Origin of the sequence: Zoogloea sp. (assembly GCF_028689785.1) — a bacterium.
In the GTDB taxonomy this organism is placed as follows: Bacteria; Pseudomonadota; Gammaproteobacteria; order Burkholderiales; family Rhodocyclaceae; genus Zoogloea.
In genome coordinates, this window is sequence record NZ_JAQVCN010000010.1 from 1 (window position 1) to 54,500 (window position 54,500).

Sequence of the window (54,500 nt, forward strand, 5' to 3'; positions counted from 1 at the left end):
GCTCCTGTCCATGCAACAGATCGAGAAGGAGCGTGCCATGCTCGCAGCCCTCGGCGCCAGCCTCTGGCAGGCCCTGTAACAGGAAGACGTGGAGTTCATGATCGACTTCCTCTCCGCCCTCACCTCGTGACCCCCTTCCTCAAAGACGCGGACGACCCCGGACGCATCCGACGCCCCGCCCCGCCCGCAGTCTTCGGGCTGCCCGTGCGTACCCTGGGCATCGCCACCCACTGGCACAGCCCGGCCACGGGGGCACTGCTTGCCGCCGAGGTAGCGCGTCAACCACGCAACCTGCACACCCACCTGCAACGCATCGCCCTGTGGGCCAGTCTGGGCAACGCCCCCGCCCTGGGCGCCGCGCTAGTGGATCTCTGGATTGTCCTTGGCCCCTGTGGCCGAGACCTGCGCCAACGCCTGCTTCGCCAGCACACCCCGGCCCTGGCCGAAGGCAGGCTGGCGGACTACCTGAGCGAGAACCTCGACGCCGGCATCGACAGGCACGCCCCCCACGCCGCACTTCCCGGCGTGGTCCTGGCCAGGCCGGTGGAGGGCAGCCGATGCTTCCTGCAAATGTCCACCAAAGACGGCAGAAACCCATGACAAGGGCTCAACCCAGTTCCCCGACCGAGCATCCCAGCGCGCTTCTTCTGCTCCACGTGGGGAGCATGGATGCGCGGCTTATCGGTCTCTCCATCGAAAGGCACTGGACGCGGTCGGTGCGCCTGGTGGAAACCCTCGAAGAAGCACAGGTCGTGCTGATCGACTGCGACCGTCCGGGCATCGAGGCTGCCCTTGATCAGCTCGCCGGGCATCCACGCATCGGCATCGTTTACTACGCCTTTCATCCCAAAGACCACGCGCTCCGCTTCCAGCCGCGCCCCGTGCTTGGCAAGCCCCTCAACCTCGAAGCCCTGCCAGCAACACTCAACCAGGCCAGGGTCGATGCCGCCCACATGATCGCCGCCGCCCCGCCCCGCCCCATGGCACCGGCCCTGGCAGTCAGCAGCCCCGTGGCCTACCCCAGAGCACCGGCCCCCCTCGGGCACAGCCTGATGACGGATGATGAACGGGATCTGTGCGGTGGCATGGACGATATTCCCACCACCCCAGGCAGCTCCCTGCCCGACAAGCTCTTCTTCAATCCAGACGACTACCTCATCGGCCGCCTGCAGCAGGCACTTGCACTGGCCAGCGCAAGTGGCCGCCCCCATCTGATCTCAGGCCTGCCACGGCTTATCGGCATCGAGCCGCGCCCTGTCCCGGTGTGCATCACCGCATTCCGGGAGAATCAGCTCCGCCCGCTGGCCATGACCCAACTCCCCGAATCCACCGGGCGCATCGTCAGCACCCCCATCATCGGGGAGGCCGACAGCCAGCCGGTTCACCGCGCCGCCGAGGATTTTCTCTGGAATGCCGCCGCTTGGGCTGCCCGCGGGCGCCTGCCGGCCGGCAGCGACCCCTACCAGCCGGTGCGCCTGCGCGCCTGGCCCAATTTCACCTACGCCTTCGCCTCACCCCACGCCATGCGCATCGCTGCGCTATGGACCCGCATGCACGCCAGTCCGGTAGAGATCGCCACGCGCCTGGGCATTCCACACCGCTACGTGTTCTCGGTGTACTCGGCCGCCAGCTTCGCCGGGCTGCTCGACACAACGGCAAAGCACGAAAACGCGCCTGTAGCGCCCTTCCCTCCGGCCCCGTCAGACAAGCCAGCACGTGGCTCCGTCCTGTCCCGAATCCTTCGAAAGCTCCGCGATGCGGTCTGAACGCACCCGCCACAACAAGATCATCTTCTCTGGCACTGTCGGTGCCGGAAAGAGCACCGCGATCAACGCCCTCAGCGACATTACCACCGTCAGCACCGAGGCCGTTGCCAGCGACAGCACGGCCCGGCTCAAGCCCACCACCACCGTGGCCATGGACTACGGCGTGCTGAACCTGCCCGACGGCGAGAAGGTGATGCTCTACGGCACTCCCGGCCAGGAACGCTTCAGCTTCATGTGGGACATCCTCTCCGAAGGCGGCATCGGCCTGATACTGCTGATCAACAACGCCAGCCCCGATCCGCTCCAGGACCTTGAAGGCTACCTCGGTGCGTTCCGGCAATTCATCGCCAGCACGGCCGTGACCATCGGCGTCACCCACATGGACAGCAGCCCCCAACCCGGCCTGGACGCCTACCGGGCACGCCTGATCGCCCTCGGCCTCAGCCCCATGCCCGCCATTTTCCGGGCCGATGCCCGCAGCCGTGATGACGTGGCCACGCTGGTCAAGGCGCTCCTGTACACCCTCAACCCCGGATTGAACGATGCTTGAAATTGTTCCCGGCTCCTACCTCACCGTCACCCCCTACGGTGCCTGGTGCGCTGTGGCCCGAGCCGAGCCCACGACCGCAAGAAACATTCTTTTGGGCATCCTCCAGGAGGCCATGAGCCCGCTCCTGAGCCTGGAGGCGCTCCAAGCCTGGACGCCCGGCAGCACGCAGGAAGAAGCCCTCGAGGTGCTCCTCAAACTCCAGGAGGATGCCTGTCTGGAGTCCTGGAGCAGCCCCCGGGTGGCCCCCATCGGAACCCTTGAATCCACCTTGCCAGGCCTCCTCGGCACCCTCAGCGACAGCGGCCAGGCCGTGCTGGCCGACCACATGGGCTTCTGCCTGGCCATTGCCGGATACCCCGGCGATACCGGCGAAGCCCTCGCCGCCGTCGGTGCAGACATCCTGTCGGTCGCCGAAAGACAGTCCGCCGCCTTGTCCCGGCTGGGAGAGCATCTTCTAGACGGCTGGGGCAATGTGGACGCGGCCGGCATCAGCGGCCTGAGTTTCTGGCCCATGCACGTGGGCCGGACCCGCCTCGCCCTTGCCGTGAGCGGGCGACCCCGCTTCAACCAGCGCGCCTTTGCCGAACTGGTGTGGGCCTTGTGCGTACGCTACGGCAAGGTCTGAAACGACACCGCGTCAGCGCTGCTCGCGGCGCTCCTGCATCTGTTCGGCGAGCAGGGCGCGCACCTCGCGGAGGCGCGAATCCACCGCCGAGTGCTCAAAGAAATCCCCGTCCTTGGCACTCTGGGCCAGGGTGAGCTGCTCGGCCGAAGCCGCGTAGTTGCCCTGAATCGCATACAACTCCCCAAGAGAGCGGTGCTGAGCCAGACGCATGCCAAGCACTGACTCGGCCTTCGAGCGCAGCTCCCACAGCACACCATTGTTCGGTGTGGTCAGGATCTCCGCCTTCACCAGATTCAATGCCTCGGCAGCACGGCCCGCATCGATCAGGGCTCCGGCCTCTCCATACAACAGCCGCCGGGACTGGGGAAATCGCTCCCGCCCTTCCTTGAACAGCTGTGCCGCAATCGCCGGTTCGCCCTTCGCCAGCCGCAGATCCGCCTCAAGGCCATCGATCATCGCTGAAGACAGCTTGAGTTTGCGCAACACGGCCATCTCGCGCTCCGCGTCGGCCAGGCGTCGCGCCCCCAGGTAGGCCCGTACCAAGCCGTAGTGCGTGGCCGGTGGAGCCGCCCCACGCCGCACCGCTGCTTCAAGCTCGTCGAGCATCTCCCGGGAGGCCTGCGCCCCAACCCGCAGCTTCGCCCGTACCAACAGAAAATCAAGGGAATCCGGCACCTGCCGATAGGGCATCTGCATCACTCGCCCCTCCATCTCGGTGATCCGGTCGGAAGTCAGCGGGTGGGTACGCAAATAGGCTGGCGCGCTGTTTTCGTAGAGACGGCTGTTCTTCTGCAGACGCTCGAAGAAGCTGGCCATGCCACGCACGTCAAACCCTGCCGCAGACAGGTTCTGCACCCCCAAACGATCCGCCTCATTCTCGAAATCCCGTGAGTAGGCCAGCTGCGAACTGATGCCCGCCGCCTGTCCGGCCATGATGGCCGCCTGGCTGACCTGGGCACTCGATTTGGCCGCCAGCACCGCCACCAGCAGCGAAGCCAGCATCAACATGCCCGTCCTCCCCTGCTGCCCGACCATGCGGGCAATGTGGCGCTGGGTAACGTGGGCGATTTCGTGGGACAGCACGCCGGCCAGCTCCGACTCCGCCTGGGCCGCCAGGATCAGGCCGGTGTGCACACCGATCTTGCCCCCCGGCATGGCAAAGGCGTTGAGGGAGGGGTCACTCACCCCGAAGAACTCGAAGGAAAGCCCGGCCCCCGCTCCCGCCGACACCAGGCGATCACCCAGAGTGTTGAGGTAATCCTCGATCTCTGCGTCCCGCAGGAAGGCCGGATCATGCCAGCGGATATCGCGCATGATCTGCATCCCGATCTTCTGTTCGGCCACCGGCGACAGATCGGAGGACGCGCTGTCCCCGAGATCGGGCAGGCTCTGGGAATAGCTGCGCGGCACCAGGGCAAGGCACAGCAGGGCGGCAATCAGACGATTTTTCACGGTGCTATGATACTCGCCCCCCGCGACCGGTTCCCAGCAGCACAATGACTGACGCCTTTACCCACTTCGACGCCCACGGCCAGGCCCATATGGTGGATGTTTCCGCCAAATCCGAAACCCGCCGCGTCGCCCGCGCCGAAGGGCGCATCCTGATGCAACCCGACACCTTCGCCCGCATCCTCGCAGGCGACAACAAGAAAGGCGACGTGATCGGCATCGCCCGCATCGCCGCCATCCAGGGTGCCAAGCGTACCGCCGACCTGATTCCCCTGTGCCACCCGATACCCCTGACCCGGGTCACCGCCGACTTCACGGCAGAGGGCGACAACACCATCCACTGCACCGTCACTGCCGAAACCGTCGGCCGCACCGGCGTGGAAATGGAAGCCCTCACCGCCGTACAGGTCGGGCTGCTCACCATCTACGACATGTGCAAAGCCGTCGATCGCGGCATGACCATGACCGGCATCCGCCTGCTGGAGAAGGAAGGCGGCAAGTCGGGGCACTGGAAGGCGGAGGCCTGACTCCATGCAAAGACGAGACTTCCTGCAGGCCTTCGGCAGCGCCACCGCCCTTGCCCCCCTCCTCGTCGCCGGCCTGCTCCGCCCGGGCGCGGCCCTGGCCATGAGCTTCAATCGGGCCGCCTTCGACGCCAAGACCGCCTCCGACGCCCTGCGCCTCATCGGCGCCGCCAGCGCCGAGGCCAGCCGCGACATCCTGCTCAAGGCGCCGGAGGTTGCTGAGAACGGCGCCGCCGTACCCATCGAAGTGATCAGCAGCATCCCCGGCACCACACGGCTCTCCGTCCTCATCGACAAGAACCCCCTTCCTCTGGCGCTGCAGTTCAACTTTGCCCCCGAAGCCGCAGCCCGCTTCCAGGCCAAACTGCGCATGGCCGAGAGCTCCCGCCTTCGCGTGGTGGCCACCGCGGGCGGCAAACACTACAGCGTATTCCGCGAGGTGAAGGTCACCGTCGGCGGCTGCGGCGACTGAAGGAGGCACAAACCATGTCCGAACCCATCAAGATCCGCGCCACCGTAAAGGGCAGCGAAGGCGAAGTCCGCGTACTGATGCCCCACCCCATGGAAAGCGGCCTGCGACGTGACGCTTCCGGCCAGCTCCAGGCAGCCCAATACATCACCTCGGTCACCCTGAGCCTGAACGGCCGGCCCGTTATCGAGGGAGCCCTGGGCACCGCTGTCTCCGCCAACCCCCTTTTCGCCTTCCAGTTGCTAGGCGTCAAGGCGGGCGACAAGGTCAGTGTTGCGTGGCTCGACAACAAGGGGCAGAAAGGTAGCGCCGAGACCAGCTTCGCGGCAGGCTGAACCCGCCTCAACACTGTAACGGGAGCGCGCAAGACAGGGGAGCGCCGCCGGGCTAGAATCGGACGCTCCCTTTGGCAGCCCCGCCATGGGTCCGACTCCACTACAGCCCCCGGCCGCCTCCCATGAGCCACGAAATCGAACTCAAGCTCACGCTCCCGCAAAAATCCCTCGCCGCCCTGCGCCGCCACCCGCTGATCGCCGACGCCCCCCGCGAAGGCCGCAGCTGCACCCTGGAAAACACCTACTTCGACACCCCCGAGCTTGAACTGCGCGAGCGCCGCATGGCAGTGCGCACCCGCAAGGCGGGCAACCGCTGGCTGCAAACAGTGAAATGCGCCGCCGAATCCTCGGGCGGGCTATCTTCACGGCCGGAGTGGGAGCAGCCCTACGCCAACGGCAGCTTCGACTTCTCGGCCATCGAACGAGACGATGTACGCAACCGCCTCGAAAGCCTGCAGGCGCAGCTGATCCCGGTGTTCACCACCCATTTCAAGCGCGAAACCTGCATCCTCACCCCCCGGGAAGGGGTGCGTGTCCTGGCCATGATCGACAACGGCAGCATCGAAGCCAACGGCCAGTCGCGCCCCCTGTGCGAACTGGAGCTCGAACTGGTCGAAGGCGACCCGCAGGAACTCTATGCCCTGGCCCTGCAGCTGGCCGAGAGCCTGCCCCTCACCCCCGAGAACGTCAGCAAGGCCGAGCGCGGCTACCGCCTGTTCTCCAACCACGCCCTGCGCCCGGCCAAAGCCCGGCCATCGCGCCTGAGCGCCGAGCAATCACCGGTGGACGCTTTCCGCATCATCGGCTTCGACTGCCTGTCCCTGTGGCAGGCCAATGAATCCGGCGCCCGCGAGAGCGACGACCCCGAGTTCATCCACCAGCTGCGGGTTGCCCTGCGCCGCCTGCGCTCAGCCCTGCGCCTGTTCGGCCCGGCTCTGCCCACCGACTTCGTGGAACGCTGGTCCGACGGGCTCAAGGACGCCGCCGATGGCCTCGGCGCCGCCCGCGACCTGGACGTGATGCTCGCCGAAGTCCTCAGCCCGGTGGCCGAATCCGGCCTTGCCGACGAAGCTACCCAGCGCCTCATCGCCATGGCGGTAGACCGCCGTGACAGGGAAAAGACTGCTGCCCGGGAACAGCTCCTCGCCGCCAGCCATGGCCGCCAGATGCTCGCCCTGGCCTCCGACCTCTACGCCCTGCAGAGCGATGCGCTGGTCAAGTCTGCCAACCTCACCACCTTCGCCCGCCTCCAGCTCACCCAATTGCGCAAGCGCGCCCGCAAACGCTACGGAGCCGCGTCCGACCTGCACCCCGACAAATTGCACGAGCTGCGCGTGTCCCTCAAACGCTTGCGCTACGGGATCGAGTTCCTGTTGCCCCTGCTCCCCGAAAAGGCCACCGTGCGCTTCGCCAACGACATCGCCGAAATCCAGGAAACCCTAGGCTACCTGAATGACGAAGCGGTGGCCCGCACCCGCCTCAAGTCCTGGGCGGGCAAGGACCCGGAGCTACGCAGCGGCGCCGCCTTCGTCGCCGGCTGGCATGCCCCCCGGGTGGCCCGCCTGCGCAAAAACGTGCTGCCCGCCCTCGAACCCATCCTGTGGGGCAAAGCGCCGTGGCGACGCTGACGGATTCATCGGCCAGTAACATGCCGGCCCCAGACTCCCGGCCTCTTGAGAACAAGAACGAGGAGAAAAGTACAATGGACCTGCTACTGTGGCGCCACGCCGAGGCCGTGGATGGCATCCCCGACAACACCCGGGAACTCACCGAACGGGGCCTGCGCCAGGCCCACAAGGTGGCCGAATGGCTGGAGAGCCGCCGGCCCAAGAAGCTCCGCGTGCTGGTCAGCCCCACCACCCGCACTCGCCAGACGGCCAGTGCCTTCACCAAGGATTTCGAGGTCGTACCGGCCCTTGCCCCGGGCAATGACATCGCCGGCATCCTCGGCGCCTGCGGCTGGCCCGACGGCGGCGGGTCCGTCCTCATCGTCGGCCACCAACCCGAGCTCGGCCGCCTCGCCTCCCTGCTCCTCTCCGGCCAGGAGGCCGACTGGACGATCAAGAAGGGTGCCCTGTGGTGGTTCTCCAACCGCGTCCGCGACGACGAGACCCAGACCGTGCTGCGGGCAGTGATGCCGGCGGATCTGGTCTGACAGGCCGCCGGCCTTCCACAGCCACTTCGAAGGGTGCCCCTTCTCCAGGGCATCCCCACCTAGCTCATGAAAAACGGCCTGCAAGCACCGCCTGCAGGCCGTTCCTCGTTTCAGGGCTAAGTCTGACGAATCAGACCGACAGCGCCTTGACGTGCTGGATCACCTCGCCGATGGCCTGCTGGGCCGAGCCGTAGAGCAGGCGGGTGTTGTCCTTGTAGAACAGGGCGTTCTCGATGCCCGAATAGCCCGTGCCCTTGCCGCGCTTCACCACGATGACGTTCTGCGCCAGATCGGCGTTGAGAATGGGCATGCCGTAGATCGGGCTGGACTTGTCGGTGCGGGCGGACGGGTTCACCACGTCGTTGGCGCCGATCACCAGGGCCACGTCGGCCTGGGCGAAGTCACCGTTGATCTCCTCCAGGTCGAAGATCTTGTCGTAGGGCACCCCGGCCTCGGCCAGCAGCACGTTCATGTGGCCGGGCATGCGCCCCGCCACCGGGTGGATGGCAAACACCACCTCGACGCCCGCCTCCTCCAGCAGCTCGGTCATCTCCCACACCTTGTGCTGGGCGCCGGCCACCGCCATGCCGTAGCCCGGCACGATGATGACCTTGCTGGCGTAGCGCATCATCGCGGCGGCATCCATGGCGCCCACCTCCTTCTGCTCGCCCTCTACGGCTTCTCCGCCGCCGGCCGCTGCCATGGGCACAAACAGGATGTTGCTGATCGGCCGGTTCATGGCCTTTGCCATCAGCTGGGTCAGCAGCGTGCCCGCTGCGCCCACCACGATGCCGGCGATGATCAGGGCCGGAATACCCATCACGAAGCCTTCAAAACCCACAGCCAGACCGGTGAAGGCGTTGAACAGCGAGATCACCACCGGCATGTCGGCGCCACCGATCGGCAGAGTGATGACCGTGCCCAACACCAATGCCAGCACGAAGAAAGCCACCACCAGCAGCGGGTCAACCGTCGGCGCGATGACGATGGCGCCGCCAACGGCGACCGTCACCAATGCCAGCACGATGTTCACCGCGTTCTGCGCAGGCAGCCGGAAGGCCTTCTTCATGACTCCCTGGAGCTTGGCCCAGGCCACCACCGAACCCGAGAAGGACACCGCCCCGATCAGCGCACCCAGGGTAGCAAGCAGCGTCACCACAGTGCCGTGCATCTCGCCCCGGGCGAACTCGACCGCGGCAATCGCCGCCGCTGCACCGCCGCCCATGCCGTTGTAGATGGCCACCATCTGCGGCATGTCGGTCATGGCGACCTTCTTGCCGGAAATCCATGCCACCGCACCGCCCAGGGCAATGGCGATGACCATCAGGGCAAAATTGTTCATGCCCGGAGTAAGGAAGGTAACCACCGTAGCCAGCACCATGCCGACGCCGGCCCACACGATGCCCTTGCGTGCTGACACCGGCGAGCTCATGCCCTTCAGGCCGAGAATGAACAGGATCGCGGCAACGAAGTAGCTCGCGTCAATCAACCACTTGATCGCCATTACTTCTTCTCCTTCGCCTTGAACATGGCAAGCATGCGTTCCGTCACCACATAGCCGCCGGCAGCATTGGCTGCGCCCAGCAGCACGGCCACAAAGCCGATGGCCTGTTCCAGCGGGGTCTCGGCCTGGCCGAGGGCGATCATGCCTCCCACCAACACCACACCGTGTACGAAATTGGAGCCAGACATCAGCGGGGTGTGCAGGATCACCGGCACACGGGAAATGACCTCATAGCCGGTGAAAGCCGCCAGCATGAAGATATAGAGTGCAAGCATTCCATCCATGGGGAAGCCCTCCTTAAAGGCCCAACGCGGCCTTGACGCCCGCGTGGCGAAGCTCACCCGCGTGGGTCAGGCATGCGCCGGACAGCACCTCGTCCTCCCAGTCCAGGGCCAGGGCCCCGTCCTTGATGAAGGGCGAAATGAAATTGAACAGATTCTTGGCGTACATCTCTGAGGCATGCACCGGCATGCGGCTGGGGATGTGGGTCGGACCGATGATCAGCACTTCGCCAATCCAGGTCTTCTCGCCCGCCACGGTGCCGGCCACGTTGCCACCGGTCTCCGCCGCCATATCGACCACCACGGAGCCCGGCTTCATGCGAGCCACCATGTCGGCGCTGACGATGACGGGCGCCTTCTTGCCCGGAATGGCTGCGGTGGTGATCAGCGCATCGCACTCCGCGATGGCCTTGCCGAGCTTTTCAGCTTGCTGGCGTCTTTCATCCTCGGTGAGCTCCCGGGCATAGCCGCCAGCCCCCGCCGCAGACACGCCGGTATCCACGAACTTGGCCCCCAGGGACTCGATCTGCTCGCGGGTTTCCGGGCGCACGTCGTAACCGGAAACCATTGCCCCCAGACGCTTGGCGGTGGCAATGGCTTGCAGGCCGGCCACGCCGGCGCCAATCACCAACACCTTGGCCGGACGGATGGTGCCGGCCGCATAGGTAAGCATGGGGAAGAACTTGGGGCTGTGATCAGCCGCAATCAGCGCACATTCGTAGCCCGATACCGCGGCCTGGCTGGACAGAACGTCCATGCTTTGAGCACGACTGATCCGGGGCAATAGTTCCAAAGCGAAACAGGTGATCCGTTTTTGCATCAAAACGTCGACACGCTCGCGACTCGACCAAGGCTGCTGCAGGCCGACCAGCACCGTGCCTGGCTTGAGCTGGGCCAAGGCTTCCAGCCCCAGGGGCTGAACCTGCAGAACCACGTCGGCCTTCTTCAGCACCGTCAGCGGTTCGGAAGCAAACTCGGCCACTCCGAAATCTTCGTCCCGGTAGTAGGCCGTTTCACCAGCGCCGGACTGGAGCTGCAGAGCAGCGCCAAGTCCTTGATATTTCTTGGCTACATCCGGAACAAGCGCAACACGGCGCTCGCCAGGAATAAGCTCTTTGGTCACACCGATGACCAGGGGCATGGAAGCTCCTAAGTAGGTAGTTGGAATTCTGTTATCGTCGCGAGAGGGGTTCGGCGACGAGACATCCTGGCTGGCAAATCTCCGGCAGATACCCCGGATTCACCACCCGGTTCATGAATAAAAATTCAGATATCTCTTCCGAACAGCACGAAAAAGATGCGAAAGTCTAGCAAGAAACGAACCCGGCTCCCCCGAAAATTAGGCCTGCCTCCCGGCTCACTGGTCCATGTCGGGGAGATCAAGACCGACAAACCCAGCATTACCCTGATCGAATTCGATGCCCAGGGCGTGACGGAAACGCATTTCGACTCGGTCGATGCTTCCCGCCAGCACCAACGAAGCCGTGAAAAGCTGTGGCTCAATGTGCATGGTCTTCATGACCCTGCCGTGATGGCCGAGATCGGGCGGCGCTTCAAGCTCCACCCACTGATCCAGGAAGACATCCTCAACACCCAGCAGCGCCCAAAGAGCGACGAGTTTTCCGATTATCTATACATCGTCGCCCGCAGTTTCAACTTCGACGCCGAAAACCGCTGCCTCAATTCAGACCAGGTCAGCATCGTTCTCGGACGCAATTTCGTGCTGACCTTCCAGGAGCGCGCCACCGGCAATTTCGAAGCCGTCCGCGAACGCCTGCGGGCCGAGAACGGTGCCATGCGCAGCCACGGCTGCGACTATCTGGCCTACGCACTCCTCGACACTCTTGTGGATCGCTACTTCGTGATGCTCGATCACCTGGCCGATCAGGCCGAAGATCTGGAAGAGCAGGCGCTGACCAATCCCAATCCGTCATTGCTGGGCGAGATCAACCGGGTGAAACATGAGGCCCTGACCCTGCGCCGTGCCCTGTGGCCCCTGCGCGAAGTGCTCAACAGCCTGTCCCGGGCCGACAACGGCTTTTTCACGCCAGACACCCGGCTCTATCTGCGGGACATCTACGACCACACCGTGCATGTGCTCGAATCCCTTGAGTCGGTGCGTGACCTGCTCGCCGACCTCCTCGACATCTACCTATCCAGCGTCAGCAACCGCCTCAACACCGAGGTGCGAATTCTCACCGTGCTGACCACCCTGTTCATGCCCGCCACCCTGATTGCCGGCATCTTCGGCATGAACTTCCGGCAGATGCCCCTCCTTGAGGACCAGGATGGCTTCAGGCTTGCCCTGGGGATGATGCTTGGCGCCGCGACCCTGATGGCTGCCGCGTTCTGGCGGAGAAACTGGTTGCGCTCCCGTTAGCCCAGAACCGGGTAGTCGGTGCGCGGCCGGTTCGGTACTTCGACCAGCTTGACCACCGCCAGGGAAATGTTGTCGCCGCCGCCACGAGCACGCTGGCGGGCCAGTTCAATCAGGGTCGAAGCCGCGTCCCGCGGGGACTGGCTGGCCAGGATGGCGCCGGTTTCTTCTTCACCGATATACGCCCACAAACCATCCGAGCACAGCAGGAAGGCATCGCCCCCAACCAGCGGCGAGACATGCCCCACATCGACCCGCGGCTCCCGTTCGGAGCCCAGGCAGGACAGGAGCACGTTGCGGTTGGGGTGGCGGAGGGCACCTTCTGAATCGAGACGCCCCTTGCGCACAAGCTCCTCGACCAGGGAGTGATCCGAACTGCGCGACACCAGCGCGCCGGAGCGAAAGTGGTAGAAACGGGAGTCACCGCAGTGGGCCCAGTCGGCACGATCAGGCTGCATCATGAAAACGACGGCGGTGCTGTGAGGGTCCTGCTCGCTGGTGAAACGTGTCAGCTTGATGACGATATGGGCTTCGTCGATGATGCTGCGCAGCAAGTCCGGCGCACTCTCGGAGGCCGGCGCAAAGGATTCGAAATTCTGGCGGGCCTTCAGGATGACCTGCTCGGCCGCCATTGCACCACCGGAATGCCCCCCCATGCCATCTGCAAGCACTGCCATCAAGGTGCCCTTGCGACTGGGATGGGCAAAAACAGCAGCCCTGTCCTGCTGCTCGGTACGATCACCTGTGTGCTTGGCCACGCAGGCCTCCGCCTGGTAGCGCTTCTTGGCACTTGTGGTTTCCGGATCGGCCAGGGATGAAAAAGTGGGATTCAGCATGATTTACCGCAGACCATCTTTGAACCAGCCATACACGCACACGCCCCCATCCTGGTCGGACACAACCCGGGGATCAGGGAAAGACCTGCCAGGATGACAAACGGATTCTGACATTCGGGCAACTTGGCACTCACGCTGTTCAAAGCAAATATTCCGACCATCTAACATGACGGAAATCCGCCAAGAGTTTAACTGTTAGTTTCCTTGAGACCGACAACAGGGCCGAGCTTTCAAGCCGAGTTCGTGATTTTTTCATCTATCAGTTCAATCCAATGAAGAACGGGTACGTTTGAAGCACTGCACAAATGCTCAATGCAACCGATGTTGGCCGACACGATCCGCTCCGGGCCACCAGCGCCCAAGGCCGCCAGCTTGTTGTCACGCAGTTGGCGGGACAATCCGGGTTGCAGCAACGAGTAGGTGCCGGCCGAACCGCAGCACAGATGGCCATCCGCGACGGGAGTCAGCGCGTAGCCCGCAGCGTCCAGCAACCCTTCCACCACACCACGAATCTTCTGGCCATGCTGCAAGCTGCATGGTGCATGCACGGCGATCTTCTGCGCCGATGCCGAAGCCCGGCGACGGGCCAGAACGCCCTGCAACGCCGCCGCCTCGGCCACAACCACTTCGGCCGGGTCACGGGTCAGGGCCGCCACCCGGGCCGCTTTCGAGGCATACGCCGGATCGTCCTTGAGCAGGTGGCCATAGTCCTTCACCTGCACACCGCAACCGGATGCAGTCACCACGATGGCCTCGACACGCCCTGCCACGATCTCCGGCCACCAGGCGTCGATATTGCGGCGGGCGTCCTCCCGCCCCCCCTCCTGATCGTGGAGGTGGAAGCGAACAGCCCCGCAGCAGCCGGCGGAGGCCTGCTCCACCAGCGAGATGCCCAGCAGATCCAGCACCCGGGCCGTGGCGGCGTTGATCGACGGACGCATGGAAGGCTGTACGCAGCCGGCCAGGGCAATCATGCGGCGGGCGTGCTTCGGCGCCGGCCAATGCCCGGCCGCCGGCGCATGCGGCACCTTCTGGGCCAGCACTCCGGGCAGCAACGGCCTAAATATGCGCCCCAGCCCCAACGCCGTACCAAACACCCCGCGGCGCGGCACTACGCCCTTCAGGGCCTCCCGCATCAGGCGGTCCGCCCCCTGCCTTGGCACCTGTTTCTCCACCTCATGACGACCGATATCGGCCAGACGGCCATACTCCACACCTGACGGACAGGTGGACTCGCAGGCGCGGCAACTCAGGCAACGGTCGAGGTGCAGACGGGTCTTCTCCGTGGCCGGGCGCCCCTCAAGCACCTGCTTGATCAAGTAGATCCGCCCCCGCGGGCCGTCCAGCTCGTCACCGAGCAGCTGGTAGGTCGGGCAGGTGGCGGTGCAGAAGCCGCAGTGCACACACTTGCGCAGAATCTCCTCGGCCTCGCGGCCCTTGGGCGTATCGCGGATGAAATCGGCGAGATGGGTCTGCATGCCTAGAGGCCCTCGTACAGGCGGCCAGGGTTGAAGACCCCGGCCGGATCGAACGCGTTCTTGAGATTGCGCTGCAAGGCCAGCATGGGCACCGTCAGCGGATGGAACACGGCCCCCTCTCGCGCCCCGTTGCGAAACAGGGTCGCATGCCCTCCCAGGGACGCCACCCGCGCCCGGATCTCGTCCGACGGCAGATCAGAGCGCACCCAGCGCTGGGCGCCACCCCACTCCACCAGCTGGGCCGCATCCAGTTGAACGGCGAGGGCATCGCTCGGCACAGACAGGCGCCAGAGGGGGCCAGAAAGCGGGGCACCACCGGTAAAGAAGGCATCCGTCTGCTCACGTAGCCCACGCCAGCGCGCATCGGCGACTGCATCGGGAATGCGCTCGCCGCCCAGCCGGGCAATCGCGGCATCCACCGCTGCCGCCGCCCCGGAGAGCCGCAGCTCAAGGATTCCGCCTTGCCAGACACTGGCCGAGATAGGGAGGGGCTGGCCGCCCCAAGCGTTGAGCTGGTGCAGGGCCGCCGCTTCGCCCATTTCGAAGCGCAGACTGGCCTCGGCCACCGGCTTTGGAAGCACCTTCAGCGACAGGTCGACAATTAGCCCGAGGGTGCCAAGACTACCGGCCAAAACCCTGGACACATCGTAGCCGGCGACGTTTTTCATCACCTCACCACCAAAGCGCAGCAACTCACCGCGCCCGTCGATCACGCGGGCCCCGAGGATGAAGTCTCGCACGCCGCCTACCGCCGCCCGTCGCGGCCCGGCCAGACCGGCGGCAATGCAGCCACCCACGGTGGCGCCGGGCCCGAAGTGCGGCGGCTCGAAGGCCAGCATCTGCCCCCGGGCTGCCAGTTCGGCCTCCAGCGCAATCAAGGGGGTGCCGGCGCGTACCGTCACCACCAGCTCGCTCGGTTCGTAATTGATGATGCCGTGACAGCCGCGGGTATCGAGGAGCTCCCCCTGCTCCGGCCGGCCCAGGAAGAGCTTCGTTCCGCCCCCCCGGATGCACAGGGCCCTGCCGCCGGCTGCCGCATCCAGGACGCGCTCGCGCCACTGCCGAATCAGGTCATCCATGCTCATTCACCCTTTTTTCCATGTCTGCCCGTCCGTCCCCACCAGCAGCCCCGCTCCGCTCCCGACGTTGCGCCAGCCGCCCCGCCGTGCGCAGCCCCATCCAGGTGCCAACCAAAGACAGCACCGGTACGGCGACGAAGAGGAACTGCAGCCATCCTTCGGAAATCATGTTCATCAGAAGCGCGGCAGATCGGGATGGGCCGCGGGTTGGCTGGCGCTCATCCGCTCACGGCCATATTCTGCGCAGCGATTGAGAGTCGGGATGGCCTTGCCCGGATTAAGCAGGCCGGCCGGATCAAACGCTGCCTTGATCCGATGAAAGGCGCCGATCTCCGGCGTGGCGAACTGGCTGCACATCTGGTTGATCTTCTCGATGCCGACCCCATGCTCGCCAGTGATGGTGCCGCCCAGAGCCACCGACAGCTCCAGGATCTCGGCGCCGAAAGCCTCGGCAGTGTGCTGGTCGCCGGGCTTGTTGGCATCGAAGAGGATCAGCGGATGCAGGTTGCCGTCGCCAGCGTGGAAAACATTGATGCAACGCATGGCGTACTTCTTCTCCATCGCCTGGATGGCCTGCAGCATTTCGCCGAGGCGTTTCCTCGGGATGGTCCCGTCCATGCAGTAGTAGTCCGGAGAGATCCGCCCAGCCGCGGGAAAGGCCGCCTTGCGCCCGGCCCAGAAACGCAGGCGCTCGGCTTCGTCCCGGGACACCCGGACCTCGGTGGCGCCCGACTCCTTCAGCAAGGCGCGCACCCGCCCGATCTCCTCGCTCACCTCCTCCGGCGTGCCGTCGGATTCGCACAGCAGAATGGCCTGGGCGTCAAGAGGGTAGCCCGCATGCACAAACTCCTCGACCGCCGCCGTGGCAGGCTGGTCCATCATCTCCAGCCCCGCCGGAATGATGCCGGCGGCAATGATCCGGGCCACGGCGTCACCGGCCTTGATCACATCGTCAAAGGCCGCCAGCACGCACTGGGCCAGCTGGGGTTTGGGGGTGAGCTTGACCGTGACCTCGGTTACCACCGCCAGCATGCCCTCGGACCCAGTGACCAGGGGCAGCAGGTCGTAACCCGGCGCATCCAGCCCCAGGCTGCCGAACTCGATGATGTCACCGTTGATGGTCACGCCCCGGACCTTGAGCAGGTTGTGGATGGTCAGGCCGTACTTGAGGCAATGCACACCACCCGAGTTCTCGGCCACATTGCCGCCAATGGTGCAGGCGATCTGGGACGAAGGATCGGGGGCGTAATACAGCCCATGGGGCGCAGCAGCCTCGGAAATGGCCAGGTTGCGAACCCCGGGCTGCACCACCGCCCGCCGCGCATGGGCATCGATGGCAATTATCCGGCACAGGCGTGCGAGGGACAGCACCACCCCGAAGCGGTGCGGCTGGGCACCGCCGGAGAGTCCGGTGCCGGCGCCCCGGGCAACCACCGGAACCCCCTGCCCGGCGCAGATCTTCAGAATGGCCACCACCTGGGCTTCGGTCTCGGGCAGGACCACGACCAGCGGCATCTGCCGCAGGGCCGCCATACCGTCACACTCGTAGGGGCGCAGATCCTCCGGGTCGTGGAGCACACTGGCCTCGGGCAGAACACCCAGCAGTGCCCGCACCAAGCGCTGGACATCAACCCGCGAAAAATCCCCCTCGATCTGGCCGAAACCGGGAACCCCAGACTTCTCGCCCATCACGCCATCCCCTTGTCGACATGCTGAACGCCGGTAGCCGGCGGGGTCGGCACCGCCACTCCGAGTCGCCCAGCAGCATTGATCAGATGTTGGTGGGCAGCCTGCCCCGCCGCCTCGGCATCCCCCGACGCGATGGCCTCGAAGACAGCCCGATGCTCGTCCTGGGCGGCCCGAGCAAGGCCCCGAAAAACCCCGTCAGCACTCCACGTTGGTGCCCGCGAGGCTGAAAACTCCTGACTCACGAAGGCCACGAAACGGCCGATCAGCGGATTGCCGCTTGCCTCGGCAATGGCACAGTGAAAGTCGTCGTCGAACGACGCCCCGTCTTCCCCGCACGCCACCGCCTCTTCCATCCGCGCCAGGGCCGCCGCCATAGCCTTCAGTTGCACCGGCGTGTGGCGCAGCGCCGCCCGCTCTGCCGCCGCCACCTCAATAATCAGACGCAACTCGAAAATCTCACCGGTAACGCCCGCTCCCCCCATGCTGCGTTCCATACGGAACACCCCTGCCCCGGGGCGTCGGACCACGAAGGCCCCTGCACCCTGTCGACTCTCCACCAACCCATCAGCCTTGAGACGGGCAATCGCCTCCCTCACCACGGCGCGACTGACCGCAAACTCTTCAGACAGACGGGCCTCCGTCGGCAGACGCTCACCCGGGGCAAACGCCCCGCTCCAGATGCGCTCGCCCAGCACCGCCCCTACCTCTTCGGAGAGGCGCTGGGGGCGGGGAATACGAGGCAGGCGGGATAGGGTCATTTGTCTACTTGTCAGACAAGTTTCTCCGCAGTCTAGAAGATGAGCGCGCAATAGGCAAAAGCGCCCTGCTCGGAACGGGCAGTCAAGCACGGGGCCGGCAAATGCAGGACTGCGCACCGTGACGAACGGCTGATTCCATTCCCTCCAGACCTGCCTTGCGCACCTACCAACTAGTAGATAATATTTCTGACCAGAACCATAAGCGGAAACACCCCACCAAGCCCCAAAAGGAGGAGCATCGTGATCAAACTGACAAGCGCGCTGGCCTGCGCCTTGCTGCTGGCAAACATCACCCCATTACCGACACAGGCCGCCGAACGGCCCTCTGACCCCCTTGCCTCCCCACGCTGGGGCGATATGGAAAAGGGCATTCTGTCTGGAGCGACCTATGTCTTCGACGCACGGGTGAAGGTCGAGGCGCCCGACACCGCAGAAAACCCACTCAACGTCCCCATCACCATCGACGCCACCGGGCTCTCCGACGTAAAGGAAATCCTGGTCTTCGCCGACTTCAACCCCATTCTTGAAATCCTGCGCTTCTATCCCGATGCGGCCCCTGCCTATCTCGGTTTCCGCGTAAAACTGCAGCAATCGACCCCTGTCAGAGCGGCAGTACGTACCGGCGACGGGGTCTGGCATATCGGGGGCACCCTCGTGAACACGGTGGGCGGTGGCTGCACAGCCCCATCCATGGGCGCCACCTCGCCGGAGTGGCAGAAGCGCCTGAACGAAGTCACAACCCGAACCTGGAACGAAGGCCCCATGTCGGGCCGACTGCGCATGCGCATCATTCATCCCATGGACACCGGGCTGATTCCCGGCATCCCCCCTTTCCACATCGAGTCTGTCGTCCTCAGCGACGAGGCGGGCCGCCCCCTGGCCAGGCTGGAAGTCTCCCAACCGGTCAGCGAGAACCCGGTATTCACCCTCAACCGGGGCAGCACCACGGGTACCCTGAACGCACGCGGACGGGACAACAATGGAAACACCTTCAACGTGAGGATTCCCCAATGAGGCGCTTCATCTCAATCGTCGTCGCCTGCCTGTCCTGTCACGCCTGGGCCGCCGATGCCGACTACCACCTTACCCCCCTGGCCGTCGCCGACGGCGTGTACGCATTCGTCGGCGAGCAGGCCGACTTCAATCCCTCGAATGGGGGCAACATCGTCAATACGGGCTTCATTGTCGGCACGGAGGGCGTCATCGTCATCGACACCGGGCCATCCCGGCAATACGGCGAGCAGATGCGCGCGGCCATCGCCCGGATCACACCCAAGCCGATCGCTCTGGTCATCAACACCCACCACCACCCCGACCACTTCCTGGGCAACCAGGCTTTCGCCGATACCCCCATCGGTGCCCTGGCGGGAACCCGCAAGGGCATCACCACCGAAGGTGACGCCTTTGCCGAGAACCTGTTCCGCCTGACCGGTAGCTGGATGTCCGGCACCGAGCTCAAGGCTCCGGACCAGATCCTCCAGGCCGGCCCCCTGAAAGCCGGCGGCAGATCGCTGATCCTGCTCGCCATGAAAGGACATACGGACGCAGATCTGGCCGTCTTCGACGCGGACAGCGCAACCCTCTTCGCCGGCGACCTGGTCTTCAACCTGCGCGCGCCCACCACGCCCCACGCCCACCTGGAGCACTGGAAAGACACCCTCCGCGCGCTCGACGCATTCATGACGACCCAGCGGGTCCGGGTACTCGTACCAGGACACGGGCCGATCGCCCGGAACGCCGCTCCCATCGCCTGGACCCGTGACTGGCTGACCTGGCTGGACACCAGTCTGCGTGAGGCCGCCGCCGACGGCCTCGACATGAACGAGACCCTGACCCGCCCCCTCCCCGAGGTCTACCGGAACATTCCCGTGGCCGGGGCGGAATACAGGCGTTCGGTCGGGCACCTCTTTCCCGCCGCCGAAGCCGGCGCACTCCAGCCCAACAACTGACCCGCCCCCGCCCGGAGAGCGGCCTGGCAGGTTCTCCGGTGCGGGCAGAGGTGATAGCCTTGCGCCCATGACCACCCCCACCCGCGACCAACTGCTCGCCGAAGCGGAAAACCTGATTCGCCGAGGCGGCTACTCAGCATTCTCGTATGCCCATCTGACCGAAAAGATCGGCATCACCAAGGCGAGCATCCACTATCACTTCCCCACCAAGCAGCGGCTCGCCGAAGAAGTGGTGGATGTGGCCCAGGCCCGGTTTGCCGCAGCCCTGGCAGACATCGAAGCAGGCAATACGCATGTGGCCGACCAGCTGCGTCAGTATGCAACGCTCTTCCTGGATGGTTTCGAGGCCAGCCTGCGCCCCCTGTGCGGAGCCCTGTCGGCCGAACTCGCGGCCCTGCCGCCCGGCCTGCACGAGCGGACCGCCGCCTACTTCCGGCTGCACCTCGACTGGCTCTCCCGCGTCCTGGACCAGGGTATCGCTAACGGCCAGCTGCGCTGGGCCCGCGGCAGCAAGGCCCTGGCCAGACTGCTCCTGGCGACACTCGAAGGGGGTAACCTGATCGGCAGAGCCCTGGGCTCCCGGGAAGATGTCCTGCAGGGCTTCGAGCAGGTGCTTGCCCTGGCGGGAGCACCTGCGGCGGACTAAAAGATGGGCACGAGCTTGTAGCCCTGGGTCTGATAGCCGATCAGTGAGATGAAACCGTCGGCCACAACGCTCAGGCCCTCGTGCAGAGAGGCGTTATCCACGCCCATCACCTGCGTCGCAATCGCACACACCTCCTGGCGAACCCCCATGGCCGCCAACTCCCGGACCAGGATGGCCACCGCCTCAAGGGCATCCTCGTGTTCGACCAGCAGTTTCGGATCGGGCCGGGAGGACAGGTAACGCACTGTTTCACCGATATACACCAGGATCAGATCGGGCTTCACGCCCTGCCTGCCAAGGCCCTGGTGCGTCCGCTTGATGATGCTGAGATAGAAGGCGGTCTTGCGGGGATTGCTGAAGTCGATCAGGAAAACGCCCTTGCCTTCACTCACCCCCCGCAGCGCCATGGCATCGTTTGGTTCGGGGGCGACAGCATATGCGGTCGACTGGCTGGCCAGGGCACCTGCAGCAAGGCTCAGGGCAAACAAGGTACGGCGGAACGATCGTGTCATGGGAAATCTCCGTGCTCCCGCCGGAAGCGGGTCATCTCACCAACATGGGTTCGAGAGAATACCAACCAACTGGTAGGTATGTACAACACGGCATGCACTGGAGCCTTGCTTACCCCTGCATCCATCCCAGGGAAGCCATGCTCGTCCCCGACGGGACGTACTCAGCCCCCACCCAGCCCGAGTAGCCGATAGCATCCAGATGACTGAACAAAAAGGGAAAATTGATCTCTCCCGTGCCAGGTTCATGGCGCCCCGGGTTATCGGCAAACTGAATGTGACCAACCCTCGGCAGGAGCTTGGCCAAAGTCAAGGCCAGCTCCCCCTCCATCACCTGGGCGTGGAAGATGTCGTATTGCAGGAGGAGGTTGGGGCGATCAGCATCATCCATGATCGAAACGGCCGCCGCACTGCGGTCCACCAGAAAACGCGGTGTATCCCGGCTGTTGAGGGGTTCGATCAGCACTTCTCGCCCCGCAGGGCCAAACAGGTCGGCGGCAAAGCGCAAGTTGCCGATCAGCGTATCCCGCAGAACGGCTTCGGAGATGCCGTCGGGACGCAGACCCGCCAGACAGTTCACCCTCGGGCACCCCAGTGCCTCTGCCCAGGCTGCCGCCTTGTCTACCCCGGCGCGAAACTCGGCCTGCCGCTCGGGCAGGCAGGCAATGCCCCGCTCCCCCGCTGCCCAGTTTCCGGCCGGAAAATTGAACAGCACCACCTCCACCCCGGCCCGGCGTGCCGCATCGGCCACCTCGTCCACGGGGAAATCATAAGGAAAGTGGAACTCCACGCCCCGGAACCCGCAGGCATGAGCAGCAGCAAAACGGTCAAGAAAGGGCAGGTCGAGAAACAGGAAGGACAGGTTGGCAGAAAAGCGGGGCATCGAAGAGGTCCGTAAAACACATGAATATTGCGCCGAATCTTACCGTCCGGACCGCCCGGAGGGCAGTGCGAGGCCCCAAACCCCGTCGTTTGATGGGTTATCATGCGCAACTTGACCAAAAAACAAAGCACACCCCACCAATGATCCGCAAACTGCTGCGCCGTGTGTTCCGCCGCGCCGCACCCACCAACACCGTCTCCGAACCCGCAGTGATTCCGGTGGCCCGCCACGGCGTACGCCGGGACCAAATCTCACCGGCCGCCAACAAGGTCTGCACCACGCTCCAGGAGGCGGGGCACAAGGCCTACGTGGTTGGCGGCGCGGTTCGCGACATCATCGTCGGCCAGACCCCGAAGGATTTCGACGTAGCCACCAGTGCCACCCCCGAAGAGGTCCGCGCCCTCTTCCGCCGCTCCCGCATCATCGGCCGACGCTTCAAGATCGTGCATGTGATGAGCGGCCCCGAGACCATCGAGGTCTCCACGTTCCGGGCCATGCAGGACGCCGAGGGCACCGAAACCGACGAGCACGGCCGGGTACTGCGCGACAACGTATTCGGCTCCATGGCCGAAGACGCCACCCGCCGCGACTTCACTGTCAACGCCCTGTACTACAACCCCAGCGACGAAACCGTCATCGACTACCACCACGGCGTGGCCGACCTGCAACAGAAGACCCTGCGCATGATCGGCGACCCGCGGGTGCGCTACCGCGAAGACCCGGTGCGCATGCTGCGTGCCGCCCGCCTGGGCGCCAAGCTCGGCCTGTCCATCGATCCCGCCGCCCGGGGCCCGATCCGCGAGATGGCCGACCTCCTCGAAAACGTGCCGCCGGCGCGCCTCTTCGACGAGATGCTCAAGCTGCTGATGTCAGGCCATGCGGTGAAATGCCTGCGTCAGCTGCGCGAGGAAGGCCTGCACCATGGCCTGCTACCCCTGCTCGACGTGATTCTCGAACAGCCCATGGGCGAACGCTTCGTGTGGCTGTCCCTCGAGAACACCGACGCACGCGTACGCCAGGGCAAGCCTGTGTCCCCCGGCTTCCTGTTTGCCACCCTGCTATGGCACGAGGTGCTGGTGGACTGGGACGCCCGCAAGGCCAACGGCGAGCACTCGCAACCGGCACTTTTCGAAGCCATGGATTCGGTGCTCGAACGACAGTCCGGCAAGCTCGCCATCACCCGCCGCATCGCCGGCGACATCAAGGAGATCTGGGCGCTGCAACCGCGCTTTGAAAAGCGCGCCGGCAAGACCCCTTATCGCCTGCTGGAGCAGCCGCGCTATCGTGCCGGCTGGGATTTCCTGCGCCTGCGCGCCCAATCGGGCGAGCTCCCGATGGAACTGCCCGACTGGTGGGAAGCCTTCGCCGACGCCCATCCCGAGGCCCGCGAAAGCATGCTGGTGCCGGACAAGAGCGGCACCGCCAAGAAACGCCGCCGCCGCCGCAAGCCTGCAGGCACGGTCTCAAGCCCGTTGGGCGAATGAGCGCCATCCTGCCCCAACAACGCGCTCGCAGAACAGTCCATCAGGGCGAAAGTACTTCACAGTGAACACCCCCCCTCAGTCCATCCGCGCCTTCGTGGCACTGGGTGCCAACCTCGGTGAGCCGGTCATGCACCTGCGGGCCGCCGTCGAGGATCTGGCAGCCCTGCCCGGTACGCGGGTGACGGCCCGTTCGTCCCTCTATCGCAGCGCGCCGGTCGGGCTTCTCAACCAGCCCGATTTCATCAATGCCGTGGTGGCGCTAGACACCGACCTGCCGCCCCTCGCGCTGCTCCGTCATCTCCTCGCCATCGAGGCACGGCATGGCCGTGTGCGCAGTGTGGCCAACGCCCCGCGCACCCTCGACCTCGACCTCCTGCTACACGGCGATACGGTGCTCCAAGGTGACGAACTGACCCTGCCTCACCCGCGCATGCACCAGCGTGCCTTCGTGCTGCGCCCCCTGCTGGAAATCGCCGCCGACCTGACCCTCCCCGGCCTGGGCCCGGCCCGGGACTACCTCCCCGCCGTGGCCGGCCAGGAGATCACCCTGTTCGGGCCCCTGTAATGCCGATCTGGATCCAGACCGCGCTGCTGCTGGCCGCGTCCAACGTGTTCATGACGTTCGCCTGGTACGGGCATCTCAAGAACCTGGCCACCTCGCCCTGGTATATCGCCGCCTTCATCAGCTGGGGCATCGCCCTGTTCGAGTATCTGCTGCAGGTACCGGCCAACCGCATCGGGGCCCAGGAACTCAATCTCGCTCAACTCAAGATCATGCAGGAAGCGATCACCCTGGTGGTGTTCGTGCCCTTTGCCATTTTCTACATGCAGCAACCCCTCAAGCTTGACTACCTGTGGGCCGCCCTGTGTATCCTAGGCGCTGTCTATTTCATCTTCCGCGCCTGAAAGGCGAAGTCACCCCATGCTCGAGAAAGCGCGCTACATTGTCGTGGAAGGCCCCATCGGCGCAGGCAAAACCACCCTCGCCCGGCGCCTGGCCGAGCGCCTCAATGCCGATACGCTGCTTGAGAACCCGGCGGCCAACCCCTTTCTCGGACGCTTCTACCAAAACATGGAACGGTGGGGACTGCCCACCCAGATCGCCTTCCTGTTCCAGCGCAGCGAACAACTCGCTGCAGCCCCCCACGATCCGCACCGTCGCCTGGTGTCCGACTTCCTGATCGACAAGGACCCGCTGTTTGCCGAACTCAACCTGGCCGAAGACGAACTCAAGCTTTACCGCCAGCTTTACGAGCACCTCAAACCCAGCGTCCAAAAGCCGGATCTGGTGATCTATCTGCAGGCCCAGCCAGACATCCTGATCGACCGGGTGCGCAAACGTGGCGTCGAATCAGAACGCAAGATCAGCGAGCCCTACTTGCAGCGGGTGGCCGAAAGCTATGCCACCTTCTTTCATCACTACGATGCAGCCCCCCTCTTCATCGTCAATGCCGAATCCCTCAACCCGGTGGACAAGGAAGAAGATTTCGAACTGCTCTTCTCCCGACTCCACGCCATGCGCAGCTACCGGGAGTTCTTCGGCTACGCCGGCTGAAACCCATCTGGCTCGAGCCCTGGCCGCGACCACGTCGGCAGAGCAGCTGGCTGCAAGATGAACCTGAAGCCTTTCCCACTTCCGCCTTTGAAGTCCCCTTGTGCCACGCACAAGAATGGGGTTAACTGCCGCCGCGAGGAGGAACAGCAATGAGCTACCTACAAGAAAACAGCAAACCCGTCACCCTGTTCGAGTTGGGCAAGATGCGCGCCGAAGGGCGCAAGATCGTCATGCTCACCGGCTACGACGCCAGCTTCGCCGCGCTGCTGGAGCGCTGCGGTGTGGACGTGATCCTGGTCGGCGACTCCCTGGGCAATGTTCTGCAGGGCCAGAAGACTACCCTGCCGGTCAGCATGGAGCACATGGTTTACCACACCGAGTGCGTGGCCCGGGGCAGCGCCCGGCCGCTGATCGTCACCGACATGCCCTTCGGCAGCTATGCCGAGAGCCCGGAGCAGGCCATGCGCAATGCCGCCCGCCTGATGGCAGCCGGCGCCCAGATGGTCAAGCTCGAAGGCGGCGCCTTCATGGCCGAGACGGTGCGTTTCCTTGTCGAGCGTGGCGTGCCCGTGTGTGCCCACATCGGCCTGACCCCCCAATCGGTGCACCAGCTAGGCGGCTATCGCGTCCAGGGCCGCAGTGATGCGGGAGCAGCCATCCTCAAGACCGACGCCCTGGCCCTGGAACAGGCTGGTGCGGCGCTGATCGTCATGGAAATGGTACCGGCCAGCCTGGCCGCCGATGTCACCACCAGCCTGAGCTCCATGGCCACGATCGGCATCGGTGCCGGGGTCGATTGCCACGGCCAGGTGCTGGTGCTCCATGACCTGATCGGTGTTTTCCCCGGAAAACGCCCGCGCTTTGCCCGCAACTTCATGGAAGGCGCCGCCAGCTTGGACGATGCCGTCTCCCGTTACGTCGCCGACGTCAGGGAAGGTCGCTTCCCTGGCCCCGAACACAGCTACTGATACCCCGACCATGCAGATCCATCCCCGCATTGCCGAACTGCGTACAGCCCTTTCCGGCGCCGGTCGCGTCGCGTTCGTGCCCACCATGGGCAACCTCCACGACGGTCACATCGCCCTGATGCGCCAGGCCCGCGCCCACGCCGACGTGGTGGTGGCGAGCATCTTCGTCAATCGCCTGCAGTTCGGTCCGAAGGAAGATTTCGACAAATATCCCCGCACCTTCGAGAATGACAGCGCGCGGCTGAACGACGCTGGAGTGGACTTCCTGTTCGCCCCGGATGAAAGAGAGATGTACCCCAGCCCCCAGCGCTACCACGTGGAGCCCGACCCGGCCCATGTGAATATCCTCGAAGGCGCAGTTCGCCCCGGCCACTTTGGCGGGGTGGCCACGGTAGTGCTGAAGCTCTTCAACATCGTTCAGCCTGACGTAGCGCTGTTCGGCAAGAAGGACTACCAGCAACTGATGGTGCTGAAGAACATGGTCCGCGAACTGGCCCTGCCCATCGAAGTGGTGGCGGGCGAAACCATCCGCGCCGACGACGGCCTCGCCCTGTCGTCCCGCAACGGCTACCTGAGTGCCGCCGAACGCGCAGAGGCACCGCGACTGCACCGCCAACTGGCAATGATTCAGCGCAGGGTCGGCGCCGGCGAGCGTGATTTTTTGCGCCTCGAAACCGAGGCCACGGCCGAACTCGCCGCCCACGGCTGGCAGCCGGACTACATTGCCATCCGCCAGCGCAGCGACCTGCAGGCCCCCCAGGGCGATGCTTCGCTGGTCGTACTCGGGGCAGCAAGGCTGGGTAACACCCGCCTCATCGACAATCTGGAAATCTGAGGGTCGCAAACCCTCTGCTGGCCGGGAAAATCAGGCGCTAGGATGGAGACCCGCGGCGATCATCAGCTCGCCGTGACGTTCATGTCGTTCGATCTGGCCAAAGAGCTCGGCCAAGGCCATGCACTGGCGAACATCCTCAAGCAGCAGATTGCTGCTCACGCACAGGCTCGTCTCGCTGATCTCCGCCCCCGACGCGCAGGCCGCCCGAATCGCCCGGACAAGCTCTGGATAGAGGGGATCGCGCTGCAGCAGCGCAGCCAGACGCACTCGCACATGGGGCACGACGTGGGACTTTCTGGGGTACTGCTGCAGCCGCAGGCAGGCTTGCAGCACGCTGTCGCGCACCTGGCGATGATGCCCTTGAGCCTGCCCCCGGGCGATACGGTCAATGGACAACTGCCAGTCAGAGGGAATGCGCCGCAGCTCCACGGCACGCTCGCGCCAGGCCTGCCAGGCAATCATCCCGAGGGCCAGCAGGCCAAGGGCAGCAAACAGATGGGCATCCATGATCGGGCTCCGTGCAACGTGTACTGATGCCCGAAGGGTAGAGGCCCCGACGCCAGCCGCACTGGCGACTAATTCACACCGAGATGCAAATCCCGGGCGTTCCGATGTAAATAATCGTCGTCTACGCGAAATGAATCACGGATCTGGCATACCGCCGCCTGTCAGGTCATGCTCCGCGCATCCGACACGGCCCCCCGCCGCTCCGGCATATCGGCACTCCAGTTGTCGACGATGCGCTCAAGACGATAGCCATTGCCATAGGCCGCACTGAGACGAAAACCCGCCTCGGGGCGCAGGCCAAGCTTCTTGCGGATCCGGCTGACATGGGTATCCACCGTCCGGGACACAGCCAGCAGCGCGCTTCCCCACACCGCTTCAAGCAGATGCCCGCGAGACAGGGTACGCCCCAGGTTGCGGAACAGAAACAGCGCCAACTCGAACTCCTTGTCGGTCAGGGCCACGGGAGCCCCCCTGACGAGGATGCCCTTGGTGACCACGTCGAAACGGTACGGTGGCATATCGAGGAAATTGGTGCTGCCGAAATAACAGGGATTGCGTCGGCGCAGGATCGCCCCCACCCGAGCCACTATCTCCCGGATACTGACCGGGCCAACGATGAAATCATCGGCACCACTGCCCAGTGCTTCCGCGAGCTCCCCTTCGTCGTCTTGGCAATTGAAGAAAATAACAGAGCACTCGGTGTCCGACCCGCTGCGCAACTCCCGCAACACCCCACCGGCATCAACCCCGACCCAGTCGAGCAGGAAGAGATCGAAACTCTCCCGCATGGCCTCTCGTATAAGGACACGGGGATCGGTGTAGTGATGAACGTGGTGCCCTGCCCCCTCAAGCGCACTCCCAAGACCCCCAATCTGTCCATACTCGGCATGCAACAGCGCCAAGCGCATTCAGTTTTACCTCCTCATCGACCGACACCATAATGCCGAACAAATATTTTAGCGATCAACGGCATGGAAGGAAAATGCTGACCAATCCTGACCGGCTAAAGCATCCGGACGTAGCCGTTGAAGCGATAGCCATGACCGTAGCTGGACACCAGCGGCAGCTTCATGCCGCATTTCGCCGCAACCTTGGCCCGCAGCCGGCTGACCAACGCCTCCAGCCGCGCCTCGGTGTAGCCCGACGTCTCCGCCGCCAGCTCGGCCACCAGATCGCCCCGACTCGCCCGGCGCTCAGCATCGCCGAACAGGGCATGCAGCAGACACCGCTCCGGCAGGTTGATGACCATGCTCTGTCCGTTGGGTGCGCGCAGCAGATGCGCCTCCCGATCCAGTACCCACGGGCTCGGCACCGGGCAGGGAACAGGCCTGGGTGCCGGCGAGTGCAGGCAGCGATGCACGCTGATCAACGTCGCCTCAAGCTCTTCCGGATCGACGGGATGCACCAGACAGGCATCTGCGCCTTCCCGGAGACCGGTGATGCGCAATGCCTTGTCGGCTTCAGCAACGCACAGGATCACGCCGCAACCGGTATAGCTGCGCAGACGCCGCCCGAAGACCAGCCCGTCGCCGTCCGGCAAACGTGCATCCACCACCACCAAGCCCACCGGCTCGAACACCAGCAACTCAGCCTGGGCTATGGACGTGGCCCAGCGCACTCGAAAGCCAGCCTGACCCAGGTACTCGGCGAGCTCTCCACAGACCGCCGGATCGCGTTTCACCAGAATTACGGGAAGATCCCTCACACCGCCTCCCACCTGCAGCCCCGTCCATGCTCGGGCCCTACGGATGGATGCCCTTTCCCAAAATCCCTCGAACCCACCCTCCCCTGGCCGCGATGCCGGCAGGCAGAAGGCTCCAATGCGCACGGGAATTCGAGTCGAGATGTTAGGGGAAGCACAGAGCCTAAAACGGGCACTGACAAATGATTGCAATTGCGGGCCTCACCCCGCCCTGCCCTCCCTCTCAAGCCCCGCTGCGAAGCGCAGAAAGCGCAACGCCAGCGATGCGGGCGGACGGGCATGGGCAGACAGCCGCTGACAGCGCGGCAGCGGGCTGGAGGGGCTCCTGTAACAGGCAAAAAAGGCCCGCCGCCCCTTGCGCTCCGGCTAACTTGGCTCCAAGCTATATGCTCTGAGCAGCCGGAGCCTGCAGGCCCTCCGGCGCATCGAAACCAACAATAAGGAGGGTAGACAATGGCAGCAACGGTTCAGCAGATTCTTCAGAACAAAGGCGGCTCCACCCATTCGGTCACTCCCGCCACGACCGTGCTCGAAGCGCTCAAACTGATGGCCGAGCGCAACGTCAGTGCAGTGCTGGTCACCGAGGGTCAGCGCCTCGTGGGGATCTTCACCGAGCGCGATTACGCCCGCAAGGTCGTACTCAAGGGCCTGGCTTCCAAGGACACGTTGGTCGGCGACCTGATGACCCAGAACGTCCTCACGGTTTCCCCCAGCCACACCATTGATGACTGTATGGCCATCATGACCAACAACCACATCCGCCACCTGCCGGTCGTTGCCCAGGGTCAGCTGGCGGGTATCGTCAGTATCGGTGATGCAGTCAAATCGGTGATGGAGCAGCAACAGGCGACCATCGACCAGCTCTCAGGCTACATTGCGGGTGGCATGACCACCTGATATCCCGGCGAACACAGTGCTTCCCCGCGCCACGCTGCCGTGGCCGGGCTCACGTAGACGCATCACCAGGCTCCTGTTGCGGCTCCCGCCCTTCGCCTGACGACTCGGCAGCGGCGGGAAACACCACCACTATTGCCAACCCCTCACCGCCGTCCTTGCGCACCAGGCCTGGCCCAAAGCTCAGGCGCGCACCAAGAATGCGCACAATGCGGGCAACGATGGACAGGCCCAGACCGCAGCCCTCCGCATCCTCGTCACTGCCCCTGGCAAAGCGCGTCAGCATCTTGTCCCGCAGGGCCGGCTCAATGCCCGGTCCGTCGTCCGCTACCTTCAGGCGGCGACCCTCGACATCCACCGTCACATGCACTGCCCCGCCTTCAGGGGTATAGCGCAACGCGTTATCCACCAGATTGCGCAGCAAGACCTCCAGCCACCAACGGTTGCCAAGCACCTGCAGCATCCCCTGGGCATCCAGCGACAGGCTCTGCTGACGACGCAAGGCCTGAGGTGCCAGGGCGGAACAGATGCTGCGTGAAAGTTCAACCATATCCACCCTTGGCCCGTCCGCAAGAGCCGCGTCGGGATCCAGGCGGGCCAGGGTGAGCAGCTGCTCGACAAGATGCGTCATCCGGTCGACCCCGGAGAGCACCTGCGCCAACGCATGCCCGCGCACGCCTGCATCGGCGGCCCGATGCGCCACCTGGGCCTGAACCTTGAGGGCGGCCAGGGGCGTGCGCAGTTCGTGGGCAGCATCCGCAGTGAAGCGGCGCTCATTGTCGAGGGCCTCTCCGAGGCGCTGCACCAGCGCATCCAGGGAACTCACCAGCGGCGCGATCTCGGCCGGAACGGGGCCCTTGATCTGCACCGGAGTCAGATGGCTGGGGCTCAGCCCCCCTAGCGCGGCGGCCACCGCATCCACCGGACGCAGCGCCCGCCCCACCACCACCCAGATCCCCAGGGCAATGAGGGGCAGACCAATCAGGATGGGAGCAAGCAGGTGCAGCGCAATCTCACCAGCCAGCCGGTAGCGGGCCCCATGGTTCTGGCCGACGATCACCCGGTAACGGCTGTGGTCATGATCCACGGTATAGAAGCGCCACAGCTCCCCCTGCTGATCGTGCTCGTCAAAGCCCGGCCCCCGCGTTGCCGGCACATCCGGCATTTCCGCCGAGCGCACCAGCAGGCGCCAGCCCTCGCCCGTTTCCTCGCGCTGCCAGGCCTGGAAAGCCACCGGCAACTGGTAGTCATGCTGGTGCTCGGCCATTTCATGAGCCACGTGCTCGGGCTCCCCCGCCGCAACAATAGCCAGCAGGGTTTCCGCCACCTGTACAAGTTGAGCATCGAAAAGCTCATCCGCCTCACCGTGGGCGGTACGGAAGGCCACCATGGCCGACAGGCTCCACAACACGGCGACCACCGCAATCAACAGGCCCACCAAGCGGCGACGCAGGGAATAGACTTGCCGCACCCCACTCATCGTGCCGCCTCATCGATCAGGTAACCAACCCCGCGCACCGTCCGGATCAGATCGCTCCCCAGCTTGCGGCGCAGATGGTGGATGTGGACCTCCAGCGCATTGCTTTCCACGGCATCGCCCCACGCATACAGCTGCTCCTCCAGCACCCGCCGCGTCAGCACCCGTCCGGCAGCATCGAGCAATACCCGCAACAGGTCGAACTCCCGACTGGTCAGGCTCACCGCCTCACCGCGCAGCATCACGGTGCGGGCCGCCGGATCGATGACCAGCTCACCGTGACGCAAGCAGGCGTCGGCTCGCCCGCTGGCACGGCGCACCAGGGCACGCAGGCGCGCCGCCAGCTCGTCAAGATCGAAGGGTTTAACCATGTAGTCGTCAGCGCCCAGATCAAGACCCCGCACCTTGTCGGATATCTGGTCCCGGGCAGTAAGGATCATCACCGGTACGGCGTTGCCGGCACTGCGCAGGCTGCCCAGCACCGACAAGCCATCCCGCCGGGGCAGCCCAAGGTCGAGAAGGACAGCGGCAAAGCCCTCCCCCGCCAGCGCAGCCAGTGCTGCCTCGCCATCGCGCACCCAGTCGACGACGAAACCCGCGGCAGCCAGCCCCGCCTGCACACCGTCGCCCAGCATTCGGTCATCCTCCACCAGCAAAACCCGCATTCAGTCCTTCCTCCGCTGATATCCCCCCGACAAGCGGGCAGAGCATGCTCCTCCCGGCGTCTTAATCAAAGCTTAAGACTGCCCGCAACCAGGCTTAAGCTTGCCTTAAGGCCGCCGCCGCAAAATGAGGCTATCCCAATCTCCGTCCTGCCTACCCCAATGCTTGCCGGCCTACCCACCCTCTCGCTCCTCGCCGCTCTGATCACCGCTGGCGTCCGCCCGGTCGCCGCCGAATCCGGCGCAAATTTCATTGCCCTGACACCGGCCCAAAGCGCGGCGCTGGGCATCACCACCCGTCCGCTGGAAGCCGCCGGCAGCGCTGCGGCAACCGGCCTGCCTGCCACAATAAGCATTCCCAACGCCCAGCAAAGAGTGATTGCCGCACCACTGGCCGGCGTCATCGAGCAGCTCGAAACCGCCCCCGGCCTCAATGTGGGCAAGGGCCAGGTGCTGGTGCGCATCAGCAGCCCGCAGGCTCTCGAACTACAACGCGACCGCCTCCAGGCCGACGCCCAGGCAACCCTCGCCCGCCAGAGCCTGCAGCGGGACGAACAGCTCTATCGGGAGGGCTTGATCGCCGAATCCCGCCTCCAGGCCAGCCGGGCCAACGCCGCCCAGGCCGCAGCCCAGGCCGCCGAACGCCGCCAGGAGCTGACCCTGGCCCAACACAGCGGCGGCCACACCCTCAGCCTGGTAGCCCCCATCGCCGGCAACGTGCTTGAGCAGCATGTCAGTGTCGGCCAGCGGGTCGAACAGTCCGCCCCCCTTTATCGCATCGCCCGACTCGATCCGCTGTCCGTGGAAATCCAGGCTCCCCTCTCTGTGGCCAGCCAGGCACGGGTCGGCACGGCACTGCGCATTCCTGCAGCGGGTGCCAGTGGCGAGCTGGTGGCCGTCGGCCGGGCGGTGGACCCAGCCAACCAGAGTGTGCTGTTGCGTGGTCTGATCACCCGGGGGGCCCAGAACCTGCGCCCCGGGCAGGCTGCCACCGTAGACCTGGAATTGCCCGCCGCAGCATCGGGCACCGGCAGCGCCCGCGTGCCCATGGCCGCAGTACTGCGTCGCCTGGACCGGCAATGGGTTTTCGTGGTCAGCCGGGACGGCAACGCCACCGGCTATCGGGCCATGCCAATACTCGTCGAGGGCCGGGTAGGCGACTCAGCCATCGTCACCGGGCTCCCCGGCAACGCGGTGATCGTGACCGGCGGGGTGGCCGCGCTGAAAGCCAACTGGCTGGGCATCGGAAAGGAGTAAGCCCGTGCTCTCCCGCCTCATCGAATTCTCCCTCACCCAGCGCCTGCTGGTCGCCGTCGCCACCCTGCTGCTGATCGGCGCGGGTGTCGTCGCCTGGAACGGCCTCCCGGTGGACGCCTTTCCTGACGTCTCCACCACCCAGGTCAAGCTCATCATCAAGGCGCCCGGCATGACGCCGGAGGAAGTCGAAGCACGCATCACCGTGCCCATCGAACAGGAGATGCTGGGCATTCCGCATCAGCGCCTTCTGCGCTCCACCTCCAAGTACGCACTGGCTGACGTGACCCTCGACTTTGACGACGGCACCGACATCTACTGGGCACGCCAGCAAGTCGGCGAGCGCCTCGCCGGCGTCATGGACAAACTGCCTCCTGGCGCCACTGGCGGACTCGCCCCGATCACCACACCGCTGGGCGAGATGTTCATGTTCACCATCGAAGGCCCCCTGTCCCTGGAAGAGAAACGCAGCCTGCTCGACTGGACGATCCGGCCGGCCCTGCGCACGGTGGCCGGCGTTGCCGACGTAAATAGCCTGGGCGGAGAAGTACGCAGCTTCGAGATTGTCCCCGACCCTGCGGCCCTGGCAGCCCGCGGCCTGAGCCTGGCTCAGCTGCAGGCCGCTCTGGAGAGCAACAACCGCAATGACGGCGCGGGGCGCCTCAACGAGGGCGAAGAGACCCTGCTGGTACGCGCCGAAGGTGCGATTCTGACTCTCGACGACGTGCGCGCCATCGTGCTGGGGAAGAGTGCGGGCGGCGTGGTCCGCGTCGGCGATGTGGCCGAGGTCCGGACCGGCGGACTGACCCGCTACGGCGCCGTCACCCGCGACGGCGCCGGGGAGGCGGTGCAGGGCCTGGTCCTCGGCCTGCGGGGTGCCAACGCCGGCAAGGTCGTGAACGGCGTCAAGGCGCGCCTCGCAGAACTCACCTCGGCACTGCCCCAGGGGGTCAGGATCGAGGTCTTCTACGATCGCAGCGAACTGGTCGGGCGGGCTATCCATACCGTTTCCAAGGCCCTGGTCGAGGCCATCGTGCTGGTGCTGGTACTGCTCCTGGCCTTCCTGGGCAATCTGCGGGCCGCCGTGGTTGTGGCGCTGATGCTGCCCCTCGCCGCCCTGGCCACCTTCATCGCCATGCGTGGCGTGGGACTGTCGGCCAACCTGATGAGCCTGGGCGGCCTGGCCATCGCCATCGGCATGCTGGTGGATGCTGCCGTGGTGGTGGTCGAGAACATCGAGACCCAGCTATCGGCCAACGGTGCAGCCGCCCGCCAGCCATTGCTCCACCTGATCTTCCGGACCACCCGGGAGGTCGCTGCGCCGGTCGCGTCGGGCATTCTCATCATCATCATCGTCTTCCTGCCTCTGCTGACCCTGGAAGGGCTGGAGGGCAAGCTCTTTGGCCCGGTGGCCCTGACCATCGTGTTCGCCCTGTCGGCCTCGCTGATCCTGTCCCTCACCGTGGTGCCGGTGCTGGCCTCTTTCCTGCTGAAGCGGGGCGAGGCCCACGAGCCCTGGCTGGTACGCAAGCTGCAGGCTGGCTACATGCCCCTGCTCCACATGGCCCTGGCCCGGGGGCGTCTGGTGGGCGCCTTCGCCGGGGCTTCACTGGTGGCCGCGGCCGTCGCCTACCTGGCTCTGGGCAAGACCTTCATGCCCACTATGGACGAGGGCGACATCATCATGCAGTTGGAGAAGCTCCCCTCCATCAGTCTGGCCCAGGCCATCGCCACCGATCTGAAAGTGCAGCAGGCAATCCTGAAGGCTGTGCCCGAGGTGCGGTCCATCGTGGCCCGCGGCGGCTCCGACGAGCTTGGTCTCGACCCCATGGGTCTCAACCAGACCGACACCTTCATGGTTCTCAAGCCCCGGGACGAATGGCGCCAACCCGACAAGGAGTGGCTGGCGGATCAGCTGCGCGGGGTCATGGAGAACTTCCCCGGCATCGCCCTCACCTTCACCCAACCCATCGACATGCGGGTCTCGGAGATGCTCACCGGGGTGCGCGGAGACCTGGCGATCAAGCTCTACGGGCCAGACCTCCCCACCCTGAACCGTCTGGCCAGCGAGATCGAAGCCGTGGTGAAGGGCGTTCCCGGCGCCGAAGACACCCTCACCATCCGCAACGAAGGCGTGCAGTACCTGAAGATTCGAGTCGACCGCCTGGCTGCCGGCCGCTTCGGGCTCAATGTGGAAGACATCCAGAACACTCTGCGCAGCCTCCTCGAAGGCCGTCTGGCTGGCACCGTCATCGAGGCCAGCCGCCGGGTTCCCCTGCTGATCCGCGGCCCGACCAGCCTGCACCAGGATCCGGAGGCCTTCGCCGCAGTGCGTATCACGGCACCCGATGGGCAAAGCCTGCCCTTGGGCAGCGTAGCGAGCATCGAACGGGTGGATGGCCCGGTGAAGGTGGACCGGGAGAACGCCCAGCGTTACTCGGTGATCCAGTCCAACGTGCGTGGCCGTGATCTGGTCGGCTTCGTCGATGAAGCCCGCGCCGCGGTAGCTGCCAAGGTGCCGCTGCCGCCCGGCTACCGGCTCGCCTGGGGTGGCCAGTTTGAAAACCAGCAGCGTGCCGCGGCCCGCCTCGGCATTGTGGTGCCGATCGCCCTCGGCCTGATCTTCGTGTTGCTCTTCTCCACCTTCGGCTCGGTACGCCAGGCTCTGCTGGTCCTGGCCATGGTGCCCTTCGCCATGGTCGGCGGCATCTTCGCGCTGGCCCTGTCTGGTGAATACCTGTCGGTACCGGCGTCGGTAGGCTTCATCGCCCTGCTGGGCATCGCGGTACTGAATGGCGTAGTCATGCTGACCTACTTCAACCAGCTTCTGGCCCGAGGCATGCCCATCGACGAGGTGGTGGTGGAAGGCGCCCGACGACGCTTGCGTCCGGTGCTGATGACCGCCAGCATCGCCGCCCTCGGCCTGGTGCCGCTGCTCTTCGCCACCGGCCCGGGCTCCGAAGTGCAACGCCCACTGGCCATCGTGGTGATCGGCGGTCTGGTCAGCGCCACCGCCCTGACCCTGCTCCTGCTGCCGCTCCTCTACCGGCGCTTCGGCGTCACCCCCACAGCTCCCGAGGTGCATGCACCATGAACCCTGCCACCGACGCCGGCATCGTGCTGACCCTGGTGTTCCCCATAGAAGTGGAAGACGCCCTGCTCGAAACCCTGCTCGAACACCCGGAGCTGGCCCCCGGCTTCACCTCCCAGCGGGTCGAGGGCCAGGGCCAGCGGGTCACCTTCATCGGCACAGCCGAACATGTCCGTGGCCGCGCCGCCTGCTGCCGGGTGCAGCTGGTGGTGCCCCAGGCAAGTGCCGACCAGCTACTGGACATCCTGCGCCGAGAATTCGCTTCGAGCCGGGTGTTCTTCTGGATGGTGCCGGCCCTCGCCAGCGGGAGACTTTCCTGATGCGCCGCCTCCTTGCCCTGTTCGCCCTCAGCCTGCCCGCCCTCGCCCAGGCTGGCGCGGCCGCCTCAGCCCCCGACCTGCCGCCTGAATCCCAGGCCCTGGCAGCCCTGCGCGGCAGCCCTCTGGTGGACGCCGCTGGCGAAAACATCGAAGCCCAGGAAGCCCGCGCCCGACGCCTGGCAGCGGGCGCCCACGAATGGACCCTGAGCCTCGGCGAGCAGAGCCGCCGCGTCCGCACCACACCTCAAGGGCGTTACACCGAATGGGATGTAGGCCTGGAGCGGGCTCTGCGCCTGCCCGGCAAGCGCGATCTGGATGTCCAGCTGGGCGCTGCCGGCGTCAACGTGGCACGGATCGGTCGCGGGGATGCCCTCCATGAGGCAGGCCGTGGCCTGCTGGCAAGCTGGTTTGAATGGCTGCGGGAACAAGCCGCCGCTACCCAATGGCAGCAGCAGCGAGACAGCCTGACGCGCCAGGCCCAGGTGGTCAGGCGCCGCGTCGAACTTGGCGACGCGCCGCGCCTGGAGCGCCTGCAGGCCGACGCTGCCCTCGCCCAGGCCAGCGCCCAGCTGGCCCAGGCCGAAGGCCGGGCGCGGGTTGCCGCAGAGCGCCTGCGCCGCCACTACCCGGCCCTGAGCCTGCCCGGCGCTGTGCCGGAGATTGCTCCGGCCGCGCTGGATGGCGGCACCGACGCGTGGGTGGAGGCCATACTCCAGCACAATCATGAACTCGGCCTGGCCCGGGCGGAGAGTGCCCGGGTCCGCATCGGTGCCAGCCGCAGCGAGGCAGAGCGCCGCCCCGACCCGAGCATTGGCGTGCGCATGGCCCGCGAAAGAAGCGGCGAGGAGCGCCTGCTGGGGGTGAGCCTGAGCATTCCCCTGCCGGGCGAAGGCCGCCGTGCCGACAGCGACGCAGCCCTCGCCGACGCCCGAGCCAGCGCCCACCGGGAAGCCGCCGTGCGCCGCCGGGTGGAAGCCGAAGCCGCGGCCCAGTATCAACGCGCCGTATCGGCCCGCGCCGGCTGGCACAGTCAACAGTCCGCTGCCGAAGCCCTGGCAGGCAGCGCGGACCTGATGGAGCGCGCCTGGCAACTGGGTGAAGGCACGCTGGCAGATACCCTGGCCGCCCGCCGGCTTGCCCATGAGGCACGCCTGGCCGCCCAGCTCGCCAGACTGGAAGCCAGCGAGGCCCGCTACCGGCTCCTGCTCGACGCTCACCAGCTGTGGGCGGTGGACGAGGACGAGCACCCCGGGCATGGGGAACCCTGAAGCGGAACGCGGATGCGGCGGCGCAGCACGGACACGCTAGAATGTCGTTCGTCATAAGCGTCGAACGCCCCGTGCCCGCCTCCCTGCCCCCCATCATCGACGTAGAGGCCTCGGGCTTCGGCGCCGCCAGCTATCCGATAGAGGTCGGCCTGGTGTTATCCGACGGCAGCAGTTACTGCACCCTGATCCGCCCCGAAGCCCGCTGGACCCACTGGGACACCAGCGCCGAAGAGGTGCATCTGGTGAGCCGGGAGACCCTGCTGAGAAATGGCCGGACGGCCGCCGAGGCGGCCCGCGAGCTCAACGCACGGCTGCGGGGGATGACGGTTTACTGCGACTCCTGGTACCACGACTTCACCTGGCTGAGCCGGCTCTTCGATGCCGCCGAGTGCCCCCAGGCCTTCCGCCTGGAAGACATCCGCACCCTGCTCAACGAAGCCCAGGCCGAACACTGGCATGCCACCCGGCTGCAGGTGCAGGCCGATCTGTGCCTGCCCCGGCACCGGGCCAGCAACGACGCCCGGATCCTGCAAGCCACCCTGGGCCGGGTGCGGGCCGCCTGGGGCAGCCCTGCCCCGGCCCGGAGCGAGGCTCAGAAGGCCACGCGATAACTCACCCCGGACGGGCCGAGGAGCCAATTGCCGGTGCGCACACCCACGTAGGCACCGGCGGCATTCCAGGCCATGTCCTTCCACGAGAACCGGTTGCAGTCCCGCGTACTGTCATAGAACTCCTTGGCCACGCCAGGCACCAGGGCCAGGCCGACCGCCGTCCAGGTATCGTCGGACAGGCGCGAGGCCCCGACACCGAGCGCCAGGGACACCCCGAAGTGGGCAGCCTTGTCGCTGCCGGTCCAGTCGTCGTGGTGAGGTCCGCAAGCCGCGGCAGCAGTACTCAGGATGGTCAACAGCGCAAAGGCGGAGAGCCGGATTGGCAGGGTTTTCAAGAATCACCTCATCATCAAATAATGTGTCGTCAGCATGATACGGAAGTGTGTGACGTCCTGAATGCTTTTGCCTGGCGCACATGTCAGAATCCGGCGCACTATCGTTCAAGGAGCACGTGATGCATGAAATCCGGATCTGGGATCTGCCCCTGCGACTATTTCACTGGATGCTTGCGCTGGCCGTGACCGGAGCAATGATCAGTGGACAGATCGGTGGCAATCTGATGATCTGGCACGGCCGGCTGGGCATCCTGATCGCCGGCCTGCTCGGTTTTCGTCTGGCCTGGGGCCTGGTGGGGTCCACCCACGCCCGCTTTGCGAGCTTCGTACGCGGCCCCGGAGCGATCCTCGCCTACCTGCGCGGCGAATGGCGCGGGCTGGGGCACAACCCGCTGGGCGCCCTGTCTGTGCTCGGCATGCTGACAGCCCTGGGGCTACAGACTGCGGGCGGGCTCTTCGGCAACGACGACATCGCCTTTCAGGGGCCCCTGTACGCCCTGGTTTCCAAGGACACCAGCGACTGGCTGAGTGGCCTGCACCGCAAGGGCTTCTGGCTGATCCTGTTGCTGGTGCTCACCCACCTGGGCGCCATTGTGTTCTATCTGCGGGTGCACCGGGACAACCTGGTGCGCCCCATGATCACCGGTCGCAAGGCTGTCGCAAATCCTGACGGCCTGGCGCAGGCCCAAGGGGGTGGCATCGCGGCGCTGATCCTTGCCATCGGCATCGGGGTAGGCACGGGCTTTGCGGCCAGCGGTGCCTGGCAGCCCCCACCGCCCCCCGAGCCGGCTGCAGCACCGGCCTGGTAGGGCAGACCACTGCGGGCCCGCGAGCAGGCTGCGGTGCGAGCAGCGGGACTCGGGCAGCAGGAGAGAGGCTGCGCCGTATTGCTTATTCGTCCTTGCGGAACTTGTCGTGACAGGCCTTGCAAGATTCTCCCGTCTTGCCGAACTGCACCTTGATCGCTGCCACGTCCCCGGTGGCTGCCACCTTCTGCAGCTCGTTGGCTTCCTTCACGAACGAGACGGCCAACTTGCGGACCTCGTCCTGCTGCTGGAAGAACTCGGGCTTGACCCGGGTCTTCTGGCTGCCGACATCCTTATCGGTAGCTGCGCCAAAGAGGGCGCCCATGCCAGAGTTGGCAGTGGCGGCGATCAGGTTAGCTGCAGCCAGCACCTGGTCCTTGTTGAAACTGGAGGGGTTGTCGATGGTCTGGGCCTTGATCTTGCCCATGTTCCACGACATGAAGGAATAACCCGCCTTGCGGAACTTGATCTGATCTTCCGGCTTGACCTGGGCGCTGGCCCCGGTACCAAGGCCCAAAATCAGGGCGGCAAAAAGCGCTTGTTTGATCTGCATGAATTCACTCCGGTGTGATTGAAATCGAGAAACGGCCTGGCCGGTGCTCTAGCAGAGCCGGGCGCAGCCGCCGGGCGGATTATTCCATAACGCTGGGAAAAACCGCCCCCACAACAGGGTGAAATCAGAGCGGGCGCCAGACCGTCAGGGCACCGCGGATCTGACCTTTTTCATAGCCGAAGGCCCGGTCGAGGGGATAATTACGGGCCAGTTCGCTCTTCAGCCCGGCCTCGATCTGCTCTGCCGCACCATGACACTTGAGGCACACGTCACCAACGGGGATGGCACGCATGTAGCGGAACATCGGCTTGCCGTTCTCGGTGACGATCTCACCCGTTTCCAGGCTCTCGATCTTCTCTCCGGCGGCGGCGCGAATATTGAAATCGGCAAGCTGACGTGCTTCCCAGGTGTCGGGCGTGCCCCGCTCGGGATTACGGGTCTTCAAGCTGACCCGGGACATCTTCCAGCCAGTTTTTTCCGACTGCTCCTTGAGCAGCTGCGGCGCCTTTTCCTTGCACACCGGGATGGCTTTGACCACGCCCTGGCTGGCGACCGTCTCCTGCATCATCGCAACCACCTTCGGCAACACCGGCAGGGCATTCTTGCGGGTATCCAATTTCAGGGTTTCCACGTCCTGGGCGTGGGCTGAGCCGGCCACCAGCGCAGCAGTCACAAGAGCAATACGTAGCATGAGCGCGTCCTTTAATTAGAAAACTCTAATATACAGGATATCCGCTCAAGCTTGCCATTCAGATTTCAGACGGGACACCGTGCAACCAAATCACTGGCAGAAAGACCAATAGGAACCCCAACCGCGAGGAGCACACCATGGAATCCCAGACCCACAGCATCGCCAACTTGTTCGCCCAGCTCGGCCTGCCCAGCGAAACAGCCGCCATCGACGCCTTCATCGACACCCACTCGCCCCTGCCCCCTGAGCTCCGGCTGGCCGATGCGCCATTCTGGACACCCGCCCAGGCCCACTTTCTGAAAACCGAACTCGACGAGGACGCTGACTGGAGCGCCGTCATCGATACTCTCGACGCCCGCCTGCGCCACCGGGCCTGAACGGCCACCCGGCAGGCGAAGGGAACGGATGTTCAGTCTGCAAGCAGGAAGCGCTGGGGGTCGACGCCCCACTTGTCCGGGGCTTCGGCAGAGACAATGCGATCTCCCCCGCCGTTTCCGAGCTTGCGGCCCAGATCAAGGAGTTCGGGCTTGATGTAGCCATTGGATTTGGTGCTGAAGAACACCCGCAGCTTCGGAGTCAGCAGACTGCCTTCGTTCTGCTCTATCACCACCCCCAGGCGGCCGGACTCCAGCCGCACCAGGCTGCCCACGGGGTAGATACCTACACAGCGCATGAAGGCCTGGAGCAGCTTCTGGTCAAAGTGATTGGTGCTCCACTCCCACATCTTGCGCAGGGCCTCCGCGGCCGGCATGCCTTTGTGATAGCAGCGGTCGGCAGTGATCGCGTCATAGACATCCACGATAGCCGCCATGCGCGCCATAGTGGAGATAGCATCGCCCGCCAGCCTGTCCGGGTAGCCAGTGCCGTCCAGCCGTTCGTGGTGATGGCGGGTGATATCAAGGGGAATGGCACCGATACCAGGGGTTTCCAGCAGCACCGCATGCCCATCGCCGGGGTGCTGCTTGATCAATTCAAACTCCGCGTCGGTGAGACGCCCGGGCTTGTTGAGCACCTCATCCGGCACCTTCATTTTGCCGATATCGTGGAGCAGACCGCCGATACCCCCCTGGCGCAGCTCGTCCCCATCGATGCCGAGGGAGCGCCCGAAGGCGATCATCAGGGTGCACACGCTGACGGAGTGCAGAAACGTGTAGTCGTCCTTGTTCTTGATGCCGATCAGGCCCATCAGCGCCCCGCCATTGCGCAGCACCGACCCGGTGATTGCCTCCACCACGGGCTCGGCGTCATCAAGAGACACGGCCTTGCCCAGGCGTACGTCACTCATCATGGTGCGCACCACCTTGTGGGCCTGCTCATGGACGCGCTTCGCCCTGGCCAGTTCTTCCCGCACAGAGACGCGGACGATCTGCTCCTGGGGCGCAGACATGGCCTTGACGATCTCCTGCTCGACCGCGGCTTGAACCTGGTCTGCCGCCACAGCCTCCACATCATCGAGGCCACGCTTTGTGTCGATATAAACGTGCTGGATACCCGCCTCGACAATGCGGCGCAAGTCGCCGTCACCCTTCAGCACAAACTGGGCGCGCCAGAATGGATGAGACATCCAGTCGCCACAAAGCTCCTGGATAAACATGCCGGGCCGAAGCCGGGTCACTGGAATTTTCTTAAGCATGGAACGGGACACTGTGGGGAGAGAAGCGGCACGGCTCAAGGCCACCTGTTTTCCTTAACGGGTCTGTAACGGCCCTCAGCCGCCGGGCTTGAGCCCGTTTCGGTGCGGAGTGTGTCATACCCGTGCAAAAGTACACGATACGCAACCGCTATAATGCGAACTCTTTCCGCACTGCACATTCAATAGTTCATGGACATTATCCTGCTTCTGAAAGCGCTGATTCTCGGCGTGGTCGAAGGCCTGACCGAATTTCTGCCGATTTCCAGCACCGGACACCTGATCCTGGCCGGCGACCTGCTCAACTTCAACGATGACCGGGGCAAGCTGTTCGAGATCGTGATTCAATCAGGGGCCATTCTCGCCGTGGTGTGGGAATACCGTGAGCGAGTGATCCGGACCTTCTCCGGCCTGGGCCGACAACCGGAGGCCAACCGCCTGGTGCTCAACCTGTTCATCGCCTTCCTGCCCCTGGCCATCCTGGGGCTGATCTTCGGCAAGGCCATCAAGGCTTCGCTGTTTGCCCCCATCCCGGTGGCCACGGCCTTCATCCTCGGCGCCTTCGTGATCTTGTGGGCCGAACGCCGGCAGCACAGCATCCGCATCCACAGCGTGGACGAGATGAGCCCGCTGGACGCCCTCAAGATGGGCATCGCCCAGGCGGTGGCGCTGATCCCCGGCACCTCGCGTTCCGGCTCGACCATCATCGGCGGCATGCTTTTCGGCTTCTCGCGCCACGCCGCCACCGAGTTCTCCTTCTTCCTGGCCATCCCCACCCTCGGCATGGCGACCGTTTATCAGCTCTACAAAGAACGCGCCTTGCTGAGCATGGACGATCTGGGCATGTGGGTGGTGGGCTTCCTCTCGGCCTTTGCCTCCGCTTTCCTGTGCGTGCGCTGGCTGCTGCGCTACATCTCCAACCACGACTTCGTGCCCTTCGCCTGGTACCGCATCGCCTTCGGTATCGTGGTGCTGGTCACCTGGCACTTCGGCCTGGTGGAATGGACGGCCCACTGAGTCCTGCGCCCGTGACGGCCCGGACCGGCTCCGGGCCGTCGTCCCCGACGCCCTACCGCGTCCGGTTCACCAACCTCCATGACAGCCGGCGGGCCCGCAGCCTGCCCCTCAAGCTCTACCTGCCCGACACTGCCCCAGCCGGCCTGATCCTCTTCTCCCACGGACTCGGTGGCTGTCGCGAGAGCGGCAGCGCATGGTTGTCCCATTGGGCCGGACGCCGCTTTGCCGCAATCGCCGTACAGCACCCCGGCAGTGACATCAGCCTGCTCCGCAACAACTCCCCCCTGGCCCTGCGCCAGGCATTCCGCCTGGCCATGAACCCCGATGAGCTGAGTTGCCGCGCTGACGACCTGCGCTTCGTGCTCAAGCGCATCGGCCGGGAGAGGAGCTTCCCCGACGCCCTCAACGCAGTACAGAGAATAGGTCTGTGCGGGCACTCCTTCGGTGCAGTCACCGTCCAACTGCTGGCGGGCGAACGCCGTCCCGAACAACCGGCGCACCCCCTCGACCCCCGCGTAACCGCAGTCCTGGCCCTGAGCCCATCGGCCCGCCATGCCGACAAAGGCCCGGGGCTGGCCCACCGCTTCGGGCAGATCCACCTGCCCTTCCTGAGCATCACCGGCAGCCGCGACGATGGCATGGGCCTGTCCGACATCACTGCCGCCAATCGCGAACTGCCCTTCCGCCACATGCCGCCTGGCGACAAGACCTTGCTGGTCTTTGCCCATGGCACCCACCTGGACTTTGCCGGGCAGGCCAGCCAGGCCGAAGGCACGGTCTTCCCTGTCCGCCGCGAAGCACCGGCTTTCAAAGACAATCTGCTGGCCGCCAGCAGCGCCTTCTGGCGCGCCCACCTGGCCGGCGACGTCGATGCCCGCCACTGGCTGAGCACCACCTTTCCCGGCCAACTGAGGCCTGAAGACCGCTTCGAGACCAAATGATCATCTACCTCCACGGCTTTCGTTCCGGCCCCGAATCCTGGAAAGCCCGCAGTCTGGGGGCACGCATGGCCGCCCACGGCCTGGGCGAAGCCCTGTGGTGCGGCCAGCTCCCCGTCTCTGCCCGGGACGCCATCGCCCTTGCGGAAGCCCAAATCGCCCGCTGCCACACCCCGCCCACCGTGGTCGGCAGCTCACTCGGCGGCTATTACGCCACCCATCTGGCCGAAAAGCATGGGCTCAGGGCGGTACTGGTCAATCCGGCGGTGATCGCGCCCCTGTCCCTGTCGGCCTACCTGGGCACCCAGACCCATATGTACACCGGGGAGGCCTTCGAATTCACCCCCACCCACATCGCCGAGCTACAGGCCATCGAAGTCCCGGCCATCACCCTGCCCGAACGCTACTGGCTGATGGTCGAGACCGGTGACGAGGTGCTCGACTACCGCCACGCGGTAGCCCGTTATGCAGGCTGCCGGCAAAGTGTGCTGGATGGCGGTGACCACAGTTTCACCCGCTGGGACGACTACCTCGACCCCCTCCTTCAGTTCGCTGGACTTCTGCCCGAATGACGACCCAGACTCCCTCGGGCTTCGACGCCCGTCGCTTCAAGGCCCTGGAGCGCAGCGGCTTCAACCGTATCGCCTCCCGCTATGCCGATGGCGCGCCCCTGCGGGCCACCCTGCAAGCCGCGCTCCTCGACGCTGCCATGCTGGCCCCCGGTGAGCATGTCCTGGATCTGGCTGCAGGCCCCGGCCTGCTGGCCCGTGACGCAGCCCACCGGGTATTGCCCGACGGTTGGGTGCTGGCCAGCGACATCGCCGAAACCATGCTCGCAGAGGGGCTGCGGCGTGCCACCCTGGAAGGCTTGCCCGATCTCCTTGCCACCGCGTGTGACGCAGAACACCTGGCCTTTGCCGACGGCAGCTTCGATGTCGCCCTGCTCGGCCTGGGCCTGTTCATCTTTCCCGATCCGGGCAAAGCCCTGACCGAGCTGCACCGGGTGCTCCGGCCGGGCGGGCGCATCGCCCTTTCGGTGTGGAGCCCCAGAGATGACGTGCCACTGATCGCCCGCGCCCAGGACTGCATCGCCCGGCTGCTGCCGGCCCCCAAGGTACCGCGCCCGTCGGTGTTCCGCCTGGGCACGACCGAGGCTCTGGAGCCCCTGCTTCAGGCAGCAGGCTTCAGCCGGATTGAGTTCGCGCCCCACGCCTTCACCTGCCGGTTTGCCTGCGCCGACGACTACTGGCAGGCCTTCCTGGACCTGGCCGGGGGTGCGGCGGAAGCCCTGTCGCGGCTCCCCGAGGCAATCCAGACCCGGCTGCGTGACGAGGTAGCCACGGAACTCGCCCCCCACCGGGACGGGGACAGCTACGCCGTGGCCGGCAGCGTGCTGATCGCCACCGGGCAGCGCGCCTGAATCAGGCCTCCTCGGCCGACTCCGCCGCGGCCCCCTTGACCACGCCAAACCGGGCCAGGGTGCGCTCCCGCGCCTTGGCGTGATCAACAACCGGTGCGGGATAGTCGGTGCCGATCACGCAGCCGGCGAGCTTCTGGTCGATGGGCGGCAGGGTCCACGGGGCGTGGATGTACTTGTCGGGTACCCGCGCCAGCTCCGGCAGATAGCGCCGGATGAAGCTGCCGTCAGGATCGAATTTTTCTGACTGGGTCACCGGATTGAAGATGCGGAAGTAGGGTTGCGCATCACAGCCCGTGGAGGCCGCCCACTGCCAGCCGCCATTGTTGGCTGCCAGATCGAAGTCATTCAGATGCTCGGCGAAATAAGCCTCACCGGCCCGCCAGTCGATGCCCAGATCCTTGGTCAGGAAGGACGCCACAATCATGCGCAGACGGTTGTGCATGTAGCCGCTATGGTTGATCTGGCGCATCGCCGCATCCACGATGGGGTAACCCGTGCGCCCCTCGCACCAGGCGGCAAACAGCGCAGGATCGGCGTCCCAGGCCACCCGGTCGTACTCGGGCCGAAAGCTCGCCCCCACCACCCGGGGGTGATGCCACAGGATCTGGAAATAGAAATCCCGCCACACCAGTTCCGACAGCCAGGTGTCCGCCCCTTCGCCGCCAGCATCCCGGGCTGCCCGGGCCAGCTCACGGATCGACACGGTACCGAAACGCAGGTGCACCGACAGGTAGGACACCCCCTTCACCGCCGGAAAGTCCCGCCGGGCCTTGTAGCGCCCGATGCGTTTGAGGAAATCCTCGAACAGCCGGCGCCCACCGGCCATGCCCGGAACGATGCCCAGCTCGCCCAGGTTGGTCGCCTCGAAACCCAGCCTGGCCAGATCCGGCAGGCACTCTCCCTCCGGGAGGGGCGCCAGTCGGGCAGCATACTTGTCTACCGGGTAGGCCTTGAGATGAAAGTCGGTCAGCGTCTTGAGCCAGGCGCGCTTGTAAGGAGTGAACACCGAGAACGGCGCGCCACCCTGGGTCAACACCTCGGCCTTCTCAAAGATCACCTGATCCTTGAAGTCGGCAAAGCTGATTCCCAGCAGGCGCAGACGCTCGGCCACATCACCGTCCCGGGCAATGGCAGCAGGCTCGTAGTCCCGGTTGGCCAACACTACCTCTACACCAAGGTGCTGGGCCAGAGCAGGAATGGCGTCCCGCGCCCCGGCATGGCGCACGATGAGGCCGCCGCCTCGGGCCCGCAGAGCGGAGTCCAGCTCGGCCACGCAGCCAAGAATGAACTCCACCCGCCGGTCGCAGCGACTCGGCAGGGCATCGAGAATTTCCCGATCGAAAACAAAGGCACAAAATACCCGCTGGTAATTTTTGAGGGCGTGATACAGCGCGGCATGATCAAAGTCGCGCAGGTCGCGACGAAACCAGACAAGGGCAGCAGACATGGGCGGCAGGTCAATCGGCAGGGAAGCAATGGACGCAAGCATGCCCCAAAAGTTGCCGCTACAATCGGGCACCTCGGCTTAAAATAGCACCCGTGATTACGACGACCATCAACCTTACCGATCATTTCCTGATCGCCATGCCTGCCATGGCTGATCCGAACTTTTCGCGCACCCTCACCTACATTGCCGAACACAACGAGAACGGCGCCATGGGGGTGATCGTCAATCGCCCCACCGACATGCGCCTGGCAAGCCTGTTCGAGCGCATCGACATGCCTCTGGAGCACCACGAGTTTGCGGATCTGCCCGTGTATTTCGGTGGCCCGGTTCAGTCCGACCGGGGCTTCGTGCTGCACCGCCCGGCGGGCAGCTGGCACTCGACCCTCAAGGTCAGTGACACCGTCGGCTTGACCAGCTCTCGCGATGTGCTCCAGTCCCTGGCCACCGAAGGCGAGCCCGGCGAGGTGCTGGTGGCTCTCGGCTATGCCGGCTGGTCTGCCGGCCAGCTTGAGCACGAACTGGCCCAGAACGCCTGGCTCACCGTGCCGGCCGACCTGTCCATCGTTTTCGACCTGCCGTCCGAAGAACGCCTGGCCGCCGCCATGCAGCTCCTTGGCATTGATTTCGCCAAGCTCTCCGACGTGGCCGGACACGCCTGAGTGGGAACCGTCCTCGGCTTCGACTTCGGCCTGGCCCGCATCGGCGTGGCCGTGGGTGAAACGGAAACAGGCCACGCGCACCCCCTTGTGGTGATATCCGAAGAAGCCAATGCAGCACGCTTCGCGGCCATCGAGGCGCTCCTTGCTGAATGGAAGCCGACCGCCCTGGTAGTGGGCCTGCCCACCCACCTGGACGGTAGCGAACACGCCATGACCGTGCGTTGCCGCCGCTTCGCCAACCAGCTCCACGGCCGCTACGGGCTGCCGGTCACGCTGGTGGACGAGCGGCTGTCATCGGCCGAAGCGGAAGAACGCCTCAGTGAGGCCGGCCACCAAGGCTGGCGCAAGCAAAAGCCCCGACTCGACTCGGCCGCCGCCCAGATCATCCTGCTCCAGTACTTTGAAAGTGCCCGCCATGCAACTCCCTGAAGCCGAACATCTCATCGCCACCCTCGCCGAGACGATGCGCCCCCGGGTCACCGCCGACACCTGCCTGGTCGGCATCCACACTGGCGGGGTATGGCTGGCTGAGCGCCTGCATGCGCTGCTGGGCCTGTCCCAACCCCTTGGCAGCATCGACGTCAGCTTCTACCGGGACGACTACGCCGCCAAGGGCCTGCACCCCCAGCCCCAGGGCTCCAGGATCCCCTTCGACGTGGAAGATGCCCACATCGTCATCGTCGATGACGTGCTGTACACCGGCCGCACCACCCGTGCCGCCCTCAACGAGCTCTTCGACTACGGCCGCCCCTCCCGGGTCGACCTGGCAGTGCTCATCGACCGGGGCGGCCGCGAGCTGCCCATCGCCCCCAGTTTCTGTGCCCTCACCCTGCCCGCACCCCTCCCAGCCGGGCAAAACCTCCAACTTGAGCGTGACGCCACCGGCGCCCTCACCATGAGGCTGATCCATGCGTAATCCCCAACTCAACAAGCACGGCGAGCTGCAGCACCTGCTGACCCTCGACGGCCTGCCCCGTGCCATCATCAACCAGATCCTCGACACCGCCGCGCCCTTCACCGAAGTTGCCGAGCGCGAGGTCAAGAAGCTGCCTCTCTTGCGTGGCAAGAGCGTGTTCAACCTGTTCTTCGAGAACAGCACCCGCACCCGCACCACCTTCGAGATCGCCGCCAAGCGCCTGTCGGCCGACGTGATCAACCTCAACGTGGCCACCTCCTCCACCAAGAAGGGCGAGACCCTGCTCGACACCGTGGACAACCTGTGTGCCATGCACGCCGACATGTTCGTGGTGCGCCACGAATCCAGCGGCGCCCCGCACCTGATCGCCCAGCACCTGGAAAACACCGGCCGTGACCACATCCACGTGGTCAATGCCGGCGACGGACGTCATGCTCACCCCACCCAGGGGCTGCTGGACATGTACACCATCCGGCATTACAAAAAAGAGTTCCACAACCTCACCGTGGCCATCGTTGGCGACGTACTCCACTCCCGCGTGGCGCGCTCCCAGATCGCCGCGCTGACCACGCTGGGTGTGCCTGAAGTACGCGTGATCGGCCCCCGCACCCTGCTCCCCACTGATGTGGAAAAAATGGGCGTGCGTTACTGCGCCACCATGGAGGAAGGCCTGAAGGGCGTGGACGTGGTGATGATGCTGCGCCTTCAGAACGAACGCATGAACGGCGCCCTGCTCCCCAGCCCCCAGGAGTTCTTCAAGGTGTGGGGCCTCACCGCTGAAAAGCTGGCCCTGGCCAAGCCCGACGCCATAGTGATGCACCCGGGCCCCATGAACCGGGGCGTCGAGATCGACTCCGCCGTGGCCGACGGCGGCCAGGCCGTGATCCTGCCCCAGGTCACCTTCGGTATCGCGGTCCGCATGGCCGTGATGAGCATGCTGGGCGGCAGCCACTGAGCACACACAGGTTTCTGACGATGAACATCCATATCCAGAACGGCCGACTCATCGACCCGGCCAACAAGATCGACGCCCAGCACGACCTTTTCATCGCCGACGGCAAGATCGTCGGCGTTGGCAGCGCGCCCGCCGGCTTCAGCGCCAACAGAATGATCGACGCCAGCGGCCTCGTCGTCGCCCCCGGCCTGATCGACCTCGCCGCCCGGCTCCGTGAGCCCGGCTTTGAGTACAAGGCCACCCTCGAATCCGAAATGGACGCCGCCATGGCCGGTGGCATCACCAGTCTGGCCATCCCCCCCGACACCGACCCGGTGCTGGACGAACCCGGCCTGGTCGAGATGCTGTGCTACCGTGCCAAGAAGCTCAACCGGGCCCACGTCTACCCGGTCGGCGCGCTGACCATCGGCCTCAAGGGCGAACAGCTCTCCGAGATGGCCGAGCTGGTGGAAGCCGGCTGCGTGGCCTTCAGCCAGGCCAACACGCCCATCCTCGACACCCGGGTGCTGTCCCGCGCGATGCTCTACGCCGCCACCTTCGGGTTCCGCATCTGGCTGCAACCCATCGACCCCTACCTCGCCCGGGGCGGCGTGGCCCACGACGGAGAGGTCGCGTCCCGCCTCGGTCTGCCGGGCCTCCCGGCCAGCGCCGAGATCATCGCCCTGTACACCTATCTGCGCCTTGCCCGCCAGACCGGCGCCCGCCTGCACATCACCCGCGTGTCCTGTGCCGAGAGCCTCGATCTGATCGAACAAGCCCGCAAGGACGGCGTGGACGTGAGCTGTGATGTAGCCGCCCACCATCTGCACCTGTGCGACATGGACATCGGCTACTTCAACCCCCACTGTCACGTCATCCCGCCGCTGCGCAGCCAGCGTGACCGTATCGCCCTATCGAAGGCCCTGGCCGATGGGCGCATCAACGCCATCTGCTCCGATCACACCCCGGTGGATGACGACGCCAAGCAGGCCCCATTCAGTGAATCGGAGCCCGGCACCACCGGTCTGGAACTACTCTTGCCCCTGACCCTCAAGTGGGCCAACGAACACCAGCTGCCGTTGATTGATGCCCTTGCCCGGGTCACGTCGGAAGCGGCAAAAATTGCCGGCATTGCCAAGGGGGGGCACCTTTCTGTTGGAGCCCGTGCCGACATCTGCATCTTCGATCCGAACTGTCACCAGCAGATCACCCGCAGCATGCTCAAGAGCCAGGGCAAGAACACGCCTTTCCTGGGCCTGGAGTTGCCTGGGCGGGTGCGCTGCACGCTGGTCGAAGGCACGGTGATGTACGAAGTCTGACTTCGTCCCCCGGAAGGTCTTCTTCCGCACCCGGCACAAGCGGCGCCCCATGGCGCCGTTTGCGCTTCTCTCTTCGACACAACAATTTAACAAAGTCCGCCGAATTTTCATCGGCATATGCCGATAACACCCACTCGGCACACGTCGCTGGCCGACACGATGATCAGGTCAGCCCACTGGGGATGACATCTGCAGCTTGGCGATTCAGGGAGAGGATTTGTGATCAGCGGTTCTGTCGAACAGGCTGCCGAGCGTTTACGCAAGGCTGTCCCTATCATGGTGAAGCACGGAATCCCCGTGACACCCCTCAATTACGCTCTCTGGTACACCTACGTCGCCAACGAAGACCCGAGCCTGAACCAGCGGATAGACGACATCGTCGCGGCCTACGGCACCATTCCCGTCAGCACGGCAGAAGACCTCTTCAAGGCGCACATTTCCCCGACGGGCGCCCACGAGACAGCCCTTGGACGGATGAAGGATGACCTGGAGAAAATGGTCCAGGGCATCGGCAAGGACCTGAACGCCACCATCGCCGGCACCCAATCCTTCAACTCTCTGCTCGACGAATGCAGCCGCGACCTGCGAGGGCCGACCTCTGTAAGCGCCACCATCGACGACGTGTTCGGCACAGTCGAAAAGCTCCTGCAGGGCTCCACCGCGATGCAGGAGAGCACCTCCCGTTTCGAGCAGCGCCTGAGCGCAGCCAACGCAGAGATCCGGCGTCTGCGCAGCGAGATGGAAGCCCTGCGCCAGAACGCCATGCATGACGAACTGACCGGGGTCTATAACCGCCGGGCCTTCGACACCGAGCTCGGACAGTTCTTGGGGCAAGGCGAGCGGGCGCCCCTCATCCACCTGGCGATGCTCGATATCGACCATTTCAAAGAGTTCAACGACCGCTTCGGCCACCCCGTGGGCGACCGTGTATTGAGCCTGGTCGGCGCCCAGCTCAACAACGTGGCCCGGGTGGGCGTGTCGGTGTACCGCTACGGCGGCGAGGAGTTCGCCCTCATTTTCTGCGGCGGCACCCTTGCCCAGGCCGCCGAACTGGCCGAAACCCTGCGCCTTTCCATTGAGCGCCTGGTACTCAAGGACAGCCGCAGCGGCGAACGCCTGGCTTATATCACCGCCTCCATCGGCCTCGCCAGCCGCCACCCTGGAGAGTCGGCGGGCGATCTGATCACCCGTAGCGACAAGGCCCTCTATGAGGCCAAGGCCCGTGGCCGCAACCGGCTCTGCCAGGCTTCCTGAGAGCGCGCGCCAACTCAGAGCCCCCGCAGGTAACGGATACGCTCTTCCGTGAGGGGATGGGTGGAGAAGTAGTCGGATGGTGTCCGACGTGGCTTGGCTGCCTCCGAGCCTCCCTCCTGCCCCACGCTGGCCGGCATCTCCATCCGCTCCAGAATGTTGGCGAGAGCGGCGGGGGAAATCCCGTTGGCCCCCATCAGCCGGGCGGCAAACGTATCGGCCTCCCGCTCGAAGCGACGGGAATAACGCGCTTGGGACAAGGCTGCCGGAACCCCCGCCATCAGGGCGCTGACATCGCCGATGTACCAGGCGGCAAATAAGCCGATCGCAGAGCTCTCGATGGCCAAACGCAGGCCGTGACGCCGGCTGACATGACCAAGCTCGTGGGCCAGCACGCCGAGGATCTCTTCGTCGTTGCGAGCCAGCATCACCAGTTCATCCGTCACCACAATCAGGCCCGACGGGAGAGCCAGCGCATTAGCTCCCATACGCCCGCCTCTGCGGAAAGCAAGCTGCGGACGTACCGCTGGCGCGTCGGGCTGTGCCAGGGCCAACACACGTTTCGTCAGGGCCTGCTGGCGGGCAGCAGGCAGACTGCTCGGACTGAAGACATTGACGTCCAGCATCTCCAGGGTTTCATCGCTGAGCCGCTCCGTCAGCGCCTCTGGAACCCCCTCCGCCAGCCGCCGGGCAAGCTGCGGCAACAGCCATTCGTGGACTGCCCAAAGGCCGGCGACCAGCACGAGGAGGGACACCAGCACCGCCGTCCGCGAAAACTGCCAGCGCACCACTGCGGCATTCCGCTGACCACTCTCTAGTAGCAAGCCCCGGAACACGTCGTCGTCGGGCAGCTCGCAGTGGGCACCATCCGGAAAAGTGATCAAGCGAGGCGCACGGCCAAGGGGCTCGGAGAGACGCAGCACCGCCAGCGCCACGTGCCGCTCGACGTCTTCACCGCGCAACACCAACTCGCCATCGGCGAGCGACAGCTTTACCGCACGCGCACGGGACGAGCGTCCATCGAAGTAAAGCGCATCCACCCCCTGGTCGGGCGAAGTCATGGCTTACAGGCCCACATCCACGTCGAACATCTCCGCAGCTTCTTCACCGAGCGCGGCAAGATCAGCTTCCGTACGTGCCATAAAGTCGTCAAGATTGCCGTCCGGCAGCATCGAAATGCTCTCCAGACGGTATTTCATCAATCGCAGCTCCGCAAAGGGGCGATACAGGCCAAGGCTGAAAACGACCCCCAGCAGGTTGGTGAGCGTGATGAAGGCCAGCCGGCGGCCAGACACTGCACTGACAAACCGGTGCGGCCCGAGACTCAGCCCCCCCCAAACGGCGTTCTGCACCCGCGCAGCCACAAAGGGCGCCACGCACAACATCATCGCAAAGACGACGAACAGGGCCGCGCTTCCCACTATCGTCAGCGCCTGGCGCCTGGCTTCCTCATCCAGGGACAAACCCTCTGCAACACCGAGGCCAAGCAAGAGGATGATCACGCCAGCACCAACGACCGTCACGATACCGGCGGCAAGATAAACACGATAGATCTCTCCCCGAGACAGGGCACACTGAAACTCGCTGCGCCCGAAGCCGCTGCTGCCGTACTGATACACCTTCAGAGCGTGAATCCACAGGGGAAAGGCCAAACCGAGAGACACGACGATCAGCAAGGGCAGCCCCAGGAACACCACGTAGGCCTGCTTCACGCTGCCCCGAAAAACAAAGCGCAGGCCCCGGAAACTGCTGTTGTGCATCCGGAAACACAGGGAACGGTGCAGCAGCCAGGGCATTACCGCCAGCAGGATCACGAGGACCAGCACGGCGAGCAGGGGCTCGGCCTCGGCCGAGAGCTGGTGGCCCATGAACATCAGGAAGGCCAGCGTCCGGCCCTTGAGGATCGATAGCGGCTCACCGTGGTAATCGAAGGCCGCTCCGGCCAGCCGGGTATGCCGATAGAAGAAGTGCATCCGCCGGACCTTGGCCCAGGCAGAGTAGATTCCAAGGGTCAGCACGGTGAGCAGCAGATTCACCGCCCATATACCGAAATAATCCCGCCCTTGCCCGGTGAAGGTGACGGGTAGCGTGGTG

61 protein-coding genes (1 of these 61 running past the window's edge) are annotated in these 54,500 nt (G+C 65.1%); 37 read left to right on the top strand and 24 right to left on the bottom strand.

Going from position 1 to position 54,500, the window contains the following annotated elements; translation table 11 throughout:
* Positions 1-126 precede the first annotated feature (126 nt).
* From PHI64_RS06855 to PHI64_RS06870, 4 genes are all read left to right on the top strand, one after another.
* Positions 127-600 (top strand): hypothetical protein, encoded by a 474-nt coding sequence (locus PHI64_RS06855; protein WP_299880612.1) that lies wholly within the window; start codon positions 127-129, stop codon positions 598-600.
* Positions 601-665: 65 nt separating this feature from the next.
* Positions 666-1,766: a hypothetical protein gene (locus PHI64_RS06860; protein WP_299880614.1), complete on the top strand. Its 1,101-nt coding sequence runs from the start codon at positions 666-668 to the stop codon at positions 1,764-1,766.
* Positions 1,756-2,316: an ATP/GTP-binding protein gene (locus tag PHI64_RS06865; RefSeq protein ID WP_299880616.1), complete on the top strand. Its 561-nt coding sequence runs from the start codon at positions 1,756-1,758 to the stop codon at positions 2,314-2,316. Before PHI64_RS06860 ends, PHI64_RS06865 begins: the two co-directional genes overlap by 11 nt.
* On the top strand, positions 2,309-2,941 hold the full coding sequence (locus PHI64_RS06870) for a hypothetical protein (RefSeq protein ID WP_299880619.1): 633 nt from the start codon (positions 2,309-2,311) through the stop codon (positions 2,939-2,941). The genes PHI64_RS06865 and PHI64_RS06870 overlap by 8 nt, the downstream gene beginning before the upstream one ends.
* Before the next feature lie 12 nt (positions 2,942-2,953).
* On the opposite strand, the gene PHI64_RS06875 is transcribed toward PHI64_RS06870, so the two are convergent.
* Complete coding sequence (locus PHI64_RS06875) at positions 2,954-4,393, bottom strand: M48 family metallopeptidase (RefSeq protein WP_299880622.1); 1,440 nt, start codon at positions 4,391-4,393, stop codon at positions 2,954-2,956.
* A 44-nt stretch (positions 4,394-4,437) separates the two neighbouring features.
* On the opposite strand from PHI64_RS06875, the gene moaC reads away from it, so the two are divergent.
* From moaC to PHI64_RS06900, 5 genes are all read left to right on the top strand, one after another.
* A complete protein-coding gene (gene moaC, locus PHI64_RS06880) occupies positions 4,438-4,917 on the top strand; it encodes a cyclic pyranopterin monophosphate synthase MoaC (RefSeq protein WP_299880625.1) in 480 nt (159 codons plus the stop codon).
* A 4-nt stretch (positions 4,918-4,921) separates the two neighbouring features.
* Positions 4,922-5,386, top strand: a complete 465-nt coding sequence (gene soxY / locus PHI64_RS06885; RefSeq protein WP_299880628.1) for a thiosulfate oxidation carrier protein SoxY — start codon at positions 4,922-4,924, stop codon at positions 5,384-5,386.
* A 14-nt stretch (positions 5,387-5,400) separates the two neighbouring features.
* Complete coding sequence (gene soxZ / locus PHI64_RS06890) at positions 5,401-5,718, top strand: thiosulfate oxidation carrier complex protein SoxZ (protein WP_299880631.1); 318 nt, start codon at positions 5,401-5,403, stop codon at positions 5,716-5,718.
* Between the two features lie 122 nt (positions 5,719-5,840).
* Positions 5,841-7,346 (top strand): CYTH and CHAD domain-containing protein, encoded by a 1,506-nt coding sequence (locus PHI64_RS06895; protein WP_299880634.1) that lies wholly within the window; start codon positions 5,841-5,843, stop codon positions 7,344-7,346.
* 74 nt (positions 7,347-7,420) lie between these two features.
* Positions 7,421-7,873, top strand: coding sequence for a histidine phosphatase family protein (locus tag PHI64_RS06900; RefSeq protein WP_296564075.1), 453 nt, complete (start codon positions 7,421-7,423; stop codon positions 7,871-7,873).
* 130 nt (positions 7,874-8,003) lie between these two features.
* On the opposite strand, the gene PHI64_RS06905 is transcribed toward PHI64_RS06900, so the two are convergent.
* From PHI64_RS06905 to PHI64_RS06915, 3 genes are read right to left on the bottom strand one after another with little or no spacing between them, the layout of a single operon-like run.
* The gene (locus PHI64_RS06905) at positions 8,004-9,377 is read right to left on the bottom strand and encodes an NAD(P)(+) transhydrogenase (Re/Si-specific) subunit beta (RefSeq protein WP_299880638.1); all 1,374 of its coding nucleotides are present in this window, start codon (positions 9,375-9,377) and stop codon (positions 8,004-8,006) included.
* On the bottom strand, positions 9,377-9,661 hold the full coding sequence (locus PHI64_RS06910; RefSeq protein ID WP_296403893.1) for an NAD(P) transhydrogenase subunit alpha: 285 nt from the start codon (positions 9,659-9,661) through the stop codon (positions 9,377-9,379). Before PHI64_RS06910 ends, PHI64_RS06905 begins: the two co-directional genes overlap by 1 nt.
* Positions 9,662-9,674: 13 nt before the next feature.
* On the bottom strand, positions 9,675-10,799 hold the full coding sequence (locus PHI64_RS06915) for an NAD(P) transhydrogenase subunit alpha (RefSeq protein ID WP_299880643.1): 1,125 nt from the start codon (positions 10,797-10,799) through the stop codon (positions 9,675-9,677).
* 156 nt (positions 10,800-10,955) lie between these two features.
* On the opposite strand from PHI64_RS06915, the gene corA reads away from it, so the two are divergent.
* Positions 10,956-12,038, top strand: coding sequence for a magnesium/cobalt transporter CorA (corA, locus tag PHI64_RS06920; RefSeq protein WP_299880646.1), 1,083 nt, complete (start codon positions 10,956-10,958; stop codon positions 12,036-12,038).
* Here corA and PHI64_RS06925 read toward each other — a convergent pair.
* From PHI64_RS06925 to PHI64_RS06950, 6 genes are all read right to left on the bottom strand, one after another.
* Entirely contained in the window at positions 12,035-12,871 is an 837-nt protein-coding gene (locus PHI64_RS06925) for a protein phosphatase 2C domain-containing protein (RefSeq protein WP_299880649.1), read from the bottom strand. The genes corA and PHI64_RS06925 overlap by 4 nt on opposite strands.
* Before the next feature lie 230 nt (positions 12,872-13,101).
* Complete coding sequence (glcF, locus tag PHI64_RS06930) at positions 13,102-14,349, bottom strand: glycolate oxidase subunit GlcF (protein WP_299880652.1); 1,248 nt, start codon at positions 14,347-14,349, stop codon at positions 13,102-13,104.
* A gap of 2 nt (positions 14,350-14,351) precedes the next feature.
* On the bottom strand, positions 14,352-15,428 hold the full coding sequence (gene glcE / locus PHI64_RS06935) for a glycolate oxidase subunit GlcE (protein ID WP_299880655.1): 1,077 nt from the start codon (positions 15,426-15,428) through the stop codon (positions 14,352-14,354).
* Positions 15,421-15,603: a hypothetical protein gene (locus PHI64_RS06940; protein ID WP_299880658.1), complete on the bottom strand. Its 183-nt coding sequence runs from the start codon at positions 15,601-15,603 to the stop codon at positions 15,421-15,423. Before PHI64_RS06940 ends, glcE begins: the two co-directional genes overlap by 8 nt.
* Positions 15,603-17,117 carry an FAD-linked oxidase C-terminal domain-containing protein gene (locus tag PHI64_RS06945; RefSeq protein ID WP_299880661.1) on the bottom strand — a complete coding sequence of 505 codons (1,515 nt, stop codon included), beginning with the start codon at positions 17,115-17,117 and terminating at the stop codon, positions 15,603-15,605. The genes PHI64_RS06940 and PHI64_RS06945 overlap by 1 nt, the downstream gene beginning before the upstream one ends.
* Positions 17,117-17,875, bottom strand: coding sequence for a FadR/GntR family transcriptional regulator (locus PHI64_RS06950; protein WP_299880664.1), 759 nt, complete (start codon positions 17,873-17,875; stop codon positions 17,117-17,119). Before PHI64_RS06950 ends, PHI64_RS06945 begins: the two co-directional genes overlap by 1 nt.
* A gap of 240 nt (positions 17,876-18,115) precedes the next feature.
* Here PHI64_RS06950 and PHI64_RS06955 point away from each other — a divergent pair, with 240 nt between their 5' ends.
* The 3 genes from PHI64_RS06955 to PHI64_RS06965 all read left to right on the top strand — a co-directional run bounded on the left by PHI64_RS06955 (position 18,116) and on the right by PHI64_RS06965 (position 20,470).
* Complete coding sequence (locus PHI64_RS06955) at positions 18,116-18,889, top strand: quinoprotein dehydrogenase-associated SoxYZ-like carrier (protein WP_299880667.1); 774 nt, start codon at positions 18,116-18,118, stop codon at positions 18,887-18,889.
* The gene (locus PHI64_RS06960; RefSeq protein WP_299880669.1) at positions 18,886-19,824 is read left to right on the top strand and encodes a quinoprotein relay system zinc metallohydrolase 1; all 939 of its coding nucleotides are present in this window, start codon (positions 18,886-18,888) and stop codon (positions 19,822-19,824) included. Before PHI64_RS06955 ends, PHI64_RS06960 begins: the two co-directional genes overlap by 4 nt.
* Before the next feature lie 67 nt (positions 19,825-19,891).
* Positions 19,892-20,470 (top strand): TetR/AcrR family transcriptional regulator, encoded by a 579-nt coding sequence (locus PHI64_RS06965; protein WP_299880673.1) that lies wholly within the window; start codon positions 19,892-19,894, stop codon positions 20,468-20,470.
* Here the strand turns inward: PHI64_RS06965 and PHI64_RS06970 are convergent.
* A complete protein-coding gene (locus PHI64_RS06970; protein WP_299880676.1) occupies positions 20,467-20,982 on the bottom strand; it encodes a DsrE family protein in 516 nt (171 codons plus the stop codon). The genes PHI64_RS06965 and PHI64_RS06970 overlap by 4 nt on opposite strands.
* A 109-nt stretch (positions 20,983-21,091) precedes the next feature.
* On the bottom strand, positions 21,092-21,862 hold the full coding sequence (hyi, locus tag PHI64_RS06975; RefSeq protein ID WP_299880679.1) for a hydroxypyruvate isomerase: 771 nt from the start codon (positions 21,860-21,862) through the stop codon (positions 21,092-21,094).
* A 140-nt stretch (positions 21,863-22,002) separates the two neighbouring features.
* On the opposite strand from hyi, the gene pcnB reads away from it, so the two are divergent.
* The 6 genes from pcnB (at position 22,003) to panC (ending at position 26,704) form a co-directional block, all read left to right on the top strand.
* Positions 22,003-23,346, top strand: coding sequence for a polynucleotide adenylyltransferase PcnB (gene pcnB, locus PHI64_RS06980; protein ID WP_299880682.1), 1,344 nt, complete (start codon positions 22,003-22,005; stop codon positions 23,344-23,346).
* Between the two features lie 61 nt (positions 23,347-23,407).
* The gene (gene folK / locus PHI64_RS06985) at positions 23,408-23,911 is read left to right on the top strand and encodes a 2-amino-4-hydroxy-6-hydroxymethyldihydropteridine diphosphokinase (protein ID WP_299880685.1); all 504 of its coding nucleotides are present in this window, start codon (positions 23,408-23,410) and stop codon (positions 23,909-23,911) included.
* Positions 23,911-24,252, top strand: a complete 342-nt coding sequence (locus PHI64_RS06990; RefSeq protein ID WP_299880688.1) for a DMT family protein — start codon at positions 23,911-23,913, stop codon at positions 24,250-24,252. The genes folK and PHI64_RS06990 overlap by 1 nt, the downstream gene beginning before the upstream one ends.
* A 16-nt stretch (positions 24,253-24,268) precedes the next feature.
* Positions 24,269-24,901: a deoxynucleoside kinase gene (locus PHI64_RS06995; protein ID WP_299880691.1), complete on the top strand. Its 633-nt coding sequence runs from the start codon at positions 24,269-24,271 to the stop codon at positions 24,899-24,901.
* Between the two features lie 149 nt (positions 24,902-25,050).
* Complete coding sequence (gene panB / locus PHI64_RS07000; protein ID WP_299880694.1) at positions 25,051-25,869, top strand: 3-methyl-2-oxobutanoate hydroxymethyltransferase; 819 nt, start codon at positions 25,051-25,053, stop codon at positions 25,867-25,869.
* 10 nt (positions 25,870-25,879) lie between these two features.
* Positions 25,880-26,704: a pantoate--beta-alanine ligase gene (panC, locus tag PHI64_RS07005; RefSeq protein WP_299880697.1), complete on the top strand. Its 825-nt coding sequence runs from the start codon at positions 25,880-25,882 to the stop codon at positions 26,702-26,704.
* Between the two features lie 30 nt (positions 26,705-26,734).
* On the opposite strand, the gene PHI64_RS07010 is transcribed toward panC, so the two are convergent.
* The 3 genes from PHI64_RS07010 to PHI64_RS07020 form a co-directional block, all read right to left on the bottom strand.
* Entirely contained in the window at positions 26,735-27,211 is a 477-nt protein-coding gene (locus PHI64_RS07010) for a hypothetical protein (RefSeq protein ID WP_299880699.1), read from the bottom strand.
* A 161-nt stretch (positions 27,212-27,372) separates the two neighbouring features.
* Positions 27,373-27,999 (bottom strand): response regulator transcription factor, encoded by a 627-nt coding sequence (locus PHI64_RS07015; protein ID WP_299880702.1) that lies wholly within the window; start codon positions 27,997-27,999, stop codon positions 27,373-27,375.
* 215 nt (positions 28,000-28,214) lie between these two features.
* Positions 28,215-28,892, bottom strand: a complete 678-nt coding sequence (locus PHI64_RS07020; protein ID WP_299880706.1) for a response regulator transcription factor — start codon at positions 28,890-28,892, stop codon at positions 28,215-28,217.
* Between the two features lie 474 nt (positions 28,893-29,366).
* On the opposite strand from PHI64_RS07020, the gene PHI64_RS07025 reads away from it, so the two are divergent.
* Positions 29,367-29,810, top strand: coding sequence for a CBS domain-containing protein (locus tag PHI64_RS07025; RefSeq protein ID WP_296564001.1), 444 nt, complete (start codon positions 29,367-29,369; stop codon positions 29,808-29,810).
* A gap of 49 nt (positions 29,811-29,859) precedes the next feature.
* On the opposite strand, the gene PHI64_RS07030 is transcribed toward PHI64_RS07025, so the two are convergent.
* Together PHI64_RS07030 and PHI64_RS07035 are read right to left on the bottom strand one after the other, a co-directional pair.
* Positions 29,860-31,287 (bottom strand): ATP-binding protein, encoded by a 1,428-nt coding sequence (locus PHI64_RS07030; protein WP_299880713.1) that lies wholly within the window; start codon positions 31,285-31,287, stop codon positions 29,860-29,862.
* Positions 31,284-31,949 (bottom strand): response regulator, encoded by a 666-nt coding sequence (locus tag PHI64_RS07035; protein ID WP_299880716.1) that lies wholly within the window; start codon positions 31,947-31,949, stop codon positions 31,284-31,286. Before PHI64_RS07035 ends, PHI64_RS07030 begins: the two co-directional genes overlap by 4 nt.
* A gap of 159 nt (positions 31,950-32,108) precedes the next feature.
* On the opposite strand from PHI64_RS07035, the gene PHI64_RS07040 reads away from it, so the two are divergent.
* Genes PHI64_RS07040 through PHI64_RS07060 form a run of 5 tightly spaced genes read left to right on the top strand, consistent with a single transcriptional unit; the run spans position 32,109 to position 38,490 of the window.
* Positions 32,109-33,203, top strand: coding sequence for an efflux RND transporter periplasmic adaptor subunit (locus PHI64_RS07040; RefSeq protein WP_299880719.1), 1,095 nt, complete (start codon positions 32,109-32,111; stop codon positions 33,201-33,203).
* 4 nt (positions 33,204-33,207) lie between these two features.
* The gene (locus tag PHI64_RS07045; protein ID WP_299880722.1) at positions 33,208-36,294 is read left to right on the top strand and encodes a CusA/CzcA family heavy metal efflux RND transporter; all 3,087 of its coding nucleotides are present in this window, start codon (positions 33,208-33,210) and stop codon (positions 36,292-36,294) included.
* Positions 36,291-36,611 (top strand): DUF3240 family protein, encoded by a 321-nt coding sequence (locus PHI64_RS07050; RefSeq protein ID WP_299880725.1) that lies wholly within the window; start codon positions 36,291-36,293, stop codon positions 36,609-36,611. Before PHI64_RS07045 ends, PHI64_RS07050 begins: the two co-directional genes overlap by 4 nt.
* Complete coding sequence (locus tag PHI64_RS07055) at positions 36,611-37,879, top strand: TolC family protein (RefSeq protein ID WP_299880728.1); 1,269 nt, start codon at positions 36,611-36,613, stop codon at positions 37,877-37,879. Before PHI64_RS07050 ends, PHI64_RS07055 begins: the two co-directional genes overlap by 1 nt.
* Before the next feature lie 41 nt (positions 37,880-37,920).
* Complete coding sequence (locus PHI64_RS07060; protein WP_299880731.1) at positions 37,921-38,490, top strand: hypothetical protein; 570 nt, start codon at positions 37,921-37,923, stop codon at positions 38,488-38,490.
* On the opposite strand, the gene PHI64_RS07065 is transcribed toward PHI64_RS07060, so the two are convergent.
* Positions 38,472-38,825, bottom strand: a complete 354-nt coding sequence (locus PHI64_RS07065; protein ID WP_299880734.1) for a hypothetical protein — start codon at positions 38,823-38,825, stop codon at positions 38,472-38,474. The genes PHI64_RS07060 and PHI64_RS07065 overlap by 19 nt on opposite strands.
* A 119-nt stretch (positions 38,826-38,944) precedes the next feature.
* Between PHI64_RS07065 and PHI64_RS07070 the strand changes: the two genes are divergently transcribed.
* Positions 38,945-39,634 (top strand): cytochrome b/b6 domain-containing protein, encoded by a 690-nt coding sequence (locus PHI64_RS07070; RefSeq protein WP_299880737.1) that lies wholly within the window; start codon positions 38,945-38,947, stop codon positions 39,632-39,634.
* Positions 39,635-39,716: 82 nt separating this feature from the next.
* Here the strand turns inward: PHI64_RS07070 and PHI64_RS07075 are convergent, their stop codons facing one another.
* Together PHI64_RS07075 and PHI64_RS07080 are read right to left on the bottom strand one after the other, a co-directional pair.
* Entirely contained in the window at positions 39,717-40,184 is a 468-nt protein-coding gene (locus PHI64_RS07075) for a cytochrome c (RefSeq protein WP_299880741.1), read from the bottom strand.
* A gap of 124 nt (positions 40,185-40,308) precedes the next feature.
* Positions 40,309-40,875 (bottom strand): DUF3365 domain-containing protein, encoded by a 567-nt coding sequence (locus tag PHI64_RS07080; RefSeq protein WP_299880744.1) that lies wholly within the window; start codon positions 40,873-40,875, stop codon positions 40,309-40,311.
* Positions 40,876-41,012: 137 nt separating this feature from the next.
* Between PHI64_RS07080 and PHI64_RS07085 the strand changes: the two genes are divergently transcribed.
* Positions 41,013-41,252 carry a DUF2789 domain-containing protein gene (locus PHI64_RS07085; RefSeq protein WP_299880747.1) on the top strand — a complete coding sequence of 80 codons (240 nt, stop codon included), beginning with the start codon at positions 41,013-41,015 and terminating at the stop codon, positions 41,250-41,252.
* 32 nt (positions 41,253-41,284) lie between these two features.
* Here PHI64_RS07085 and PHI64_RS07090 read toward each other — a convergent pair whose 3' ends face one another.
* Positions 41,285-42,508 (bottom strand): HD-GYP domain-containing protein, encoded by a 1,224-nt coding sequence (locus PHI64_RS07090; protein ID WP_299880750.1) that lies wholly within the window; start codon positions 42,506-42,508, stop codon positions 41,285-41,287.
* A gap of 189 nt (positions 42,509-42,697) precedes the next feature.
* Here PHI64_RS07090 and PHI64_RS07095 point away from each other — a divergent pair, with 189 nt between their 5' ends.
* The 4 genes from PHI64_RS07095 to PHI64_RS07110 are packed head-to-tail and all read left to right on the top strand — an operon-like array spanning position 42,698 to position 45,880.
* Positions 42,698-43,522 (top strand): undecaprenyl-diphosphate phosphatase, encoded by an 825-nt coding sequence (locus PHI64_RS07095; RefSeq protein WP_299880753.1) that lies wholly within the window; start codon positions 42,698-42,700, stop codon positions 43,520-43,522.
* Entirely contained in the window at positions 43,507-44,463 is a 957-nt protein-coding gene (locus PHI64_RS07100; protein ID WP_299880756.1) for a hypothetical protein, read from the top strand. The genes PHI64_RS07095 and PHI64_RS07100 overlap by 16 nt, the downstream gene beginning before the upstream one ends.
* On the top strand, positions 44,460-45,032 hold the full coding sequence (locus PHI64_RS07105; RefSeq protein ID WP_299880759.1) for a YqiA/YcfP family alpha/beta fold hydrolase: 573 nt from the start codon (positions 44,460-44,462) through the stop codon (positions 45,030-45,032). Before PHI64_RS07100 ends, PHI64_RS07105 begins: the two co-directional genes overlap by 4 nt.
* The gene (locus tag PHI64_RS07110) at positions 45,029-45,880 is read left to right on the top strand and encodes a class I SAM-dependent methyltransferase (RefSeq protein ID WP_299880762.1); all 852 of its coding nucleotides are present in this window, start codon (positions 45,029-45,031) and stop codon (positions 45,878-45,880) included. Before PHI64_RS07105 ends, PHI64_RS07110 begins: the two co-directional genes overlap by 4 nt.
* 1 nt (position 45,881) lies before the next feature.
* On the opposite strand, the gene PHI64_RS07115 is transcribed toward PHI64_RS07110, so the two are convergent.
* Entirely contained in the window at positions 45,882-47,327 is a 1,446-nt protein-coding gene (locus PHI64_RS07115) for a deoxyribodipyrimidine photo-lyase (protein ID WP_299880912.1), read from the bottom strand.
* Between the two features lie 92 nt (positions 47,328-47,419).
* On the opposite strand from PHI64_RS07115, the gene PHI64_RS07120 reads away from it, so the two are divergent.
* The 6 genes from PHI64_RS07120 (at position 47,420) to PHI64_RS07145 (ending at position 52,409) form a co-directional block, all read left to right on the top strand.
* Positions 47,420-47,986 (top strand): YqgE/AlgH family protein, encoded by a 567-nt coding sequence (locus PHI64_RS07120; protein ID WP_299880765.1) that lies wholly within the window; start codon positions 47,420-47,422, stop codon positions 47,984-47,986.
* A complete protein-coding gene (gene ruvX, locus PHI64_RS07125; RefSeq protein WP_299880768.1) occupies positions 47,987-48,415 on the top strand; it encodes a Holliday junction resolvase RuvX in 429 nt (142 codons plus the stop codon).
* On the top strand, positions 48,402-48,902 hold the full coding sequence (gene pyrR / locus PHI64_RS07130) for a bifunctional pyr operon transcriptional regulator/uracil phosphoribosyltransferase PyrR (RefSeq protein ID WP_299880771.1): 501 nt from the start codon (positions 48,402-48,404) through the stop codon (positions 48,900-48,902). The genes ruvX and pyrR overlap by 14 nt, the downstream gene beginning before the upstream one ends.
* Positions 48,895-49,857 (top strand): aspartate carbamoyltransferase catalytic subunit, encoded by a 963-nt coding sequence (locus PHI64_RS07135; protein WP_299880774.1) that lies wholly within the window; start codon positions 48,895-48,897, stop codon positions 49,855-49,857. Before pyrR ends, PHI64_RS07135 begins: the two co-directional genes overlap by 8 nt.
* Positions 49,858-49,877: 20 nt before the next feature.
* The gene (locus PHI64_RS07140) at positions 49,878-51,155 is read left to right on the top strand and encodes a dihydroorotase (protein ID WP_299880778.1); all 1,278 of its coding nucleotides are present in this window, start codon (positions 49,878-49,880) and stop codon (positions 51,153-51,155) included.
* Positions 51,156-51,452: 297 nt separating this feature from the next.
* Positions 51,453-52,409: a GGDEF domain-containing protein gene (locus tag PHI64_RS07145; RefSeq protein WP_299880781.1), complete on the top strand. Its 957-nt coding sequence runs from the start codon at positions 51,453-51,455 to the stop codon at positions 52,407-52,409.
* 14 nt (positions 52,410-52,423) lie between these two features.
* On the opposite strand, the gene PHI64_RS07150 is transcribed toward PHI64_RS07145, so the two are convergent.
* Both PHI64_RS07150 and PHI64_RS07155 read right to left on the bottom strand, forming a co-directional pair.
* Positions 52,424-53,467, bottom strand: coding sequence for a M48 family metallopeptidase (locus PHI64_RS07150; protein WP_299880784.1), 1,044 nt, complete (start codon positions 53,465-53,467; stop codon positions 52,424-52,426).
* 3 nt (positions 53,468-53,470) lie between these two features.
* Positions 53,471-54,500 carry the 3' portion of a YjgN family protein gene (locus PHI64_RS07155; RefSeq protein WP_299880786.1) on the bottom strand. Its footprint extends 17 nt past the window's final position, so the window shows 1,030 of its 1,047 coding nt (coding positions 18-1,047); its start codon lies off the right edge, out of view; its stop codon occupies positions 53,471-53,473.

Bases quoted from the DNA above. Each gene is read 5' to 3' on its own strand.
- PHI64_RS07080 (WP_299880744.1), bottom strand. From the start codon at position 40,875: ATGCTACGTATTGCTCTTGTGACTGCTGCGCTGGTGGCCGGCTCAGCC.
- PHI64_RS06910 (WP_296403893.1), bottom strand. From the start codon at position 9,661: ATGGATGGAATGCTTGCACTCTATATCTTCATGCTGGCGGCTTTCACC.
- PHI64_RS06965 (WP_299880673.1), top strand. From the start codon at position 19,892: ATGACCACCCCCACCCGCGACCAACTGCTCGCCGAAGCGGAAAACCTG.
- PHI64_RS07015 (WP_299880702.1), bottom strand. From the start codon at position 27,999: ATGCGGGAGAGTTTCGATCTCTTCCTGCTCGACTGGGTCGGGGTTGAT.
- glcE (WP_299880655.1), bottom strand. From the start codon at position 15,428: ATGGATGACCTGATTCGGCAGTGGCGCGAGCGCGTCCTGGATGCGGCA.
- PHI64_RS06925 (WP_299880649.1), bottom strand. From the start codon at position 12,871: ATGCTGAATCCCACTTTTTCATCCCTGGCCGATCCGGAAACCACAAGT.
- soxY (WP_299880628.1), top strand. From the start codon at position 4,922: ATGCAAAGACGAGACTTCCTGCAGGCCTTCGGCAGCGCCACCGCCCTT.
- pcnB (WP_299880682.1), top strand. From the start codon at position 22,003: ATGATCCGCAAACTGCTGCGCCGTGTGTTCCGCCGCGCCGCACCCACC.
- PHI64_RS07075 (WP_299880741.1), bottom strand. From the start codon at position 40,184: ATGCAGATCAAACAAGCGCTTTTTGCCGCCCTGATTTTGGGCCTTGGT.
- PHI64_RS06990 (WP_299880688.1), top strand. From the start codon at position 23,911: ATGCCGATCTGGATCCAGACCGCGCTGCTGCTGGCCGCGTCCAACGTG.
- PHI64_RS06905 (WP_299880638.1), bottom strand. From the start codon at position 9,377: ATGGCGATCAAGTGGTTGATTGACGCGAGCTACTTCGTTGCCGCGATC.
- PHI64_RS06900 (WP_296564075.1), top strand. From the start codon at position 7,421: ATGGACCTGCTACTGTGGCGCCACGCCGAGGCCGTGGATGGCATCCCC.
- PHI64_RS07100 (WP_299880756.1), top strand. From the start codon at position 43,507: ATGGACGGCCCACTGAGTCCTGCGCCCGTGACGGCCCGGACCGGCTCC.
- glcF (WP_299880652.1), bottom strand. From the start codon at position 14,349: ATGCAGACCCATCTCGCCGATTTCATCCGCGATACGCCCAAGGGCCGC.
- PHI64_RS07055 (WP_299880728.1), top strand. From the start codon at position 36,611: ATGCGCCGCCTCCTTGCCCTGTTCGCCCTCAGCCTGCCCGCCCTCGCC.
- PHI64_RS07060 (WP_299880731.1), top strand. From the start codon at position 37,921: ATGTCGTTCGTCATAAGCGTCGAACGCCCCGTGCCCGCCTCCCTGCCC.
- PHI64_RS07030 (WP_299880713.1), bottom strand. From the start codon at position 31,287: ATGAGTGGGGTGCGGCAAGTCTATTCCCTGCGTCGCCGCTTGGTGGGC.
- PHI64_RS06870 (WP_299880619.1), top strand. From the start codon at position 2,309: ATGCTTGAAATTGTTCCCGGCTCCTACCTCACCGTCACCCCCTACGGT.
- PHI64_RS07090 (WP_299880750.1), bottom strand. From the start codon at position 42,508: ATGCTTAAGAAAATTCCAGTGACCCGGCTTCGGCCCGGCATGTTTATC.
- PHI64_RS07070 (WP_299880737.1), top strand. From the start codon at position 38,945: ATGCATGAAATCCGGATCTGGGATCTGCCCCTGCGACTATTTCACTGG.
- hyi (WP_299880679.1), bottom strand. From the start codon at position 21,862: ATGCCCCGCTTTTCTGCCAACCTGTCCTTCCTGTTTCTCGACCTGCCC.
- PHI64_RS06915 (WP_299880643.1), bottom strand. From the start codon at position 10,799: ATGCCCCTGGTCATCGGTGTGACCAAAGAGCTTATTCCTGGCGAGCGC.
- PHI64_RS07115 (WP_299880912.1), bottom strand. From the start codon at position 47,327: ATGTCTGCTGCCCTTGTCTGGTTTCGTCGCGACCTGCGCGACTTTGAT.
- panC (WP_299880697.1), top strand. From the start codon at position 25,880: ATGCAGATCCATCCCCGCATTGCCGAACTGCGTACAGCCCTTTCCGGC.
- PHI64_RS07105 (WP_299880759.1), top strand. From the start codon at position 44,460: ATGATCATCTACCTCCACGGCTTTCGTTCCGGCCCCGAATCCTGGAAA.
- PHI64_RS06940 (WP_299880658.1), bottom strand. From the start codon at position 15,603: ATGAACATGATTTCCGAAGGATGGCTGCAGTTCCTCTTCGTCGCCGTA.
- soxZ (WP_299880631.1), top strand. From the start codon at position 5,401: ATGTCCGAACCCATCAAGATCCGCGCCACCGTAAAGGGCAGCGAAGGC.
- moaC (WP_299880625.1), top strand. From the start codon at position 4,438: ATGACTGACGCCTTTACCCACTTCGACGCCCACGGCCAGGCCCATATG.
- PHI64_RS06895 (WP_299880634.1), top strand. From the start codon at position 5,841: ATGAGCCACGAAATCGAACTCAAGCTCACGCTCCCGCAAAAATCCCTC.
- PHI64_RS07050 (WP_299880725.1), top strand. From the start codon at position 36,291: ATGAACCCTGCCACCGACGCCGGCATCGTGCTGACCCTGGTGTTCCCC.
- PHI64_RS06865 (WP_299880616.1), top strand. From the start codon at position 1,756: ATGCGGTCTGAACGCACCCGCCACAACAAGATCATCTTCTCTGGCACT.
- PHI64_RS06960 (WP_299880669.1), top strand. From the start codon at position 18,886: ATGAGGCGCTTCATCTCAATCGTCGTCGCCTGCCTGTCCTGTCACGCC.
- PHI64_RS07095 (WP_299880753.1), top strand. From the start codon at position 42,698: ATGGACATTATCCTGCTTCTGAAAGCGCTGATTCTCGGCGTGGTCGAA.
- PHI64_RS06995 (WP_299880691.1), top strand. From the start codon at position 24,269: ATGCTCGAGAAAGCGCGCTACATTGTCGTGGAAGGCCCCATCGGCGCA.
- PHI64_RS07025 (WP_296564001.1), top strand. From the start codon at position 29,367: ATGGCAGCAACGGTTCAGCAGATTCTTCAGAACAAAGGCGGCTCCACC.
- panB (WP_299880694.1), top strand. From the start codon at position 25,051: ATGAGCTACCTACAAGAAAACAGCAAACCCGTCACCCTGTTCGAGTTG.
- PHI64_RS07040 (WP_299880719.1), top strand. From the start codon at position 32,109: ATGCTTGCCGGCCTACCCACCCTCTCGCTCCTCGCCGCTCTGATCACC.
- PHI64_RS07150 (WP_299880784.1), bottom strand. From the start codon at position 53,467: ATGACTTCGCCCGACCAGGGGGTGGATGCGCTTTACTTCGATGGACGC.
- PHI64_RS07110 (WP_299880762.1), top strand. From the start codon at position 45,029: ATGACGACCCAGACTCCCTCGGGCTTCGACGCCCGTCGCTTCAAGGCC.
- PHI64_RS06970 (WP_299880676.1), bottom strand. From the start codon at position 20,982: ATGACACGATCGTTCCGCCGTACCTTGTTTGCCCTGAGCCTTGCTGCA.
- PHI64_RS06945 (WP_299880661.1), bottom strand. From the start codon at position 17,117: ATGGGCGAGAAGTCTGGGGTTCCCGGTTTCGGCCAGATCGAGGGGGAT.
- PHI64_RS07140 (WP_299880778.1), top strand. From the start codon at position 49,878: ATGAACATCCATATCCAGAACGGCCGACTCATCGACCCGGCCAACAAG.
- PHI64_RS07010 (WP_299880699.1), bottom strand. From the start codon at position 27,211: ATGGATGCCCATCTGTTTGCTGCCCTTGGCCTGCTGGCCCTCGGGATG.
- PHI64_RS07035 (WP_299880716.1), bottom strand. From the start codon at position 31,949: ATGCGGGTTTTGCTGGTGGAGGATGACCGAATGCTGGGCGACGGTGTG.
- corA (WP_299880646.1), top strand. From the start codon at position 10,956: ATGCGAAAGTCTAGCAAGAAACGAACCCGGCTCCCCCGAAAATTAGGC.
- PHI64_RS06860 (WP_299880614.1), top strand. From the start codon at position 666: ATGGATGCGCGGCTTATCGGTCTCTCCATCGAAAGGCACTGGACGCGG.
- PHI64_RS06950 (WP_299880664.1), bottom strand. From the start codon at position 17,875: ATGACCCTATCCCGCCTGCCTCGTATTCCCCGCCCCCAGCGCCTCTCC.
- pyrR (WP_299880771.1), top strand. From the start codon at position 48,402: ATGCAACTCCCTGAAGCCGAACATCTCATCGCCACCCTCGCCGAGACG.
- PHI64_RS07135 (WP_299880774.1), top strand. From the start codon at position 48,895: ATGCGTAATCCCCAACTCAACAAGCACGGCGAGCTGCAGCACCTGCTG.
- PHI64_RS07085 (WP_299880747.1), top strand. From the start codon at position 41,013: ATGGAATCCCAGACCCACAGCATCGCCAACTTGTTCGCCCAGCTCGGC.